General features: G+C 67.0%; 61 protein-coding genes and 1 tRNA gene (2 of these 62 cut by a window edge). 13 read left to right on the top strand and 49 right to left on the bottom strand.

Translation table 11 applies throughout. The features are described from left to right. The 7 genes from AC4D12_RS03445 to AC4D12_RS03415 all read left to right on the top strand — a co-directional run. Positions 1-412, top strand: partial view of a pilus assembly protein TadG-related protein gene (locus tag AC4D12_RS03445; protein ID WP_490948393.1) — the 3' portion only. It extends 629 nt beyond the left edge of the window; the window shows 412 of its 1,041 coding nt (coding positions 630-1,041); the start codon falls outside the window, past its left edge; the stop codon is at positions 410-412. Positions 413-434: 22 nt separating this feature from the next. Beyond that, positions 435-1,247, top strand: a complete 813-nt coding sequence (gene cpaB / locus AC4D12_RS03440) for a Flp pilus assembly protein CpaB (protein ID WP_490948391.1) — start codon at positions 435-437, stop codon at positions 1,245-1,247. After that, on the top strand, positions 1,244-2,440 hold the full coding sequence (locus AC4D12_RS03435) for a CpaE/TadZ family protein (RefSeq protein ID WP_490948388.1): 1,197 nt from the start codon (positions 1,244-1,246) through the stop codon (positions 2,438-2,440). Before cpaB ends, AC4D12_RS03435 begins: the two co-directional genes overlap by 4 nt. After that, on the top strand, positions 2,437-3,876 hold the full coding sequence (locus AC4D12_RS03430) for a TadA family conjugal transfer-associated ATPase (protein ID WP_490948386.1): 1,440 nt from the start codon (positions 2,437-2,439) through the stop codon (positions 3,874-3,876). The genes AC4D12_RS03435 and AC4D12_RS03430 overlap by 4 nt, the downstream gene beginning before the upstream one ends. A 7-nt stretch (positions 3,877-3,883) precedes the next feature. Continuing rightward, complete coding sequence (locus tag AC4D12_RS03425) at positions 3,884-4,816, top strand: type II secretion system F family protein (protein WP_490948384.1); 933 nt, start codon at positions 3,884-3,886, stop codon at positions 4,814-4,816. Between the two features lie 13 nt (positions 4,817-4,829). Continuing rightward, positions 4,830-5,708 (top strand): type II secretion system F family protein, encoded by an 879-nt coding sequence (locus AC4D12_RS03420; protein WP_490948382.1) that lies wholly within the window; start codon positions 4,830-4,832, stop codon positions 5,706-5,708. Between the two features lie 114 nt (positions 5,709-5,822). Next, complete coding sequence (locus tag AC4D12_RS03415) at positions 5,823-6,182, top strand: hypothetical protein (protein ID WP_490948380.1); 360 nt, start codon at positions 5,823-5,825, stop codon at positions 6,180-6,182. 37 nt (positions 6,183-6,219) lie between these two features. Here the strand turns inward: AC4D12_RS03415 and AC4D12_RS03410 are convergent, their stop codons facing one another. After that, positions 6,220-7,035, bottom strand: coding sequence for a response regulator transcription factor (locus tag AC4D12_RS03410; RefSeq protein WP_490948378.1), 816 nt, complete (start codon positions 7,033-7,035; stop codon positions 6,220-6,222). 220 nt (positions 7,036-7,255) lie between these two features. Between AC4D12_RS03410 and AC4D12_RS03405 the strand changes: the two genes are divergently transcribed. Next, positions 7,256-8,917, top strand: coding sequence for an ATP-binding protein (locus AC4D12_RS03405; RefSeq protein WP_490948375.1), 1,662 nt, complete (start codon positions 7,256-7,258; stop codon positions 8,915-8,917). Next, a complete protein-coding gene (locus AC4D12_RS03400; protein ID WP_490948373.1) occupies positions 8,918-9,541 on the top strand; it encodes a prepilin peptidase in 624 nt (207 codons plus the stop codon). Here AC4D12_RS03400 and AC4D12_RS03395 read toward each other — a convergent pair. The 39 genes from AC4D12_RS03395 to AC4D12_RS03205 all read right to left on the bottom strand — a co-directional run bounded on the left by AC4D12_RS03395 (position 9,538) and on the right by AC4D12_RS03205 (position 43,723). Then, positions 9,538-10,494 (bottom strand): tRNA pseudouridine synthase A, encoded by a 957-nt coding sequence (locus AC4D12_RS03395; protein WP_490948371.1) that lies wholly within the window; start codon positions 10,492-10,494, stop codon positions 9,538-9,540. The two genes, AC4D12_RS03400 and AC4D12_RS03395, sit on opposite strands and share 4 nt — an antisense overlap. A gap of 21 nt (positions 10,495-10,515) precedes the next feature. Continuing rightward, complete coding sequence (rplQ, locus tag AC4D12_RS03390; protein WP_490948369.1) at positions 10,516-11,133, bottom strand: 50S ribosomal protein L17; 618 nt, start codon at positions 11,131-11,133, stop codon at positions 10,516-10,518. A gap of 58 nt (positions 11,134-11,191) precedes the next feature. After that, complete coding sequence (locus tag AC4D12_RS03385; RefSeq protein ID WP_490948367.1) at positions 11,192-12,202, bottom strand: DNA-directed RNA polymerase subunit alpha; 1,011 nt, start codon at positions 12,200-12,202, stop codon at positions 11,192-11,194. Between the two features lie 148 nt (positions 12,203-12,350). Then, the gene (rpsK, locus tag AC4D12_RS03380; RefSeq protein ID WP_019481517.1) at positions 12,351-12,752 is read right to left on the bottom strand and encodes a 30S ribosomal protein S11; all 402 of its coding nucleotides are present in this window, start codon (positions 12,750-12,752) and stop codon (positions 12,351-12,353) included. Positions 12,753-12,903: 151 nt separating this feature from the next. After that, on the bottom strand, positions 12,904-13,281 hold the full coding sequence (gene rpsM / locus AC4D12_RS03375; protein ID WP_104166355.1) for a 30S ribosomal protein S13: 378 nt from the start codon (positions 13,279-13,281) through the stop codon (positions 12,904-12,906). Between the two features lie 161 nt (positions 13,282-13,442). Further along, complete coding sequence (gene rpmJ / locus AC4D12_RS03370) at positions 13,443-13,556, bottom strand: 50S ribosomal protein L36 (RefSeq protein ID WP_043440658.1); 114 nt, start codon at positions 13,554-13,556, stop codon at positions 13,443-13,445. A 21-nt stretch (positions 13,557-13,577) separates the two neighbouring features. Beyond that, positions 13,578-13,799, bottom strand: a complete 222-nt coding sequence (gene infA / locus AC4D12_RS03365; protein WP_019481515.1) for a translation initiation factor IF-1 — start codon at positions 13,797-13,799, stop codon at positions 13,578-13,580. Between the two features lie 174 nt (positions 13,800-13,973). Then, complete coding sequence (map, locus tag AC4D12_RS03360) at positions 13,974-14,801, bottom strand: type I methionyl aminopeptidase (protein ID WP_490948365.1); 828 nt, start codon at positions 14,799-14,801, stop codon at positions 13,974-13,976. Positions 14,802-14,807: 6 nt separating this feature from the next. Beyond that, positions 14,808-15,371 (bottom strand): adenylate kinase, encoded by a 564-nt coding sequence (locus AC4D12_RS03355; RefSeq protein ID WP_490948771.1) that lies wholly within the window; start codon positions 15,369-15,371, stop codon positions 14,808-14,810. A 5-nt stretch (positions 15,372-15,376) separates the two neighbouring features. Then, complete coding sequence (secY, locus tag AC4D12_RS03350) at positions 15,377-16,687, bottom strand: preprotein translocase subunit SecY (protein ID WP_490948363.1); 1,311 nt, start codon at positions 16,685-16,687, stop codon at positions 15,377-15,379. Positions 16,688-16,911: 224 nt separating this feature from the next. Beyond that, on the bottom strand, positions 16,912-17,409 hold the full coding sequence (gene rplO / locus AC4D12_RS03345; RefSeq protein ID WP_490948361.1) for a 50S ribosomal protein L15: 498 nt from the start codon (positions 17,407-17,409) through the stop codon (positions 16,912-16,914). Beyond that, positions 17,409-17,627, bottom strand: coding sequence for a 50S ribosomal protein L30 (rpmD, locus tag AC4D12_RS03340; RefSeq protein WP_104050948.1), 219 nt, complete (start codon positions 17,625-17,627; stop codon positions 17,409-17,411). The genes rplO and rpmD overlap by 1 nt, the downstream gene beginning before the upstream one ends. Further along, positions 17,627-18,349, bottom strand: a complete 723-nt coding sequence (gene rpsE / locus AC4D12_RS03335) for a 30S ribosomal protein S5 (protein WP_490948359.1) — start codon at positions 18,347-18,349, stop codon at positions 17,627-17,629. The genes rpmD and rpsE overlap by 1 nt, the downstream gene beginning before the upstream one ends. Before the next feature lie 29 nt (positions 18,350-18,378). Beyond that, the gene (rplR, locus tag AC4D12_RS03330) at positions 18,379-18,762 is read right to left on the bottom strand and encodes a 50S ribosomal protein L18 (RefSeq protein WP_490948357.1); all 384 of its coding nucleotides are present in this window, start codon (positions 18,760-18,762) and stop codon (positions 18,379-18,381) included. A gap of 2 nt (positions 18,763-18,764) precedes the next feature. Then, positions 18,765-19,301, bottom strand: coding sequence for a 50S ribosomal protein L6 (gene rplF, locus AC4D12_RS03325; RefSeq protein WP_490948355.1), 537 nt, complete (start codon positions 19,299-19,301; stop codon positions 18,765-18,767). Between the two features lie 18 nt (positions 19,302-19,319). Then, positions 19,320-19,718, bottom strand: coding sequence for a 30S ribosomal protein S8 (rpsH, locus tag AC4D12_RS03320; RefSeq protein WP_043440638.1), 399 nt, complete (start codon positions 19,716-19,718; stop codon positions 19,320-19,322). An 87-nt stretch (positions 19,719-19,805) separates the two neighbouring features. Beyond that, a complete protein-coding gene (rplE, locus tag AC4D12_RS03315) occupies positions 19,806-20,381 on the bottom strand; it encodes a 50S ribosomal protein L5 (RefSeq protein ID WP_490948353.1) in 576 nt (191 codons plus the stop codon). Further along, positions 20,378-20,755, bottom strand: a complete 378-nt coding sequence (rplX, locus tag AC4D12_RS03310) for a 50S ribosomal protein L24 (RefSeq protein ID WP_490948351.1) — start codon at positions 20,753-20,755, stop codon at positions 20,378-20,380. The genes rplE and rplX overlap by 4 nt, the downstream gene beginning before the upstream one ends. A 3-nt stretch (positions 20,756-20,758) precedes the next feature. Continuing rightward, entirely contained in the window at positions 20,759-21,127 is a 369-nt protein-coding gene (gene rplN, locus AC4D12_RS03305) for a 50S ribosomal protein L14 (protein WP_049829173.1), read from the bottom strand. A gap of 355 nt (positions 21,128-21,482) precedes the next feature. Then, positions 21,483-21,800 (bottom strand): 30S ribosomal protein S17, encoded by a 318-nt coding sequence (rpsQ, locus tag AC4D12_RS03300; protein ID WP_490948349.1) that lies wholly within the window; start codon positions 21,798-21,800, stop codon positions 21,483-21,485. Next, positions 21,797-22,138 (bottom strand): 50S ribosomal protein L29, encoded by a 342-nt coding sequence (rpmC, locus tag AC4D12_RS03295; protein ID WP_490948347.1) that lies wholly within the window; start codon positions 22,136-22,138, stop codon positions 21,797-21,799. The genes rpsQ and rpmC overlap by 4 nt, the downstream gene beginning before the upstream one ends. Positions 22,139-22,140: 2 nt before the next feature. After that, positions 22,141-22,557: a 50S ribosomal protein L16 gene (rplP, locus tag AC4D12_RS03290; RefSeq protein ID WP_087030089.1), complete on the bottom strand. Its 417-nt coding sequence runs from the start codon at positions 22,555-22,557 to the stop codon at positions 22,141-22,143. Next, a complete protein-coding gene (gene rpsC / locus AC4D12_RS03285) occupies positions 22,558-23,391 on the bottom strand; it encodes a 30S ribosomal protein S3 (protein WP_490948345.1) in 834 nt (277 codons plus the stop codon). Then, on the bottom strand, positions 23,392-23,757 hold the full coding sequence (gene rplV / locus AC4D12_RS03280) for a 50S ribosomal protein L22 (RefSeq protein WP_104121366.1): 366 nt from the start codon (positions 23,755-23,757) through the stop codon (positions 23,392-23,394). A gap of 30 nt (positions 23,758-23,787) precedes the next feature. Further along, positions 23,788-24,069, bottom strand: coding sequence for a 30S ribosomal protein S19 (gene rpsS / locus AC4D12_RS03275; RefSeq protein WP_104050958.1), 282 nt, complete (start codon positions 24,067-24,069; stop codon positions 23,788-23,790). Between the two features lie 12 nt (positions 24,070-24,081). Beyond that, complete coding sequence (rplB, locus tag AC4D12_RS03270) at positions 24,082-24,921, bottom strand: 50S ribosomal protein L2 (RefSeq protein ID WP_490948342.1); 840 nt, start codon at positions 24,919-24,921, stop codon at positions 24,082-24,084. A 31-nt stretch (positions 24,922-24,952) separates the two neighbouring features. Beyond that, a complete protein-coding gene (rplW, locus tag AC4D12_RS03265; RefSeq protein WP_049829181.1) occupies positions 24,953-25,258 on the bottom strand; it encodes a 50S ribosomal protein L23 in 306 nt (101 codons plus the stop codon). Beyond that, on the bottom strand, positions 25,255-25,878 hold the full coding sequence (rplD, locus tag AC4D12_RS03260) for a 50S ribosomal protein L4 (RefSeq protein ID WP_490948341.1): 624 nt from the start codon (positions 25,876-25,878) through the stop codon (positions 25,255-25,257). The genes rplW and rplD overlap by 4 nt, the downstream gene beginning before the upstream one ends. Positions 25,879-25,882: 4 nt before the next feature. After that, positions 25,883-26,539 carry a 50S ribosomal protein L3 gene (rplC, locus tag AC4D12_RS03255; RefSeq protein ID WP_490948340.1) on the bottom strand — a complete coding sequence of 219 codons (657 nt, stop codon included), beginning with the start codon at positions 26,537-26,539 and terminating at the stop codon, positions 25,883-25,885. 16 nt (positions 26,540-26,555) lie between these two features. After that, a complete protein-coding gene (rpsJ, locus tag AC4D12_RS03250; protein WP_026531952.1) occupies positions 26,556-26,864 on the bottom strand; it encodes a 30S ribosomal protein S10 in 309 nt (102 codons plus the stop codon). 457 nt (positions 26,865-27,321) lie between these two features. After that, the gene (gene tuf / locus AC4D12_RS03245) at positions 27,322-28,512 is read right to left on the bottom strand and encodes an elongation factor Tu (protein ID WP_490948339.1); all 1,191 of its coding nucleotides are present in this window, start codon (positions 28,510-28,512) and stop codon (positions 27,322-27,324) included. Between the two features lie 208 nt (positions 28,513-28,720). Next, positions 28,721-30,835, bottom strand: coding sequence for an elongation factor G (gene fusA, locus AC4D12_RS03240; RefSeq protein ID WP_490948337.1), 2,115 nt, complete (start codon positions 30,833-30,835; stop codon positions 28,721-28,723). 86 nt (positions 30,836-30,921) lie between these two features. Next, positions 30,922-31,392, bottom strand: a complete 471-nt coding sequence (gene rpsG / locus AC4D12_RS03235) for a 30S ribosomal protein S7 (RefSeq protein ID WP_043440595.1) — start codon at positions 31,390-31,392, stop codon at positions 30,922-30,924. A 1-nt stretch (position 31,393) separates the two neighbouring features. Then, complete coding sequence (rpsL, locus tag AC4D12_RS03230; protein ID WP_490948335.1) at positions 31,394-31,768, bottom strand: 30S ribosomal protein S12; 375 nt, start codon at positions 31,766-31,768, stop codon at positions 31,394-31,396. A 479-nt stretch (positions 31,769-32,247) separates the two neighbouring features. Continuing rightward, positions 32,248-36,141, bottom strand: a complete 3,894-nt coding sequence (locus tag AC4D12_RS03225) for a DNA-directed RNA polymerase subunit beta' (RefSeq protein WP_490948334.1) — start codon at positions 36,139-36,141, stop codon at positions 32,248-32,250. A 187-nt stretch (positions 36,142-36,328) separates the two neighbouring features. Then, positions 36,329-39,838 (bottom strand): DNA-directed RNA polymerase subunit beta, encoded by a 3,510-nt coding sequence (gene rpoB / locus AC4D12_RS03220; RefSeq protein WP_490948333.1) that lies wholly within the window; start codon positions 39,836-39,838, stop codon positions 36,329-36,331. A 292-nt stretch (positions 39,839-40,130) separates the two neighbouring features. Next, positions 40,131-41,765, bottom strand: a complete 1,635-nt coding sequence (crtI, locus tag AC4D12_RS03215) for a phytoene desaturase family protein (protein ID WP_490948332.1) — start codon at positions 41,763-41,765, stop codon at positions 40,131-40,133. After that, a complete protein-coding gene (locus AC4D12_RS03210; RefSeq protein ID WP_490948331.1) occupies positions 41,762-42,661 on the bottom strand; it encodes a phytoene/squalene synthase family protein in 900 nt (299 codons plus the stop codon). The genes crtI and AC4D12_RS03210 overlap by 4 nt, the downstream gene beginning before the upstream one ends. Then, positions 42,662-43,723: a polyprenyl synthetase family protein gene (locus AC4D12_RS03205; RefSeq protein ID WP_490948330.1), complete on the bottom strand. Its 1,062-nt coding sequence runs from the start codon at positions 43,721-43,723 to the stop codon at positions 42,662-42,664. It abuts the gene before it with no gap. Positions 43,724-43,868: 145 nt separating this feature from the next. Here AC4D12_RS03205 and idi point away from each other — a divergent pair, with 145 nt between their 5' ends. Together idi and AC4D12_RS03195 are read left to right on the top strand one after the other, a co-directional pair. Next, complete coding sequence (gene idi / locus AC4D12_RS03200) at positions 43,869-44,456, top strand: isopentenyl-diphosphate Delta-isomerase (RefSeq protein ID WP_490948329.1); 588 nt, start codon at positions 43,869-43,871, stop codon at positions 44,454-44,456. 81 nt (positions 44,457-44,537) lie between these two features. Continuing rightward, positions 44,538-45,737, top strand: coding sequence for an acetyl-CoA C-acetyltransferase (locus tag AC4D12_RS03195; RefSeq protein ID WP_490948328.1), 1,200 nt, complete (start codon positions 44,538-44,540; stop codon positions 45,735-45,737). Between the two features lie 178 nt (positions 45,738-45,915). Here the strand turns inward: AC4D12_RS03195 and rplL are convergent, their stop codons facing one another. The 7 genes from rplL to AC4D12_RS03160 form a co-directional block, all read right to left on the bottom strand. Continuing rightward, positions 45,916-46,293 (bottom strand): 50S ribosomal protein L7/L12, encoded by a 378-nt coding sequence (gene rplL / locus AC4D12_RS03190; protein ID WP_490948327.1) that lies wholly within the window; start codon positions 46,291-46,293, stop codon positions 45,916-45,918. 59 nt (positions 46,294-46,352) lie between these two features. Next, positions 46,353-47,003 (bottom strand): 50S ribosomal protein L10, encoded by a 651-nt coding sequence (gene rplJ / locus AC4D12_RS03185; RefSeq protein WP_490948326.1) that lies wholly within the window; start codon positions 47,001-47,003, stop codon positions 46,353-46,355. Between the two features lie 431 nt (positions 47,004-47,434). Then, positions 47,435-48,139 carry a 50S ribosomal protein L1 gene (rplA, locus tag AC4D12_RS03180; protein ID WP_490948325.1) on the bottom strand — a complete coding sequence of 235 codons (705 nt, stop codon included), beginning with the start codon at positions 48,137-48,139 and terminating at the stop codon, positions 47,435-47,437. A gap of 147 nt (positions 48,140-48,286) precedes the next feature. Next, entirely contained in the window at positions 48,287-48,718 is a 432-nt protein-coding gene (rplK, locus tag AC4D12_RS03175) for a 50S ribosomal protein L11 (RefSeq protein ID WP_490948323.1), read from the bottom strand. 122 nt (positions 48,719-48,840) lie between these two features. Next, a complete protein-coding gene (nusG, locus tag AC4D12_RS03170) occupies positions 48,841-49,785 on the bottom strand; it encodes a transcription termination/antitermination protein NusG (protein ID WP_490948322.1) in 945 nt (314 codons plus the stop codon). Positions 49,786-49,886: 101 nt separating this feature from the next. Then, positions 49,887-50,144: a preprotein translocase subunit SecE gene (gene secE, locus AC4D12_RS03165; protein WP_490948321.1), complete on the bottom strand. Its 258-nt coding sequence runs from the start codon at positions 50,142-50,144 to the stop codon at positions 49,887-49,889. Positions 50,145-50,297: 153 nt separating this feature from the next. Beyond that, positions 50,298-50,370, bottom strand: a tRNA-Trp gene (locus tag AC4D12_RS03160). Positions 50,371-50,653: 283 nt separating this feature from the next. Here AC4D12_RS03160 and AC4D12_RS03155 point away from each other — a divergent pair. Beyond that, the gene (locus AC4D12_RS03155) at positions 50,654-51,880 is read left to right on the top strand and encodes a pyridoxal phosphate-dependent aminotransferase (protein WP_490948320.1); all 1,227 of its coding nucleotides are present in this window, start codon (positions 50,654-50,656) and stop codon (positions 51,878-51,880) included. Between the two features lie 76 nt (positions 51,881-51,956). Here AC4D12_RS03155 and AC4D12_RS03150 read toward each other — a convergent pair whose 3' ends face one another. Continuing rightward, positions 51,957-52,667, bottom strand: a complete 711-nt coding sequence (locus AC4D12_RS03150; RefSeq protein ID WP_490948770.1) for a response regulator — start codon at positions 52,665-52,667, stop codon at positions 51,957-51,959. 181 nt (positions 52,668-52,848) lie between these two features. Continuing rightward, on the bottom strand, positions 52,849-54,267 hold the full coding sequence (locus AC4D12_RS03145) for an ATP-binding protein (RefSeq protein ID WP_490948319.1): 1,419 nt from the start codon (positions 54,265-54,267) through the stop codon (positions 52,849-52,851). 124 nt (positions 54,268-54,391) lie between these two features. On the opposite strand from AC4D12_RS03145, the gene AC4D12_RS03140 reads away from it, so the two are divergent. After that, positions 54,392-55,272 carry the 5' portion of a PspC domain-containing protein gene (locus AC4D12_RS03140; protein WP_490948318.1) on the top strand. It continues 847 nt past the right edge of the window, so only the first 881 of its 1,728 coding nucleotides appear in the window; the start codon lies at positions 54,392-54,394; its stop codon lies beyond the right edge, outside the window.

The following is a 55,272-nucleotide window of genomic DNA, read 5'->3' as shown; positions in this document are numbered from 1 at the left end:
GTGCGGCGCCTTTGTCGACATCGCGGTGCAGCTCGGTGGTAGCGACACCGGAAACGACGGTCCGAGTAACTGCGACGCGATTCTGAACGGTTGGGCAGCCGACCTGCAGGCGGGTCGACCGGTCACCCTCCTGCTCCCGGTGTTCAATCAGGTCACGGGAACCGGAAGCGGAGCGCAGTACCACCTGTTGTACTTCGCTGCCTACGACCTCAAGGGCTGGGCCTTCTCCGGTAACAACAGTCTGCCAATGACCTTCCGGCCCTCCGTCACCGACGGCTCGGTCACGAAGGAATGCAGCGGCAGTTGCCGCGGCGTCATCGGCAAGTTCATCAAATACGTCTCCCTCGCCGACGGCTACACCCTCGGCCCCGTGAGCGCCGGCGGAGTCACCGTCGTCCGCCCTGTCCTCTGACCCCACCAAGGGAAGTACCACCATGAAGTCCCGCCTCCTCGCCGGCACGGCCGCCGCCGTCCTGGCGCTCGTCGGAGCACTCCTCCTTTACGGCTACGCGCAGGGCGCGGAGGCTCGGGCCGTGCAGGGCCTCGACCCCGTGAATGTCCTTGTCGTCTCGCAGCCCGTTCCGGCGGGAACTCCCTCCGAGGAGCTGATGCCCTTCCTCACCACCGAATCTCTGCCGGCCACCGCCGTGGGAGCCACGGCCCTCAAGGATCTCGATTCATCCGCGGGAAAGGTGACCGCCGTTGCCCTCATGCCCGGTGAGCAACTCCTCACCGAACGGCTCGTCGCCCCCGAAGACCTCGAGGTGGGCAGTGCCGCCGTGCCGGAAGGCCTTCAGGAAGTCACCTTCACCATCGAGCCCGACCGCGCCGTCGGAGGGAAGCTCGCGCCGGGTGACCTCGTCGGCATCTTCATCACCAAGGATTCCGAGGACGACGGAGCAACCTCAGAGTCCGACGGAGAGCCCGCTCCCGAGACCGAGGGAGGAACTGGGTCGACGTCGGAGAAAGCCACCAAACTGTCCCTTCAGAAGATCCTCGTCACCTCGGTCCAGCGCGCGCCGACCGCTGTGCCCGTCGACCCGGCAGCCGACCCGGAGGCGCAGGCGAGGGCAGAGGCCGAGGCGCTGCCCAGCGGATCGCTCATGCTGACCGTCGCCGTCGACGCGGATCAGGCAACGCGGATCGTTCACGCGAGCCAGAACGCCATCCTGTGGCTCAGTAAGCAGAGCGATGCCACCATCGAAGGCCAAGCTCCCATCATCGAGAATCCGGAGCTCCACCAATGAGCCGCTTCGTCCTGATCACGCCGAGCTCCGACTTCGAGCACAAGGTGCGCCTCGCCGTCACCGGCGGTCTCCGGGGTGCGGTGCGGAGCCTGCCCGCCGGCAACCTGCTCGGTAACAGCGACGCCGTCCTGGAGCTACTGGCGCTCGAACGGCCCGAGGTGCTCATCTTCGGCCCGGGCATAACCATCGAGGATGCACTCAACCTCGCACTCGTCGTCGATGTGACGTTCCCCGAGATCAGCGTGGTCCTCGTCCACGACGACCACCCGGACCTCGCCCTGCAGGCGATGCGCGCCGGTGTCCGCGACATCCTCAGCCCGCTGGCCGACGTCGCGAGTATCCGGGCGCAGCTCGAACGCGCGTGCCAGGCATTCGCCGCGCGGCTGCGCTCGGAGGCTCGCGCGCCCCAGGAGCAACAGCGCGGGCTCGTCATCGGCGTCTTCTCCCCCAAAGGCGGAGTGGGCAAGACCACGATTGCCACCAATCTCGCGGTCGGACTGGGCAGGGTCGCCCCGATGGGCGTTGTGATCGTCGACCTCGACCTCCAGTTCGGCGACGTCGCGTCAGGGCTCTACCTCAACCCCGAGTATTCGGTGCTGAATGCCGTCACCGGCGCGGCCACTCAGGACTCCATGGTCCTCAAGGCGTTCCTCTCCGTGCACCCGTCCGGAATCTACGCGCTGTGCGGACCGCGGAACCCCGCAGACGCGGACCGCATCTCCTCCGAGCAGATCACCCGTCTGATCCAGCAGCTCGCCCTCGAGTTCCGCTACGTGGTCATCGACACCGGCCCCGGCCTGTCCGAGCCCAGCCTCGCCGCGCTCGAGCAGTGCACGGACGCCGTCTGGGTGACGGGAATGGACGTGCCCAGCGTCCGCGGGCTCCGCAGCGGGCTCGACGTCCTCGCGCAGCTCAATCTCCTGCCCGACACGCGGCACGTGGTGCTCAACTTCGCGGACACCAAGACCGGCCTCTCGGTCCAGGACGTCGAAGCGACCATCAACGCGCCGGTGGACGTCTCGATCCCCCGCTCCCGTGCCATCACGCTGGCCACCAACCGCGGCGTGCCGCTCCTGCAGGAGAAGGTCCGGGACCCCGCGACGAAGAGCCTCCTCGATCTCGTGCAGCGGTTCGACGACGAGTGGCGGGCGAAGGCGCAGCGGAAGGCGCATCGCCGGGTCGTGGTTCGGTGAAGCTCTCAGCCCGCATCCAGGCGGCCGGCATCGCGCCGCCGTCGGACGCTCCCGAGCCCGACGCAACGGTCCCGGAATCGGACGAGGTCCGTCCAGCCAAACTCGTACCCGCCGCCGTCCGTGACTCCTCCGACAAGCAGCCCGCAGCGAAGATCGACGTCTTCGCCGGCATCAAGCAGCGCGCAGCGGCGGCCCTGTTCGAACGCATGGGCGTCCGCGCGAGTGACACCTCCATCACCGAGGAGGATCTCAAGACAATCGCTCGCGATGAACTGAGCCAGATCATCGACGCCGAACAGGTGCCGCTGACGGCGGACGAACGACGGCGGCTCATCCAGGACGTGGCCGACGACGTCCTGGGGTTCGGCCCGCTGCAGCGACTCCTCGATGATCCGACGATCACCGAGATCATGGTGAACCGCTCCGACCAGATCTACGTAGAGCAGAAGGGCAAGATTACACTCAGCGACTCGCGCTTCAGCTCCGAGCAGCACCTGCGCCGGGTCATCGAGCGCATCGTCTCGAAGGTGGGTCGTCGCATCGACGAGTCGTCCCCGTTCGTGGACGCGCGCCTCGAGGACGGCTCCCGCGTCAACGCCGTCATCCCTCCCCTCGCCGTCAACGGATCGTCACTGACCATCCGTAAGTTCAGCAAGGTGCCGCTGACCGTCCAGAACCTGATCGACTTCGGCACCCTGACACCCGAGATGGCCGAGCTCCTCGAGGCCTGCGTCAAGGCGAAGCTGAACATCATCGTCTCGGGTGGCACAGGCACGGGCAAGACGACGCTGCTCAATGTCCTCTCCTCCTTCCTGCCCGAGGACGACCGCATCGTCACCATCGAGGACGCCGTCGAGCTGCAGATCCAGCAGCAGCACGTGGTGCGTCTCGAGAGCCGGCCCCCGAACACCGAGGGGAAGGGCGCGGTGACCATCCGTGACCTGGTGCGTAACTCGCTGCGTATGCGTCCCGATCGCATCGTGATCGGAGAAGTCCGTGGCGGCGAATCGCTCGACATGCTGCAGGCCATGAACACGGGCCACGACGGCTCGCTCTCCACCGTGCACTCGAACTCCCCACGCGACGCCGTCGCCCGCCTCGAGACGCTCGTCCTCATGGCCGGGATGGACCTGCCCCTACGGGCGATCAGGGAACAACTGGCGTCCGCAGTCCACCTCGTGGTCCAGATCTCCCGGTTGCGCGACGGAAGCCGCCGCATCACGCATGTCACGGAGGTGCAGGGCATGGAGGGCGACGTCGTCACGTTGCAGGACGCCTTCGTCTTCGACTACTCCGCGGGCGTCGACAACAAAGGCAGGTTCCTCGGGAAGCCGGTCCCCACGGGCATCCGGCCCCGCTTCATGGAGCGCTTCGAGGACATGGGCATCACCGTGTCCCCCGCGGTCTTCGGCGCCGCACCCGCGCGCGGGCGGTGACCGGGTGATGCTCCAGTTCGTCCTGGGCGTGGCGCTCGTTCTCGGCGCGATCGGAGCGACGGCGATTGCCCTGGCACCGCCTCAGTCGCCAGTACCCCTCGATCGGCGCAGGCCGCCGCTCGACACCCCGAATTCGCAGTTGACGCGCTTCGCCGGCGCCATCGGTCGCGCGATGGATGCGTATCTCACACGCCATCCGATGCGCTTCCTGGCACAGAACGTGCTCGAGATGGCGGGCATCAGGGTGAGCCAGGCCGAGGTATACCTGCTGATCGTGCTCGGCGGCATCACGGGAATGCTCCTCGGATGGTTCCTGGTCTCACCCGTCCTTGGGGTGCTCCTGCTCCTCGCGTCACCCGCCATCGCCCACGTCGTCGTGTCCTTCCTCACCGGGCGCCGTCGGCGCCGCTTCGACGGGCAACTGGGTGACACGCTCCAGCTGCTCACCGGCGGGTTGCGCGCCGGACACAGCATCCTCCGCGCCATCGACGCCGCCGCCACGGAGGCGGACAGCCCCACGTCCGAGGAGATGCGCCGGATCGTCGCGGAGACGAGTCTCGGGAAGGACCTGCTCGCCTCGCTCCTGGACACCTCGCAGCGCATGCAGAACGAGGACTTCGCGTGGATCGCCCAGGCCATCCAGATCAACAGGGAGGTGGGCGGCGATCTGGCCGACGTCCTCGATCAAGTGGGCCACACCATCCGCGAACGCACGGAGATCAAGGGGCACATCAAGGCGCTCGCTGCCGAGGGCAAGTTCTCCGCGTACATCCTCGGAGCGCTACCCTTCGGCATCGCCATCATGCTCACCGTCGTCAGCCCGGGATATATCGATCCGCTCTTCACCAAGCCGCTCGGATGGGCCATGCTCGGTGCGGCCGCGGTCATGATGACCATCGGCGCTTTGTGGCTGCGCAAGATCATCGACCTGAAGTTCTGACGGGAGCCCTGCCGTGAACCCCACCCTGCTCGCATCACTGCTGCTGATCAGCGCTCCCCTGGCGTACTTCACCTGGGCACTCCTGACCTCGGACACGAAGCTGCGGCGCACTGTTCAGCAGAACCTCGTCCAGGGATCCGGTCCGTCCGCAGCGGTGGCCGACAAGCCCAGCCCGCTCCTCATGCTGGGCCGTCGGCTCACCCCCGCTTCCTACATCACGAAGCTCGACCGTCTGCTGTCACTCGCAGGGCGGCCCGCGTCGATGCCTCTGGCGAAGGTCCTGACCGCCAAGCCACTGCTCGGTCTGGCAGGTGCGCTCGCGGGATTGCTGCTCCTGCAGGGAAACTCGAGCAAGACGTTCGTTCTCCTCGCTCTGTTCGTCACGGTGCTCGGGTACATGGTGCCGGACCTGCTCCTCTACAGCAGGGGCCAGGAACGCCAGAAGGCCATGGCCCTCGAGCTCGCGAACACCCTGGACCAGATGCTCATCTCCGTGGAAGCCGGCCTCGGCTTCGAGAGTGCCATGCAGCGGGCCGGTGAGACCGGCAAGGGGCCGCTGGCGGAGGAACTGGTGCGGACCCTCCAGGACATGCAGGTGGGGCGGAGTCGACGGGAGGCGTACCTCGCGATGGCGGACCGCAGCTCCATCCCGGAGCTTCGAAGCTTCGTGAAGGCCATCGTGCAGGCGGACGCCTACGGGATCGCGCTGTCAGGCGTGCTGCGTACGCAGGCGAAGGTCATGAGGGTCAAGCGCAGGCAGCGCGCGGAGGAGAAGGCCATGAAACTTCCGGTCGCAGTCCTGTTCCCGCTGCTGCTCTTCATCTTCCCCGTGCTGTTCATCGTCATTCTCGGCCCGGCAGCACTGAACGTGATGGACACGTTCGCAGGCTGATGAGCACGTCAGGAAGAGGACAGTCAGTCATGTCACAACACGCACCCAGCACCTGCGACGCTCTCCCCGGCTCACCACCAGCCGATCACCAGAACCTCACCGTAGGCTGAGGCGATGCTCCAGGACACCTTGCCGCTCGTCGACCTCGCCACCCTCGCCCACCTCGAGAAGCAGCTCAACGACCCCCGCCCTGCCCGAGCCTTCGCACGCGACTACATCACGGCCTTCCAGGACCGCTACCTCCGGCTCACCCACGCCGTGGGGAACCGCGATCTGGAGGCCGCCCTCGAGGCCTCCCTGAGCCTGCGCAATTCATCCCGCATGGTGGGCGCCGAACGCCTGTCCGCGATGACCGCCGGCTTCGAGTCCGCCGTCGTGTCCGCCGACCTCGAATCCGCCCGCCGTGCGCTCCTCGACATCGAGCGCTGCGGCCTCGACACCATCGGCGAGCTGGAGTCGCGCTACCTCGCCTGACCCGGGTCGGTCACCGGGGTGTCGGCCCTGACAGGCGTCAGGGCGCGGCGGACGGCCGCAGCGGCGTCAGGCGGTATCCGACGCCCCGCACGGTCTGCAGCCAGCGCGGGTTCTTCGGATCCTCGTCGAGCTTGCGGCGCAGGTTCCCGACGTGCACCTCGATGGCACGCTCGTCGGAATCGCTGATGTAGGTGTTCTCGCCGTAGTAGTCCCCCCGAACCACGCGTACGAGGTCCGCCTTCGTGCGGACCGCGCCGTTGCTCTTGAGCATCTCCTTCAGCAGGTCGAATTCGCTGCGGGTCAGGGGGAGGTCGCGCCCGTCCACCATCACGGTGCGCGCCGCGGCATTGAGGACGAGTCCGTTGTGCTCGATCGCCGGGGCGACGGGCGCGCTCGCGGCCTGGGCCGGTGCGGTGGCTGCCGCAACGGGGACGACGGCCGCGGGCGCCGCGGGCGATGCGGCCCCGACCGGCTCGGGGACGGCCCGCGGTCTACGCAGCATCGCGGAAATGCGGGCACGCAGTTCGCGCGGCCGGAAGGGTTTGGTGAGGTAGTCGTCGGCACCTGATTGCAGCGCAGTGAGAGTGTCCAGTTCGTCGCCGCGAGACGTCAGCATCACCACGTAGCAGTTACTGAAGGCCCGCACCCTGCGCAGCACCTCGTACCCGTCGATGTCCGGCAGCCCGACGTCGATGGTCACCACCGTCGCATCGTTGGCACGGATGAGTTCCACGCCCGACTTGCCGTCCGGCGCCACGTGCACCTCGAATCCCGATTGCCGCAGCACGGCCGCCACGAGGTTCCGCACGTCCGAATCGTCCTCGATGACGACCGCCACTCCTGGATCGCTCATTCCCCATGCACCCCGTTCCCTTGTGTGCCGGCATGCTCTTCCGCCGTCATAATTCCCATTGTGCCCATACTTCCGCAGGAACCGGCGCCGTTTCGGGCGCTGAACCGGACCTTCACGCCATAATGGGGTCAGTACGTAGGTCTCAGCGTCGGGAAGTATCGAATGCAGCTTGTCATCGTGTGCTGGGTAGTGCATGCCTAGGGGGGCTCGGACGCTCTGGATGCGCTCCGCGGTAGCGCGTGCAACCCTGGACCGATCCGTGGTGCTCTGCCAGCTTCCCCTGGCGCTCATCGTGGTCGTCCTCGGGGTCACCTCCCCCGTCCTCCGGCCCGGCCTCCTGACGAACAGGACGTTCGAGCTCGGCCTGTCCATCGTCCTCGTGCTGCTGGCACTCAGCGTGATCGTCCCCTGGCGGGAGCTACCACGGGGTCTGCTCCTGATCGTGCCTGTCCTCGACTTCCCGGCCATCGCCATGGTCCGCGCGGGCGCCATGGAGACGCAGCCTGCGCTCGGCGTCCTCGTCATCTTCCCCGTGCTCTGGCTCATGCGGTCCTCTCTGCACGCAGGTGTCGCGCTGTCGATCACGGCGCTCGGGTCCCTGCTCGTCACCCTGTGGCCACTGCTGGGGCAACTCGGGTCGACGTCGCTCCAGACGTTCGTCGGTCAGCTGCTGCTTCCTGTCGTCATGCTCTGCATCGGCGGTGCGGTGCGCATGATGAACCTCACCGCCCAGGCGCGGGAGCGCGAACTCGAGCGGAAGGATCGCGAACTCCATGGGCTCCTCCAGTCGGCGATCGACCGTGAGCGGCTGCTGACGGCGATCCTGAACACGGTCGACGTCGGCCTCACGGCTGCCGACGCCAGCGGCGAGATCACCCTGACCAATCGCCAGCAGGAGCTGTTCAACCGGCTGGCCACGAGACACGACGGCGACGGCGAACGCGAGCTGGTCTTCGGCGCCGACAGGGTGACGCCGCTGCCCGCGGACAGGAGGCCGGTGTACCGCGCCCTCACGGGCGAGATCTTCGCGGACCAACTCATCTGGGTGGGTGAGGGCGACGCCCAGCGCGGCCTGTCCACCGCCGCGCGTCCGATCACCGATGCCGACGGCACGATCACCGGCGCCCTCATCGCCTGCAGCGACGTCACGGAACTGGTCGACGCCGTCAGCGCGAAGGACGCCTTCATCTCGAACATCTCCCACGAGTTCCACGCGCCGCTCACCTCCGTTCTCGGGTACCTGGAACTCGTGCTCGAGGACGAGCATCCCCTCCCGCCGCACCTGCACGGGTACGTCGACGTCGCCGGGCGGAACGCGGAGCGGGTGCTGCACCTCGTCGCCGATCTGCTGTCCACGGCGGGTGACCGCGTCCGCGTGCACCCGCGACCGGTCGATCTCGCGGCGCTGATCGAGATGAGCATCCGGTCCAACCGCCTGCGGGCCCAGGACAACCGGGTGAAGCTCCGCTCCACGGTCGAGGATCCCCTCTGGACCCTGCTGGACCCCCTGAGGATCTCGCAGGTCCTGGACAACCTGCTCTCCAACGCCATCAAGTACTCGCCCGGTGGCGGGATCGTGACCATCACGGCCGAGGAGACCGACTCCACGATCGACCTCCACGTCGAGGACAAGGGGATGGGCATGACCGAGCAGGAGGCGCAGCAGGTCTTCTCGCGGTTCTACCGCACTCCTGCGGCGCGCAGCGCGGACATCGCGGGAGCGGGGCTCGGGCTCGCCATCACCAAATCCATCGTGGAGAGCCACGGCGGGCACATCGCCTGTTCGAGCGTCCCCGGCAAGGGCACGCGGTTCACCGTGACCCTCCCGGTCAACGGCGAAGTGAGCCGTGTGGCCCACGATTCCTTCGAGGAATCCGTCTAGGTGCTGCCGGTCATCGTCGCCGCGGTGGTCGCGGCCGTTCTCGGCTTCCTGCTGTTCGGCCTCGCCGGCAGGGACCAGCGGACGGTCCTGCCGGCGGCCTGGCGAGTGCCTGTCACCCTCGTGTCCGGTCTGCTGGCGGGCGCTGGAGCGGCTGCGACCGACCTTCTCGCGGACGTGCCGCTGGTCGTGGCCCTCGCAGCATTCGGCACCCTGCTCTCCGCGATCGACGCGCGGTCCAAGCTCCTCCCGAACGCCGTGCTGGTGCGGTTCCTGGCACTGACAGTCACGCTCCTCCTGGTCGGCGCGGCGGTCACGGGTCAGTGGGTCGGCCTCGCCGGCGCTGCGGCGGGAGCCGGAGCCCTCTTCGCCGTGTACCTCCTGCTCGCGCTGATCTCGCCCGCGGGCATGGGCATGGGTGACGTGAAGCTCGCCGCGGTCCTCGGACTGTACGGCGGCTGGGCAGGGGCCGCCGCCTGGATGGGCACGCTGCTGGGCGGTTTCCTCCTCGGCGGCCTCGCGGGCGTCGCGGTCCTCGTGTTCCGTCGGGGATCGCGCGGCTCCACGTTCCCGTTCGGTCCCGGCATGCTGGTCGCAGCGTTCGCGAGCTTCGTCCTGCTCGGCTAGTCGCTCGCAGGCCGAGGCCCGTCGAGGTGTGCGGCGGTGCGCCGGGCCCGGGTGAGCCCTGCCCGCGCCGCCACGCCGTCGTCGTCCGGGTAGGCGATCTCCTCGAGCACCAGCGGGTGCGGTGCGGCGAGGATCGAGCGCGCGTCCTTGACGCGCGCGGCGAGCCTCTCCCCCAGCCATGCCGGAGGCATCTCGCCCTCACCGACACACAGGGTGGAGCCGATCAGCGCCCGAACCATGTTGTGGCAGAACGCGTCGGCCTGGATCGTCGCGGTGATTACCCCGTCGTCGCCGCGCCGGAACGCGTAGCCCTGCAGTTCACGGATGGTCGTGGCGCCCTCACGCGGCTTGCAGAAGGCCGCGAAGTCCTGCATCCCGACGAGATGCGCCGCGCCCTCGTTCAGCAGAGCGACGTCGAGCGCGGCCGGATGCCACAGCGTCACATGGCGCCGCAACGGGTCCTGGCCCGTCACGGCATCCGCGATCGCGTAGCTGTAGCGGCGCCACAGCGCCGAGAACCGGGCGTCGAACCCCGGCGGCGCGAGGGCGGCGGCGCGGACGACGACGGCGGGCACGGAGTTCCGCACCGAGCGGCCCCTGCCCGTGATGCCGTCGGTCAGCTCCCGGTTGATGGTCCCCGTGAGACGCCGGAGGAAGGCGATCTCCGGGCCCACGTCACGCCCGCGCGCCATGCCCTGCCACTCGAGGGGCGTCAGATCGGCGTGGGCCACCTGGCCCCGTGCGTGCACCCCGGCGTCGGTGCGGCCGCCCACCGTGAGCCGGACCGGCCGCTGGAGGAGGGTGCCCAGGGCATTCTCGAGCACCCCCTGCACGGAGGGCAGGCCCGGCTGCAGCGCCCACCCGGAGAACGGCGAACCGTCGTAGGCGATGTCGAGCCGGACACGCAGAAGCCCGCCGTCCCTTGCGGGAACGGCGGGCTCAGGCGTGTTCATACGGTGTGAAGTGGCGAGAAGCTACTTCTTCTCGTCCTCGACCGTGCCTTCGACGACGACGACCTCGTCAGCGGCACCGGACTCGCCGTCGATGGTGGTGTCCTCGGCGGACACCTCCTCCGTGGGCTCGACGGTAGTGGCATCCGTGGCGTCCGACGCGGCGTCGACCGAGTCGGCGGAGTCGGTGGACTCCGGAGCCTCGACGGGCGCTGCAGCAGGCACGGCGGAGGGGGTCGACGCGGCACGCTCGGCCTCGGCCACGACGGACTGCTTCGCGGACATGGGCTCCAGCACCAGCTCGATGACGGCCATGGGGGCGTTGTCGCCCTTGCGGTTACCGATCTTCGTGATGCGCGTGTAGCCACCCTCGCGGTTGGCGACGGCAGGAGCGATGTCCGTGAACAGCTCGTGGACGATGCTCTTGCTGCTGATGACACCGAGAACACGACGACGCGACGCGAGGTCGCCCTTCTTCGCGAACGTGATGAGACGCTCCGCGTAGGGACGCAGGCGCTTGGCCTTCGTCACGGTCGTGGTGATGCGCTTGTGCTCGAACAGTGAGGCGGCCAGGTTGGCGAGCATCAGGCGCTCGTGCGCCGGACCGCCTCCGAGGCGTGGGCCCTTGGTGGGTGTGGGCATGATTGATTCTCCTCAGTGGGTGCCCGTCCCGCTTCCCAGCGGGCGGACGGATGGTGTTTTAGAGCTCTTCGTCGCCGTAGCCGGCGTCGTCGTCCTCGATGGCGGCTGCACGTGCGGCGAGGTCGAAGCCCGGAGGGGAATCCTTCAGGGACAGACCGAGCTCCACGAGCTTCGCCTTGACCTCGTCGATGGACTTCGCACCGAAGTTGCGGATGTCCATGAGGTCGGCCTCGGAACGTGCCACGAGTTCACCCACGGAGTGGATGCCCTCGCGCTTGAGGCAGTTGTACGAGCGGACCGTCAGCTCGAGGTCCTCGATCGGCAGCGCCATGTCCGCGGCGAGTGCCGCGTCCGTCGGCGACGGGCCGATCTCGATGCCCTCGGCGGCGGTGTTCAGCTCGCGGGCGAGTCCGAACAGCTCCACCAGGGTGGTGCCTGCGGAAGCGACGGCGTCGCGGGGAAGGATCGCGTCCTTCGTCTCGACGTCGACGATCAGCTTGTCGAAGTCGGTGCGCTGCTCCACACGGGTCGCCTCCACGCGGAAGGTGACCTTCAGGACGGGCGAGTAGATGGAGTCGACCGGGATACGGCCGATCTCCGAGTCGCCGGACTTGTTCTGCGATGCGGACACGTACCCGCGGCCACGCTCGATGGTCAGCTCGAGCTCGAACTTGCCCTTCGAGTTGAGGGTCGCGATGTGCAGGTCCGGGTTGTGGAACTCGACACCGGCGGGCGGCGCGATGTCCGCAGCGGTGACGACGCCGGGACCCTGCTTGCGCAGGTAGGCGACCACGGGCTCGTCGTGCTCCGAGGAGACGGCGAGGTTCTTGATGTTGAGGATGATCTCGGTGACGTCCTCCTTCACCCCGGGAACGGTGGTGAATTCGTGCAGCACGCCGTCGATGCGGATGCTGGTCACTGCGGCACCGGGGATGGAGGACAGCAGGGTGCGGCGGAGCGAGTTGCCGAGGGTGTAGCCGAAACCGGGCTCCAGGGGCTCGATGATGAACCGCGAGCGGTTGTCGGCGACTACTTCTTCAGTCAGGGTGGGGCGCTGTGCAATGAGCACGTACATTTCCTTTCAGGGAGCATCCGCTATATGACGCTTCCACATGGGTGGGACTGCTGGTCGGCCTGCTCGAAACTGCTGAACGGCACCGAACCGCCCTGCCTGAACGGATGTTCCTGCAGGGCGGCACGGTGACCGGGAGAGCTGACTAGACCCGGCGACGCTTCGGCGGGCGGCAGCCGTTGTGGGCGCTCGGAGTGACGTCCTGGATGGACCCGACCTCGAGGCCGGTCGCCTGCAGCGAGCGGATCGCCGTCTCGCGGCCCGAACCGGGGCCCTTCACGAAGACGTCGACCTTCTTCACGCCGTGCTCCTGTGCGCGCTTCGCAGCGGCCTCGGCGGCCATCTGCGCCGCGAACGGAGTCGACTTGCGCGAGCCCTTGAAGCCGACCTCGCCGGCCGAGGCCCACGAGATGACTGCACCGCTCGGGTCCGTGATGGAGACGATGGTGTTGTTGAAGGTGCTCTTGATGTGCGCCTGACCGAGCGCGATGTTCTTCTTGTCCTTGCGACGCGGCTTGCGCACCGCTCCACGAGTCTTGGGGGGCATTACTTCTCCTACGAAGGTATTGGGTAAAGCAGTGATCGGCTGATCGGACGTTTTCCGGTGATTTGGACCATCACCGAGCGGATGGGCCCCTGGTGGCGGGGTTCCCTGGCCGGGCGAGCGCTAGCGAGCCCGGTTAGGGGGCCATCAGGGATTAGCGTCCGACCTTCTTCTTGCCTGCGACCGTACGCTTCGGGCCCTTGCGGGTACGTGCGTTCGTCTTCGTGCGCTGTCCGCGCACAGGAAGGCCGCGGCGGTGCCGAATGCCTTCGTAGCTGCCGATCTCCACCTTGCGGCGGATGTCGGCGGCAACTTCGCGTCGGAGGTCACCCTCGACCTTGAAGTTACCCTCGATGTAATCGCGGAGCTGGACCAGCTCGATGTCCGAGAGATCCTTGACGCGCGTGTTCGGGGAGATCCCCGTGTCGACGATCGTCTTCTCCGCGCGGGTCTTGCCCACGCCGTAGATGTAGGTGAGCGCGATGACAACCCGCTTTTCGCGGGGAATGTCTACGCCTGCGAGACGTGCCATGGTGGCGGTGCTCCTTCAGTGGTGCCGGAGGTGTGGAGCAGAACGATCCCGGACGGTTCGTCCGGTCCCCGGCCTCCGAGCCGGGGGTGTACGCGCCGCGTGGCGCGCCGTTCTGCCGTTGATGTACTTCTACGCGTGGGTGTCGACCTCGGAGGAGGTCGTCAGCCCTGGCGCTGCTTGTGGCGCGGGTTCTCGCAGATGACCAGCACGTTGCCCTTACGGCGAACCACCTGGCACTTCTCGCAGATCCGCTTCACGCTCGGATTGACCTTCATGGCGTTCCTTCGAGTCGGTTCTTATTTGTAGCGGTAGACGATACGGCCCCGGGTGAGGTCGTACGGGCTGAGTTCCACGACAACCCGATCCTCGGGGAGGATCCGGATGTAGTGCTGGCGCATCTTTCCCGAGATGTGGGCGAGAACAATGTGACCGTTGGCGAGCTCAACGCGGAACATCGCGTTGGGCAGCGCCTCGTTCACAGTGCCTTCAATCTCAATGACACCGTCTTTCTTGGCCATATCCTCCGCTAACGTCGATTCCCGCTCATGTGAATGGCGGGTGGTGTGGGGTTTCGGTTGCCGGACCGCGCGAAGCCGGAGCTCGAACACGGAAGGTTCTCGGGGCCCTCGAGGGCACGAAAAGCAGAGACAACCAACAGACAACAGTACGCTACGTGCGCCGTGATCGTTAAATCAGTTCCCCAGCGGCGCGGGCGTCACTCCGAGGGGCTCCAGACGGGACGCTCCCCCGTCAGAGGCCGAGAGCACCCAGATGCCGTCCTCGTGCACGGCCACACTGTGCTCCCACTGGGAGGCGCGGGCGCCGTCGGTGGTGACGACGGTCCAGTCGTCGTCCAGCACACGGGTCTCGAGACCACCCTGGACGAGCATCGGCTCGATCGCGAGGCAGAGACCGGGCCTCACCTTCGGGCCCCGGTTCGAACTCCGGAAGTTGAGGACGTCGGGCGCCTGGTGCATGGCGGTCCCGATGCCGTGACCCACGTAGTCCTCGAGGATCCCGAGCGGCGGGCCGGGTCGGGAGGACACGAAGTCGTCGATGGCCGCGCCGACGTCCCCGACGAAACGAGCCGAGGCGAGAGCAGCGATACCGTGCCAAAGGGCGTCCTCGGTCACCTCCGACAGGCGGACGTCCTCAGGTCGTGGTGTTCCCAGGATGACGGTGCGTGCCGAGTCGGAGTGCCAACCGCGCACCACGGCGCCGCCGTCGATCGAGATGATGTCGCCGTCCTGCAGCACGTATCCGCCGGGGATCCCGTGCACCACCTCGTCATTGACGGATGTGCAGATGCTGGCCGGGAAGCCGTGGTAACCGAGGAAGTTCGACGTCGCACCGGCCTCCCGCAGGACACCCTCGAACACCTCGTTCAGGTGTTCGGTCGTGACGCCGACGGCCGCAGCGGCGACCGCTCGGTCCAGAGCGTCGGAGAGCACGAGACCTGCCTCGCGCATGACGCGCATCTGGGCGGTCGACTTGTACTCGACCTTCGACTGGCGGAACACGGTGCGCTAGCTCGCCACCTTCAGGGCCGTCATGACCCGCTCGGTGACCTCGTCGATGCTACCGATGCCGTCCACCTTCGTGACGATCCCGCGCTCGTCGTACCGCGAGACGACCGCCTCGGTCTGGTCGTGGTAGAGGCCCAGGCGATGCCTGATCACGGACTCCTGGTCGTCGGACCGCCCGTCGAGAGCGGCGCGGCCGAGCAGGCGCTTGACGAGTTCCTCGTCGTCGGCCGTCAGCTGCAGGACGACGTCGAGGGCCAGCTCGTTGGACTCGAGGATGTCATCCAGTTCCACCACCTGCGACGCCGTGCGAGGGTAGCCGTCGAGGAGGAAGCCCTCCTGCACGTCGTCCGCCGCGAGCCGGTCACGCACCATGCTGTTGGTGACGCTGTCCGGCACGAAGTCGCCGGCGTCCATGAACTTCTTGGCCTCCACACCGAGCGGCGTCTCGCGCCGCACGTTGTCCCGGAAGATGTCGCCGGTCGAGATCGCCACGACACCGAGGCGCTCGGAGATCCGTGCGGCCTGGGTGCCCTTGCCGGAACCGGGCGGACCGATGATGAGCATCCTCGTCACCGCAGCAACCCTTCGTAGTGACGCTGCTGGAGCTGAGCGTCGATCTGCTTCACCGTCTCCAGTCCCACGCCGACCATGATGAGGATCGAGGTGCCTCCGAACGGGAAGTTCTGGTTGGCACCGATGGCCACGAGGGCGATCAGCGGGATCAATGCCACGAGACCGAGGTAGATGGCGCCGGGGAGGGTGATCCGTGAGAGCACGTACTGCAGGTACTCCGCCGTGGGACGCCCTGCGCGGATGCCGGGGATGAAGCCGCCGTACTTCTTCATGTTCTCCGACACCTCGTCCGGGTTGAACGTGATGGCGACGTAGAAGTAGGTGAAGAACACGATCAGCAGGAAGTACATCGCCATGTAGAGCGGGTGATCACCGGTGGTGAGGTACGTGGTGATCCAGTTGACCCAGGCGGGGGGCGCGGAGCCGTCCTGCGGCGTGTTGAACTGCGAGATGAGGCTCGGCAGGTAGAGCATCGACGACGCGAAGATCACGGGGATGACGCCGGCCATGTTGACCTTGATCGGGATGTAGGTGCTGCTGCCCCCGAGGGTGCGGCGGCCGACCATACGCTTCGCGTACTGCACGGGGATACGGCGCTGCGACTGCTCCACGAAGATGACGAGGGCGACGACGACGACACCCATCGCGATCACGAAGGCGAAGACGGTGCCGCCCTGGGTGCGGAGGATCTCGCCGAGCGAGGTGGGGAAGCCGGCGGCGATGGCCGTGAAGATGAGCAGCGACATGCCGTTGCCCACGCCCTTCTCGGTGATGAGCTCGCCCATCCACATGATCAGGCCGGTACCCGCGGTGAGAGTGATGATGAGCAGGATGATCGTGATCAGCGAATCGTCCGGGATGATCGGCACCGGGCAGTCGCCCAGGAGCGCGCCCGAGCGGGCGAGGGACACCAGGGTGGTGGCGTTCAGCAGGCCGAGGGCGATCGTCAGGTAGCGCGTGTACTGGGTGAGCTTGGACTGACCCTGCGCGCCTTCCTGGTGCAGCTCCTGGAAGCGGGGGATGACCACCCGGAGGAGCTGCGTGATGATGCTCGCGGTGATGTAGGGCATGATGCCCAGCGCGAAGATGGAGACCTGGAGGAGGGCCCCGCCGCTGAAGAGGTTGACGAACTGGTACAGACCGCCCTCGGTGTTACCGAGCGCGAGGCATGACTGCACGTTGCTGTAGTCGACCCCCGGGGCGGGGATGAAGGCACCCAGACGGAAGATGGTGATGATTCCCAGCGTGAACAACAGCTTGCGCCGCAAGTCTGGCGTCCGGAATGCCCGGCCAATAGCGCTAAGCAAGCGTCCTCCTGAAGGTCTGGTGGTCCTGACGCGGACCGTGCACGACAACCGAGTCTAGCGGTTGGTCACCAGCGCGAGAGACCGCGCCGGTGGGAAGTGGCCGGAGCCGAAAAAAGACTCCTGGTGGGCTGGTCCAGCCCTGCCCACCAGAAGTCTAGTTCCTGAGTGCCGCGTAACACAGCCAGCCCTCCCCCGGCTCGCCGGGGAAGGGCCGCGATGATCGGCTACAGCTCGGTGACGGTCCCGCCGGCTGCGGCGATCTTCTCCGCAGCGGATGCGGAGAAGGCGTCGGCCGAGACGTTCACGGCCACCGTGATCTCGCCGGTCCCCAGCACCTTGACGGGCTGGTTCTTGCGGACGGCACCATTGGCCACCAGGCTCTCGACGGTGACGTCGCCGCCGGCCGGGTAGAGCTCGGACAGCTTGTCCAGGTTCACGACCTGGAACTCGACGCGGAACGGGTTCTTGAACCCGCGCAGCTTCGGAAGGCGCATGTGCAGTGGCAGCTGGCCACCGGCAAATCCGGCCTTCACCTGGTAGCGGGCTGCGGTTCCCTTGGTACCACGGCCTGCTGTCTTACCCTTCGAACCCTCACCACGGCCGACACGGGTCTTCGCCGTCTTGGCACCCGGTGCGGGGCGGAGGTGGTGGACCTTGAGCGTGTGAACGCGTTCGGCCTTCGCCTCGGTCGCGGCCGGAGCCGCGCTGTTGTTCTCTGCCATTAGTTGGCCTCCTCAACCTTCAAGAGGTGCGGAACCGTGTTGATCATGCCGACGGTGACGGCATCCGCTTCACGGACCACGGTGTGGCCGATCCGCTTCAGACCGAGCGACCGCAGCGTGTCACGCTGGTTCTGCTTGCCGCCGATGGCGGACTTGATCTGGGTGATCTCCAGCTTCGCTGTGCTGACACGCACGCGCTTCGGGGTAATCGCGGTCATCACGCACCTGCCTTCTGAGCTGCGATCGCGCGCAGCATCTGGTGGGATGCGACCTCGTCCAGCGGCAGGCCACGGCGAGCCGCGACTGCCTGCGGCTCCTCGAGGCGCTTGAGCGCATCGACGGTCGCGTGAACGATGTTGATGGCGTTCGAGGACCCGAGGGACTTCGAGAGGACGTCGTGGATGCCGACGCACTCGAGGACCGCACGCACCGGACCGCCGGCGATCACGCCGGTACCCGGGGACGCGGGACGCAGGAGGACGACGCCGGCTGCTGCCTCGCCCTGCACCAGGTGCGGGACGGTGCCACCGATCCGCGGAACGCGGAACATCGTCTTCTTGGCTTCCTCGACGGCCTTCTGGATGGCGGAGGGAACTTCCTTCGCCTTCCCGTAGCCGACGCCGACCATACCGTTGCCGTCACCGACGACGACGAGGGCGGTGAAGCTGAAGCGACGACCACCCTTCACCACCTTGGCGACACGGTTGATGTTGACCACGCGCTCGATGAACTTGTCCTTGTCATCGTTGCGTCCGCCGTCGCGGCCGCCGCGTCCTCCACGCTCGCCACCGCGGGCGTTGCCGCCACGCTGGTCGCCGCCGCGCTGGTCGCCGCCACGGGAGGTGCCGCGCGCGTTGCCGCGATTGGCGTCAGTCGACGCGGTCTCCGTTGCGCCCGTCGCCGGAGCTTCGGCCGCGGGCTGCTCTGTAGCCGTATTCACTGTGGCTTCCTTTGCCTTGATTTCCTCGGTCACAGTGCCAGCCCACCCGTCCGTGCGCCGTCTGCGATTGCTGCAACGCGACCGTGGTACTTGTTGCCGCCGCGATCGAACACGACCGCCTCGACACCCACGGCCTTCGCACGCTCGGCGACGAGCTCGCCGACGCGCTTGGCCTTGGCGGTCTTGTCACCGTCGAAGGTGCGGAGGTCGGCTTCGAGCGTGGACGCCGATGCGACGGTCACACCCTTGGTGTCGTCGACGACCTGCACGAAGACGTGGCGGGCCGACCGGTTGACGACCAGGCGAGGCCGGACCGCGGTACCCGATACGCGCTTGCGGACGCGGAGGTGGCGGCGACTGCGCGAGGCGGACTTGCTCTTCGAGCTGCGCTTCTTGTTGATGCTCAGACCCATGATTACTTACCAGCCTTTCCGACCTTGCGGCGGATGATCTCGCCTGCGTAGCGGATGCCCTTGCCCTTGTACGGGTCTGGCTTGCGCAGCTTGCGGATGGTTGCAGCGACCTCGCCGACCTGCTGCTTGTTGATGCCGGCCACCGAGAGCTTCGTGGGGCTGTCGACCGTCAGCGTGATGCCCTCGGGCGCCTTGACGGCGACCGGGTGGCTGTAGCCCAGAGCGAACTCGAGGTCACTTCCCTTGGCCTGGACACGGTAACCCGTGCCCACGATCTCGAGGTTCTTCTTGTAGCCCTCGGTCACTCCGACGATCATGTTGGAGATCAGCGTCCGGGTGAGGCCGTGGAGCGAACGCGACTCGCGCTCGTCGTTCGGCCGGCTGACGGTGAGAGTGCCGCCGTCGAGGGAGACCTCGATGGGGCTGGGAACCGTGTGGTTCAGCTCGCCCTTCGAACCCTTGACGAAGACCTGGTTGCCGTTCACCGTGATGTCGACACCCGCGGGGACGGTGATGGGGAGACGTCCAATACGTGACATGGTGTGGTCCCTTTCCCGTTACCAGACGTAGGCGAGGACTTCCCCACCTACGCCCTTCTTGGATGCCTGGCGGTCGGTGAGCAGACCGGAGGACGTGGACAGGATGGCGATGCCGAGTCCGCCGAGCACGTGGGGCAGGTTGGTGGACTTTGCGTACACCCGGAGCCCCGGCTTGGAGATACGGCGGATGCCGGCGATGGAGCGCTGGCGGTCCGGGCCGAACTTGAGGTCGATGGTCAGCTTCTTGCCGACCTCCGCTTCCTCTTCCTTCCAGCCGGCGATGTAGCCCTCGGCCTTCAGGATGTCCGCGACGCGGGCCTTCAGCTTGCTGTACGGCATGGACACGGAATCGTGGTAAGCCGAGTTTGCGTTGCGCAGACGCGTGAGCATGTCTGCGACAGGATCTGTCATTGTCATGTGGGCTCTTGCCCTTCCTCGAAACGGTTTCCGTCATCCGGCTGCCACGCGTGGTGGTGGCCGGAGCGGACCTGCGACGTAGTTAGATTAATCTTCGGATTTGAAGGGGAAGCCGAGTGCCTTGAGGAGCGCGCGGCCCTCGGCGTCGGTCTTGGCGGTGGTGACGACGGTGATGTCCATGCCACGCACGCGGTCGATACGGTCCTGGTCGATCTCGTGGAACATGGACTGCTCCGTGAGGCCGAAGGTGTAGTTGCCGTTGCCGTCGAACTGCTTGCCGTTGAGTCCGCGGAAATCGCGGATACGGGGCAGGGCGAGCGAGACCAGACGGTCCGTGAACTCCCACATGCGGTCACCACGGAGGGTGACGTGGGCGCCGATGGGCATGCCCTCGCGGAGCTTGAACTGCGCGATGGACTTGCGGGCCTTCGTCACCTGGGGCTTCTGGCCCGTGATGGCGGTGAGGTCCTTGACGGCTCCGTCGATCAGCTTGGAGTCCTTCGCGGCGTCACCGACACCCATGTTGACGACGACCTTGACCAGGCGGGGAACCTGGTTGACGTTCGCGTAGGCGAACTGCTCCTGCAGGGTGGACTTGATCTCGGACGCGTAGCGCGCCTTGAGACGGGGAAGAACCTTGGTCTCCGTGGTTTCGACAGTCATGACAGATCCTTCCCTGATGACTTGGCCACGCGGATCCGGACCACGCGCTCGCGGCCGTCACGCTCGACGGTCTCGGTGCGGTACCCGACGCGGGTCGGCTTCTTGGTCTCGGGGTCGACGACGGCCACGTTGCTGATGTGCACGGGCGCCTCGATGACCTCGATGCCACCGGTCGTGGTGCCGCGCTGCGACTGCCCGACCTTGGTGTGCTTGGTGATCCGGTTGATGCCTTCCACGAGGACGCGGTTGGTCTCGGGGAACACCTTGAGGACCTTGCCCTGCTTGCCGCGGTCTCCGCCGCGCTCCTGCTTGGCTCCGGTGATGACCTGCACGAGGTCACCCTTCTTGATCTTGAGCTTCGTGTTCTGTGCCATGGACTACAGCACCTCCGGCGCCAGCGAGATGATCTTCATGAAACGCTTGTCGCGCAGTTCGCGACCGACAGGGCCGAAGATACGGGTACCGCGGGGGTCGCCGTCGTTCTTCAGGATGACTGCTGCGTTCTCGTCGAACTTGATGTAGGAACCATCCGCGCGGCGGCGTTCCTTCTTGGTGCGGACGATGACCGCCTTGACGACGTCGCCCTTCTTGACGTTGCCACCGGGGATGGCGTCCTTGACGGTGGCGACGATGACGTCTCCGATGCCTGCGTAGCGGCGTCCGGATCCTCCGAGAACACGGATGGTCAAGATTTCCTTGGCCCCCGTGTTGTCGGCGACCTTGAGCCGCGACTCCTGCTGAATCACTTGTTACTCCTGTCGTCGCGCCGGTTCTCTCATCGAGCCTTGCGGAACGGATATGGGTGGGCCCCGTAATACTGGTACTCACCACGCACGCGCCTGGGCGCACTCCCTGCGGGTCGATGCGCGCACGGACGCACAGGGATCAGTGGTGAACAAGATTATCGGGCTTTTGCCTATGTGCCCGGTGTGAGGGGAAGCATCCGAAGAGGCCGACGGCGAACGGCGACCTCTCGAGGGCATGCGCCAACCCACCAGACAGACAAGATTCTCATGGTATCGCGAGAATGCCCCGGACACGAAATCGCGTCCGGGGCATCCTGCGTGGGGACGGCTGTGCCGCCCCCGGGTGGAACGGGTGCTACTTGGCCTTCTCGACGACCTCGACCAGGCGCCACCGCTTGGTCGCGGACAGCGGCCGGGTCTCACTGATCAGAACCATGTCGCCGATGCCGGCGGTGTTCTGCTCGTCGTGAGCCTTGACCTTCGAGCTGCGACGAAGCACCTTGCCGTACAGGCCGTGCTTCACGCGGTCCTCGACCTCGACGACGATGGTCTTCTCCATCTTGTCGGAGACGACATAGCCGCGGCGTACCTTGCGGTAGCCACGCGAGGTGGCGTCGTGCACGGCCTTCTCGCTGCCTGCGGTCGTCCCGGTCTCGCTCTGCTGCTCACTCATTTGGCGTCCTCCTCAGTGGCCTCGGCGGTGACGGGCGCGTCGTCCTTGGAGGCCTTCTTCGCTTTCTTCGGCTTCTCCGCCTTCTCGGGCTTCGCTTCCTCGACGGGAGCTACCACCTCAGGACGGATACCCAGTTCGCGCTCACGCAGCACCGTGTAGATGCGGGCGATGTCGCGCTTGATCGACCGAAGGCGACCATGGCTCTCCAGCTGACCGGTGGCCGACTGGAAACGGAGGTTGAACAGCTCCTCCTTGGCCTTGCGCAGTTCTTCCACCAGACGGTCCTTGTCGAAGCCGTCCAGCTGGTCTGATGCCAGTTCCTTTGAACCCAGAGCCATAACTATTCACCACCCTCACGACGCACGATGCGTGCCTTCAACGGCAGCTTGTGGATCGCGAGGCGCAGGGCTTCGCGGGCTACCTCTTCGGTTACACCGGACAGTTCGAACAGAACACGTCCGGGCTTGACGTTGGCCACCCACCACTCGGGCGAACCCTTGCCGGAACCCATGCGGGTCTCGGCGGGCTTCTTGGTCAACGGGCGGTCCGGATAGATGTTGATCCAGACCTTGCCGCCACGCTTGATGTGGCGGGTCATGGCGATACGAGCGGACTCGATCTGCCGGTTCGTGACGTATGCCGGGCTCAGAGCCTGGATACCCCACTCGCCGAAGCTGACCTCGGTACCGCCCGTGGCAGCCCCGGAACGACCCGGGTGGTGCTGCTTACGGAACTTGACTCGACGTGGGATAAGCATTTAAGCCTGTCCTCCTTCAGTCGCAGCGGGAGCTGCGGCGGTCTCGCCGGATGCTGACGCACCCTGGCCCTCGGAACGCTCGGGAGCGCGACGACGACGGTCGCCTCCACGGTCGGCGCCGGCAGGGCCGCGGCCCGGACGGTCTCCACCACGGCCGCGGGAGGGAGCTGCGGCAGCCTGGGCTGCGAGCTCCTTCGCCGTGACGTCGCCCTTGTAGATCCAGACCTTCACGCCGATGCGGCCGAAGGTGGTCTTCGCTTCGAAGAAGCCGTAGTCGATGTTGGCTCGGAGCGTGTGCAGGGGAACGCGTCCCTCGCGGTAGAACTCCGAACGGCTCATCTCGGCGCCACCCAGGCGACCGGAGCACTGGACACGGATGCCCTTCGCGCCGGCACGCTGTGCGGACTGCATGGCCTTCTTCATCGCGCGGCGGAACGCCACGCGTGAGGAGAGCTGCTCGGCGATGCCCTGGGCCACGAGCTGAGCCTCGATCTCGGGGTTCTTGACCTCGAGGATGTTCAGCTGTACCTGCTTGCCCGTGAGCTTCTCGAGCTCGCCGCGGATGCGGTCCGCTTCTGCTCCACGGCGTCCGATGACGATGCCGGGACGTGCCGTGTGGATGTCCACGCGGACTCGGTCACGGGTGCGCTCGATCTCGACCTTGGCGATGCCGGCGCGGTCCATGCCGGTCGACATCAGCTGACGGATCTTGATGTCCTCGCGGACGAAGTCGCGGTAGCGCTGGCCCGGCTTGTTGCTGTCGGCGAACCAGTGCGACCGGTGATCGGTGGTGATGCCGAGTCGGAACCCATGCGGGTTTACTTTCTGTCCCACTTAGCGGACCTCCACTTTCTCAGGGGTAGCGACGACAACCGTGATGTGGCTGGTCCGCTTGTTGATGCGGAACGCGCGGCCCTGGGCACGCGGACGGAACCGCTTCATCGTGGGGCCCTCGTCGACAAACGCTTCGCTGATGATGAGGTTGTCCTCGTCGAAGGCGACGCCGTCGCGGTCCGCGAGGACCCGTGCGTTCGCCATCGCCGACTGGACGACCTTGAATACCGGCTCCGAAGCAACCTGGGGGGCAAACTTCAGAATGGCCAGAGCCTCACTCGCCTGCTTGCCGCGAACAAGGTTGACGACGCGCCGGGCCTTCATGGGCGTTACGCGGATATGACGCGCAATAGCCTTGGCTTCCATTGCTTTCCTTCTCTCGTGGAAGAGCAGCGCCTAGCGGCGCTTGCCCTTGCGGTCGTCCTTCACGTGGCCGCGGAAGGTCCGCGTCGGAGCGAATTCGCCGAGCTTGTGCCCGACCATCGACTCGGTGACGAACACCGGGATGTGCTTGCGCCCGTCATGCACCGCGATCGTGTGCCCGAGCATGTCGGGGATGATCATGGAGCGGCGGGACCACGTCTTGATGACGTTCTTCGTGCCCGTTTCGTTCTCGCGAGCGACCTTCACGAAAAGGTGCTGATCGACGAAGGGGCCTTTCTTCAGGCTGCGTGGCATGTCTCCAGGCTCCTATCGCTTGTTCTTGCCGGAACGACGGCGACGCACGATAAGTGAGTCGCTCTCTTTGTTGGGGCGACGCGTACGGCCTTCGGCCTTACCGTTCGGGTTGACCGGGTGACGTCCACCGGAGGTCTTGCCCTCGCCACCACCGTGCGGGTGATCGACCGGGTTCATGGCGACACCGCGGACGGTCGGGCGGATGCCCCTCCAGCGGTTACGGCCGGCCTTGCCCCAGTTGATGTTCGACTGCTCGGCGTTGCCGACCTCGCCGATCGTCGCGCGGCAGCGGACGTCGACGTTGCGGATCTCGCCGGAGGGCAGTCGCAGCTGGGCGAAGCGGCCTTCCTTGGCGACGAGCTGGACCGAGGCACCGGCGGAGCGTGCCATCTTCGCGCCGCCACCGGGGCGGAGCTCGACGGCGTGGATGACGGTACCCACGGGGACGTTACGCAGCGGCAGGTTGTTGCCGGGCTTGATGTCCGCGCCGGCCCCTGCCTCGACGAAGTCGCCCTGCTTCAGCTTGTTCGGGGCGACGATGTAGCGCTTCGTCCCGTCCACGTAGTGCAGGAGGGCGATGCGCGCGGTGCGGTTGGGATCGTACTCGATCTCGGCAACGCGGGCGTCGACGCCGTCCTTGTCGTGGCGACGGAAGTCGATCAGACGGTACTGGCGCTTGTGTCCACCACCCTTGTGGCGGGTCGTGATCTTACCGGTGTTGTTGCGTCCACCCTTCTTGGGAAGGGGACGGACCAACGACTTTTCCGGAGTCGACCGTGTGATTTCAGCGAAGTCGGCAACGCTCGAGCCACGACGGCCCGGGGTTGTCGGCTTGTATTTACGGATTCCCATAACTCAATTCCTCGTTAAAGTGGTCTCCGCTCTAGGAGAGCGGACCGCCGAAGATGTCGATCGAGCCCTCTTTGAGGGACACGATGGCACGCTTGGTGCCCTTGCGCTGGCCCCAGCCGAACTTGGTCCGCTTGCGCTTCCCGACCCGGTTGATGGTGTTGATGGAGTCGACCTTCACGGAGAAGATCTTCTCGACGGCCAGTTTGATTTCTTCCTTGTTCGAGCGGGGGTCGACCAGGAAGGTGTACTTGCCCTCGTCGATCAATCCGTAGCTCTTCTCCGAGACGACGGGTGCAATGACGACGTCGCGCGGATCCTTTGCGATGCTGCCGCTCATTCTGCATCCTCCTCGGAGATGACATCAGCCGAACCGACGAACTGGTCGTAGGCGGCCTTGGTGAAGATGACGTCATCGGAGACCAGCACGTCGTACGTGTTGAGCTGGTCCACATAGAGGACGTGCACCTCGGGGACGTTGCGCACTGACAGTGCGGCGACGTCGTTGGCCCGCTCGATCACGACGAGCAGGCGGGGCCGCTCGGAGATCGCGCGAAGTGTCTCGATGGCGCCCTTGGTGGTCGGCTTGCCGCCGGCGACCAGTGACTCGAGGACGTGGATACGACCGTTGCGGGCCCGGTCCGAGAGGGCTCCGCGCAGGGCGGCGGCCTTCATCTTCTTGGGGGTGCGCTGGCTGTAGTCGCGGGGTGTGGGTCCGTGGACCACGCCACCACCGGTCATGTGGGGGGCGCGGATCGAACCCTGGCGGGCGCGGCCGGTGCCCTTCTGCTTGAACGGCTTGCGGCCTGCGCCACTGACCTCGGCGCGGGTCTTCGTCTTGTGCGTACCCTGACGGGCGGCAGCGAGCTGAGCGACGACGACCTGGTGCAGCAGCGGCACGTTGGTCTGGGCGTCGAAGATCTCCGCGGGGAGATCGACGTTGACGGTGTTGGCAGCCATCTGGCTATGCTCCCTTCACGGCGGTGCGTACGAGGACGACCTGTCCGCGGGCGCCGGGAACGGCACCCTTGATGAGCAGCAGCGACTTCTCGGTGTCGACGGCGTGAACCGTGAGGTTCAGCGTGGTCTGACGAACGGCACCCATGCGGCCTGCCATTTTCATTCCACGGAAGACGCGGCTGGGGGTGGATGCTCCACCGATGGAACCGGGCTTGCGGTGGTTCTTGTGTGCACCGTGTGATGCACCGACGCCGTGGAAACCATGGCGCTTCATGACACCGGCGAAGCCCTTGCCCTTGGTGGTGCCGATGACGTCGACCGTTTGGCCGGCCTCGAACATCTCGACGGAGAGTTCCTGACCGAGCGAGTAGGTGTCGACGTCGGACGTGCGCAGCTCGACGACGTGACGGCGAGGCGTCACCCCTGCCTTGTCGAAGTGACCGGCGAGGGGCTTCGTGACCTTCCGCGGGTCGATCTGGCCGAAGCCGATCTGGACGGCCGAGTAGCCGTCCTTGTCCGCGGTGAGGAGCTGCGTGATGACGTTGGAATCGGCCCTGACGACCGTGACGGGGATGAGGATGTTGTTCTCGTCCCAGACCTGGGTCATGCCGAGCTTGATGCCCAGCAGGCCCTTGACCTGACGTGTAAGTGAAGTAGACATGTGTATCCGCTCTCCCTTACAGCTTGATTTCGATGTTCACGTCCGCGGGCAGATCGAGACGCATCAGCGAATCGACGGCCTTGGGCGTGGGGTCAATGATGTCGATCAGACGCTTGTGAGTCCGCATTTCGAAGTGCTCACGGCTGTCCTTGTACTTGTGCGGAGACCGGATGACCACGAAGACGTTCTTCTCCGTCGGCAGCGGCACGGGGCCGACCACCGTCGCGCCAGCGCGCGTCACCGTCTCAACGATCTTCCGCGCTGATACGTCGATGACCTCGTGGTCATACGACTTCAGCCGGATGCGGATCTTCTGTCCCGCCATGGCGTCTCGACTCTCTCTCTGACTGCCTGAGCAGTTCCGATACGTTCGTACATTTCCTGCGTCCGTTGTACGACGCGCCCCGAACAGGCTGAATCCGGACGGATCCGGGTTCCTCACCCTGCCAGGGGCTCCGACCCCCGCGCTCGGGCGTGTCGCTCTGTGCGGCAATAAAACACAGTGTGGACATACGCGCTCCGCAGATTCCGGCGGAGCCGGACGGGGTGGAGTTTATTTTGGGCCGCACGTCCCGGTGGACCCCGACCCCGCATCAGGCATTATCCTGACCGGGAAGAAGCCGCTGACCGCGCGCGCGAGCGCTTGAACAACTTATCCAGTGTGGCAGATACCCGCCCCGATTGCGAACCGGGGCCGTGGTGCAACGCAGAAGGCCCCCGTCGTGTCGACGGGGGCCCTCTGTTCTCCTACCGGCGTCAGCCGGCGGGAAGGTGGTGCTGGACTACTTCAGGATCTTCGTGACACGTCCCGAGCCGACCGTACGGCCGCCTTCACGGATCGCGAAGCCGAGGCCCTCTTCCATGGCGATCGGCTGGATCAGCGCGACGGTCATCTCGGTGTTGTCACCGGGCATGACCATCTCGGTGCCCTCGGGGAGGGTGATGACACCGGTGACGTCCGTGGTACGGAAGTAGAACTGCGGGCGGTAGTTCGAGTAGAACGGGTTGTGACGCCCGCCCTCGTCCTTCGCCAGGATGTAGACGTTGGCCTCGAAATCGGTGTGCGGGGTGATGGAACCCGGCTTGACGATGACCTGGCCGCGCTCGACGTCCTCGCGCTTGATGCCGCGGAGCAGGAGCCCACAGTTCTCGCCGGCCCAGGCCTCGTCGAGCTGCTTGTGGAACATCTCGATACCGGTGACCGTGGTCTTCTGGACCGGACGGATACCGACGATCTCGATCTCCGAGTTGATCTTCAGCGTTCCACGCTCGGCGCGGCCGGTGACGACCGTTCCACGACCGGTGATCGTGAAGACGTCCTCGACGGGCATCAGGAAGGGCTTGTCCTTGTCACGCACCGGGTCGGGCACGTTGTTGTCGACAGCTTCCATCAGTTCCTCGACGGACTTGACCCACTCGGCGTCTCCTTCGAGGGCCTTCAGGCCGGAGACGCGCACCACGGGGGCGTCGTCGCCGTCGAAGCCCTGGGCGCTGAGGAGCTCGCGCACCTCCATCTCGACGAGGTCGAGCAGTTCTTCGTCGTCGACCATGTCCGACTTGTTCAGGGCGACGAGCAGGTACGGGACACCGACCTGGCGGGCGAGCAGAACGTGCTCACGCGTCTGGGCCATCGGACCGTCGGTCGCGGCGACCACGAGGATCGCGCCGTCCATCTGGGCGGCACCGGTGATCATGTTCTTGATGTAGTCGGCGTGACCGGGGGCGTCGACGTGCGCGTAGTGACGCTTCTCGGTCTGGTACTCGACGTGCGAGATGTTGATCGTGATGCCGCGCTGCTTCTCCTCGGGAGCCGAGTCGATCGACGCGAAGTCACGCTGCTCGTTGATGGTGGGGTACTTGTCGTACAGCACCTTCGAGATGGCAGCCGTCAACGTGGTCTTACCATGGTCGACGTGACCGATGGTGCCGATGTTAACGTGCGGCTTAGTCCGCTCGAACTTTGCCTTCGCCACGGGTTCCTCCTAGAACGTTTGAGAAGAATTGCTTCCCAGCCACGCTTGTCGCGGCTGAAACTCATGCAAGTCTACTGGGGGCTTTTGGTTTTGATGAAATTGCTCTACGCCGCCGGGAACAGCTGATCCGGCGGTCGGGGCGGGGGGTGGTCGGCACTCCTGCCGGCCACTCCCCCGCCCCTGGGATTCCCGTTCCCGGGAGGGCGATCTACTCGCCGCGCGTCTTCTGGATGATCTCGTCGGCGACTGCCTTCGGGACCTCCGAGTAGCTGTCGAACTTCATCGAGTACACGGCACGACCCTGGGTCTTCGACCGGAGGTCACCGATGTAGCCGAACATGCCCGAGAGGGGCACGTGGGCCGTGATGACCTTGACACCGCTGGCGTCCTCCATTGACTGCATCTGGCCACGACGCGAGTTGAGGTCACCGATGACTTCACCCATGTACTCCTCGGGCGTGCGGACCTCCACCTCCATCAGGGGCTCGAGCAGCACGGGCTTCGCCATACGGGCGGCTTCCTTGAACGCCATACGGCCGGCGATCTTGAAGGCCATCTCCGAGGAGTCGACGTCGTGGTAGGCGCCGTCGAGCAGAGTCGCCTTGATGCCCACCACGGGGTAGCCCGCGAGGACGCCGTCGTTGAGAGCATCCTGGATGCCGGCGTCGACGCTCGGGATGTACTCGCGCGGCACGCGGCCACCGGTCACCTTGTTGTCGAAGGCGTACAGCACGCCGTCCTCGACCTCCATCGGCTCGATGGCGATCTGGATCTTGGCGAACTGGCCCGACCCACCCGTCTGCTTCTTGTGGGTGTAGTCGTGCTTGGCGACCTTGCTCTTGATCGTCTCGCGGTAGGCGACCTGGGGCTTGCCCACGTTCGCCTCGACGCGGAACTCGCGGCGCATGCGGTCCACCAGGATGTCCAGGTGGAGCTCGCCCATGCCGGCGATGATCGTCTGCCCGGTGTCCTCGTTGAGCGACACCTGGAAGGTGGGATCCTCGGCCGAGAGCTTCTGGATGGCCGTGGAGAGCTTCTCCTGGTCACCCTTCGTCTTCGGCTCGATCGCGACGGAGATGACCGGAGCGGGGAAGCTCATGGACTCCAGGACGATCTGGTTCGTCGAGTCGGAGAGGGTGTCACCGGTGGTGGTGTCCTTCAGGCCGATGGCCGCGTAGATGTGGCCGGCCGAGGCCTCCTCGACAGGGATCTCCTTGTTGGCGTGCATCTGGAACAGCTTCCCGACGCGCTCCTTCTTGTTCTTCGTCGAGTTGACGAGCTGCGTGCCGGCCGTGACGTGCCCGGAGTACACGCGGATGAACGTCAGCTGTCCGAAGAACGGGTGCGTGGCGACCTTGAACGCGAGGGCCGAGAAGGGCTCCTCGGTGCTCGGCTTGCGCGTCATCTCGATCTCCTCGTTGCGAGGATCGTGACCGATCATCGGCGGGACGTCGAGGGGCGACGGCAGGTAGTCGATGACGGCGTCGAGCATCGGCTGCACACCGCGGTTCTTGAACGCGGAACCGCAGAGGATCGGGTAGAGCTCGGAGTTGATCGTCATCTTGCGGATGCCGGCCTTCAGCTCCTCGATGGAGATCTCCTCGCCCTCGAGGTACTTGCCCATGAGCTCGTCGGAGGACTCCGCGACCGTCTCCACCAGGGTGGCACGGTACTGCTCAGCCTTCTCCTGGAGATCCGCGGGGATCTCCTGGATCTCGTACTTGGAGCCCATGGTCACGTCGCCCTTGGCATCGCCGGGCCACACCAGCGCGCGCATGTAAAGCAGATCCACGACGCCGACGAAGTCGTTCTCGGCACCGATGGGGAGCTGCAGCACCAGGGGCTTGGCGCCCAGGCGGCTGATGATCGTGTCGACGGTGAAGTAGAAGTCCGCGCCGAGCTTGTCCATCTTGTTGACGAAGCAGATGCGAGGGACCTCGTACTTGTCGGCCTGACGCCAGACGGTCTCCGACTGAGGCTCGACGCCCTCCTTGCCGTCGAACACGGCGACGGCACCGTCGAGGACGCGCAGCGAGCGCTCCACCTCGACCGTGAAGTCGACGTGCCCGGGGGTGTCGATGATGTTGATCTGGTTGTTCTCCCAGAAGCAGGTCACGGCGGCAGACGTGATCGTGATGCCGCGTTCCTTCTCCTGCTCCATCCAGTCGGTCGTGGAGGCGCCGTCGTGCGTCTCGCCGATCTTGTGGTTCACACCCGTGTAGAACAGGATGCGCTCGGTAGTAGTGGTCTTGCCGGCGTCGATGTGGGCCATGATGCCGATGTTGCGGACCTTGTTGAGGTCTGTAAGCACGTCCTGTGCCACGGTGTCTCCCTTATGACGAGAATGGAGTTCTGCTGGACCGGCGGCCGGGCTGCTCCTCGTGGGAGGCGGCCCGGCCGATCGGCCTGCTACCAGCGGTAGTGTGCGAAGGCCTTGTTCGACTCGGCCATCTTGTGCGTGTCCTCGCGACGCTTCACGGCTGCGCCGAGACCGTTCGAGGCATCGAGGATCTCGTTCTGCAGACGCTCGGTCATGGTCTTCTCGCGGCGGGCCTTCGAGTAGCCGACCAGCCAGCGCAGTGCCAGTGCCGTGGAACGGCCCGGCTTGACCTCGACGGGGACCTGGTAGGTGGCGCCACCGACACGACGTGAACGGACCTCGAGGGTCGGCTTCACGTTGTCCATGGCCTTCTTCAGTGCCGCCACGGGGTCACCGCCGGACTTGGCGCGTGCACCTTCGAGGGCACCGTAGACGATGCGCTCGGCGGTGGACTTCTTGCCGTCGACCAGCACCTTGTTGATCAGCTGCGTGACCAGGGGTGAACCGTAGACGGGATCAACAACGAGCGGCCGCTTCGGGGCCGGGCCCTTACGAGGCATATTACTTCTTCTCCATCTTCGCGCCGTAGCGGCTACGAGCCTGCTTGCGGTTCTTGACGCCCTGGGTGTCCAGTGCGCCGCGGACGATCTTGTAGCGAACGCCCGGAAGGTCCTTCACACGGCCGCCGCGCACGAGCACGATGGAGTGTTCCTGGAGGTTGTGACCGACGCCGGGAATGTACGCCGTGACCTCGATGCCGCCGTTGAGACGGACGCGGGCCACCTTGCGCAGTGCCGAGTTCGGCTTCTTCGGGGTGGTGGTGTAGACGCGGGTGCAGACGCCGCGCTTCATGGGGCTGCCCTTCAGCGCGGGAGCCTTGGTCTTCGCGACCTTGGGTGTCCGGCCCTTACGGACCAGCTGGTTGATCGTAGGCACTTTCGTGTTCTCCGTAATGTCTGAAGATAAGTTCTCTGTCGCCCTACTCCGCGGTTGCGGCGCCTTCTCAGGGCCGCACCATCCAGAGGCCGGGATGATCAGTCGTTTGCGCACTGCCGGGGAGCTGCCGAAACGACTGCAGGCGTGCAAAAGCGTGGCATTCGTTGTACAACCTACGTACAACACGGAGATACGTTTCGCAACGCCAATCCACTGCCACACAAACAATTACGCCCCAGTCTACCAGAGCGTGGACGGTGGCCCGCCAGGCGCCCTCCCCCGAGCCCGACCTGCACAGGCCTGGAAGGCCTCGCGTCTGTCGCCGGCCATGCCGTCGAACCTCGAGGGCACGGACCCGGAGACGACACAGGCCCCGGACCAGATGGTCCGGGGCCCGTCTCCCCGGTCCCGACGGCGGCGGTGCGTCGGCGGGGCCGGGAGGTGTCGCCGGGAGCACTGCTCCCGGCGACGACGACGTCCTAGCGGAAGTCGCCGTTACCCATGTCGTAGTCGTCCAGCGGGATCGCGTGGAACTCGGGGCTGAGGCCACCCTCGACACCGGCGTAGTCGAAGTCGCTGAACGCGCTCGGACCGGTGAAGAGGTTCGCCTTCGCTTCCTCGGTGGGCTCGACCGTGACCTTCGTGTAGCGGTCCAGGCCGGTACCGGCCGGGATGAGCTTACCGATGATGACGTTCTCCTTGAGGCCGAGCAGCGGATCGCTCTTGCCTTCCATGGCGGCCTGCGTGAGGACACGCGTGGTCTCCTGGAAGGAAGCGGCCGACAACCACGACTCGGTGGCGAGCGACGCCTTGGTGATACCCATGAGCTCGGGACGGCCGGAGGCCGGCTTCTTGCCCTCGGACACCACGCGGCGGTTCTCGTCCTCGAAGCGGCGACGCTCGGCCAGCTCACCGGGGAGCAGGTCCGATTCGCCGGACTCGATCACGGTGACGCGACGGAGCATCTGCCGGACGATGACTTCCACGTGCTTGTCGTGGATGCCGACGCCCTGGCTGCGGTACACGCGCTGGACCTCGTCCACCAGGAACTCCTGGGCCTTACGGGGGCCGAGGATCCGGAGGATCTGCTTCGGGTCCACCGCACCGAAGACGAGCTGCTGCCCGACCTCGACGTGGTCGCCGTCGGACACCAGGAGGCGTGCACGGCGCAGGACCGGGTACGCGATCTCCTCGGACCCGTCGTCGGGCGTGACCACCAGGCGAAGCTGCTTCTCGGCATCCTCGATGGTGACGCGGCCGGAGACCTCGGAGATCGGGGCGACACCCTTGGGGGTACGCGCCTCGAACAGCTCCTGGATACGGGGCAGACCCTGGGTGATGTCCTCCGCCGATGCCACACCACCGGTGTGGAACGTACGCATGGTCAGCTGCGTGCCGGGCTCACCGATGGACTGTGCGGCGATGATGCCGACGGCCTCTCCGATGTCCACTGTCTTGCCGGTCGCGAGCGAGCGGCCGTAGCAGAGGGCACACGTGCCGACGCTGGACTCGCAGGTCAGGACCGAGCGGACCTTGATGTCGGTGACACCGGCCTCGAAGAGCTCGCCGATGACGACGTCCCCGAGGTCCGATCCCGCGGCTGCCAGGACGGCGCCCTTGGAGTCGACGACGTCGGTCGCCAGCGTACGGGCGTACGCCGAGTTCTCGACCTCCTCGTGCAGCACCAGCTCGCCGTCGGCGTTCGGCACGGCGATGACGACCTTCAGGCCACGCTCCGTACCGCAGTCGTCCTCGCGGACGATGACGTCCTGCGAGACGTCGACCAGGCGACGCGTCAGGTACCCCGAGTTGGCGGTACGCAGAGCGGTGTCGGCCAGACCCTTACGGGCACCGTGCGTGGCGATGAAATACTCCAGGACCGACAGGCCCTCGCGGTACGAGGACTTGATCGGGCGCGGGATGATCTCGCCCTTCGGGTTGGCCACGAGGCCACGGATACCGGCGATCTGGCGGACCTGCAGCCAGTTACCACGGGCGCCGGAGGACACCATGCGGTTGATGGTGTTGTCCTTCGGCATGGCGGCGCGCATGGACGCGGCGACCTCGTTGGTCGCCTTGTTCCAGATGTCGATGAGCTCCTGACGGCGCTCCTCGTCGGCGATCAGGCCCTTGTCGAACTGCGACTGGACCTTGGCGGCCTGCGTCTCGTAGCCCTCCATGATCCCGGCCTTGTTGATGGGCGCGGAGATGTCCGAGATGGCGACGGTGACGCCCGAGCGGGTTGCCCAGTAGAAGCCGGCGTCCTTCAGGTTGTCCAGCGTGGCAGCCGTGACGACCTTCGGGTACCGCTCCGCGAGATCGTTGACGATCGTCGAGAGCTGGCCCTTGTCGGCGACCTTCTCCACCCAGGGGTAGTCCAGTGGAAGCGTCTCGTTGAACAGGACCTGCCCGAGGGAGGTCTCGATGAGCGCGGGCGTACCCGGCTCCCAGCCCTCGGGAGCGGCAATGTCGGCGCTCGGCACGAAGTTGTCCACGCGGATCCGGACCACCGAGTTGAGGTGGAGCGAGCCCATGTCGAAGGCCATGATGGCCTCGGCCATGCTGGTGAACACGCGACCCTCGCCGGCACTTCCCTCACGCTTGGTGGTGAGGTGGTGCAGACCGATGATCATGTCCTGCGAGGGCAGGGTGACCGGACGGCCGTCGGACGGCTTCAAGATGTTGTTCGAGGAGAGCATCAGGATGCGCGCCTCGGCCTGGGCCTCGGGGCTCAGCGGCAGGTGGACTGCCATCTGGTCGCCGTCGAAGTCAGCGTTGAAGGCACCACAGACCAGCGGGTGGAGCTGGAGTGCCTTGCCCTCGACGAGCTGCGGCTCGAACGCCTGGATGCCGAGACGGTGCAGGGTGGGTGCACGGTTCAGCAGCACGGGGTGCTCGGTGATGATCTCCTCGAGCACGTCCCACACCTGGGGGCGGTAGCGCTCGACCATGCGCTTGGCGCTCTTGATGTTCTGCGCGTGGTTGAGGTCCACCAGGCGCTTCATCACAAACGGCTTGAAGAGCTCCAGGGCCATCTGCTTGGGCAGACCGCACTGGTGCAGCTTCAGCTGCGGGCCGACGACGATGACCGAACGGCCCGAGTAGTCGACGCGCTTGCCGAGGAGGTTCTGGCGGAAACGACCCTGCTTGCCCTTCAGCATGTCCGAGAGGGACTTCAGGGGACGGTTGCCCGGTCCGGTGACAGGACGGCCACGACGACCGTTGTCGAACAGGGAGTCGACCGCTTCCTGCAGCATGCGCTTCTCGTTGTTGACGATGATCTCGGGGGCACCGAGATCGAGCAGGCGCTTGAGGCGGTTGTTGCGGTTGATGACACGGCGGTACAGGTCGTTGAGGTCGGACGTCGCGAAACGGCCACCGTCGAGCTGGACCATCGGGCGCAGCTCCGGCGGGATCACCGGCACGGCGTCGAGGACCATGCCCAGCGGGCTGTTCGTCGTCGTCAGGAAGGCGTTGACCACCTTGAGTCGCTTCAGGGCACGCGTCTTGCGCTGGCCCTTGCCGTTTTGGATGACGTCGCGGAGCATCTCTGCCTCGGCGGGCATGTCGAAGTTCTCGAGGCGCTTCTTGATCGCCTCGGCACCCATGGAGCCCTCGAAGTACAATCCGTAGCGGTCACGGAGCTCGCGGTACAGGCCCTCGTCACCTTCGAGGTCGGCGACCTTGAGGGTCTTGAACCGCTCCCACACCTGGACCAGGCGCTCGATGTCGGCATCCGCGCGCTTGCGGACGTTCGCCATCTGGCGGTCGGCGGAGTCGCGGGCCTTCTTCTTGTCGGCGGCCTTGGCGCCCTCTCCCTCGAGACGGGCGAGCTCGTCCTCGAGGTCCTTGGCGATCGCGGCGATGTCGGAGTCGCGCTGGTCCGTCATCTGCTTCTTCTCGAGGTCGTGCTCGGCCTGGAGGTTCGGCAGTTCGGTGTGGCGGTTCTCCTCGTCGACCGAGGTGATCATGTACGCGGCGAAGTAGATGACCTTTTCGAGGTCCTTCGGAGCGAGATCCAGCAGGTAGCCCAGACGTGAGGGCACGCCCTTGAAGTACCAGATGTGCGTGACGGGAGCGGCGAGCTCGATGTGCCCCATGCGCTCACGGCGCACCTTCGCACGCGTCACCTCGACGCCGCAGCGCTCACAGATGATGCCCTTGAAGCGCACGCGCTTGTACTTGCCGCAGTAGCACTCCCAGTCACGGGAAGGGCCGAAGATCTTCTCGCAGAAGAGGCCGTCCTTCTCGGGCTTGAGCGTGCGGTAGTTGATGGTTTCCGGCTTCTTGACCTCGCCGTAGGACCAACCGCGGATTTCGTCCGCGGTGGCAAGGCCGATTCGCATGAGGCCGAAGGAGGATTCGCTGGACATAGGGTCCCTGTTCTCTCTTTGTTCTCTAAATTCTTGAAGTCTCGTGGGGTGCGGCGGGGAGTTGAGTCCCCCACCGGTCCAGGGAGGTGCCCGGAGGAAGGCGGCTTTAATATTTCAAGGCCGCCTGCGGCCGCAGAAATTTCGTTGCCGCCGTTCCGGGTACCGGACTGGACCGGTCGGGTGAAACCTAAACTTCCTCGACAGAACTCGGCTCGGCCCGTGAGAGGTCGATGCCCAGTTCCTCCGCGGCCCGGAAGACTTCTTCATCCGAGTCACGCATTTCAATCGTGGTGCCGTCGGTGGAGAGGACTTCCACGTTCAGGCAGAGCGACTGCATTTCCTTGATGAGGACCTTGAAGGACTCGGGGACACCCGGCTCGGGGATGTTCTCGCCCTTGACGATGGCCTCGTACACCTTGACGCGTCCGTGGATGTCGTCCGACTTGATCGTCAGGAGTTCCTGCAGCGTGTACGCCGCACCGTAGGCCTCGAGGGCCCACACCTCCATCTCACCGAAGCGCTGGCCACCGAACTGCGCCTTACCACCCAGCGGCTGCTGCGTGATCATCGAGTACGGGCCGGTGGAACGGGCGTGGATCTTGTCGTCCACCAGGTGGTGGAGCTTCAGGATGTACATGTAGCCGACGGAGATCGGGTCGGGGAACGGCTCGCCGGAGCGGCCGTCGAACAGACGCGCCTTGCCGGATTCGCCGATCAGGCGGTCGCCGTCGCGGGTCACGTTCGTGGAGCCGAGGAGGCCGACGATCTCGTCCTCGGTGGCGCCGTCGAACACAGGGGTGGCGACGGTGGTGGTGTCGATCTCACGGGGCAGGTTCGGGAGGTTCTTCAACCACTCCGGGTTGCCGTCGATCTTCCAGCCCTGCTTGGCGGCCCAGCCGAGGTGGATCTCGAGCACCTGGCCCACGTTCATGCGTCCGGGGACGCCGAGCGGGTTGAGCACGATGTCCACGGGCGTGCCGTCCTCGAGGAACGGCATGTCCTCGATCGGCAGGATCTTGGAGATGACGCCCTTGTTGCCGTGGCGACCGGCGAGCTTGTCGCCGTCCGTGATCTTGCGCTTCTGCGCCACGTACACGCGGACGAGCTGGTTGACGCCCGGGGGCAGCTCGTCGTCGTTGTCGCGATCGAAGATGCGCACGCCGATGACAGTTCCCGACTCACCGTGGGGGACCTTCAGCGAGGTGTCGCGGACTTCACGGCTCTTCTCGCCGAAGATGGCGCGCAGCAGGCGCTCCTCCGGGGTCAGCTCGGTCTCGCCCTTCGGGGTGACACGACCGACGAGGATGTCGCCGGCCTCGACCTCGGCACCGATGTGGATGATGCCGCGCTCGTCGAGGGCCCCGAGGACCTCCTCGGAGACGTTCGGGATGTCACGCGTGATCTCCTCGGCACCGAGCTTGGTGTCGCGAGCATCGACTTCGTGCTCCTCGATGTGGATCGACGTCAGGACGTCGTCCGAGACGATGCGCTGCGACAGGATGATCGCGTCCTCGAAGTTGTGACCCTCCCAGGACATGAACGCGACGAGCATGTTCTTGCCCAGCGCGAGCTCGCCCTGATCGGTCGAGGGACCGTCGGCGATGATCGTGTTGAACTCGAGGCGGTCGCCCTCGGAGACCAGGACGCGCTGGTTGTACGCGTTGCCCTGGTTCGATCGGGCGAACTTCATGATCGGGTAGTTCGTCTCGGTGCCGTCGTCGTTGAGGACGCTGACCAGATCGGCCGAGACCTCCTTGACCACACCGGCCTTCGTCGCGGTGACGGCGTCACCGGCGTCGACGGCCGCGTTCTTCTCCATGCCGGTGCCCACGAGGGGACGCTCGGAACGGAGCAGGGGAACGGCCTGGCGCTGCATGTTCGCACCCATGAGGGCGCGGTTCGCGTCGTCGTGCTCCAGGAACGGGATCATCGCGGTGGCGACGGAGACCATCTGGCGCGGGGAGACGTCCATGTACTCGACCTCGTCGGGCGTGACGAGGACGGGCTCGCCGGAGCCACCGCGGGTACGCACGAGGACCATGTCCTCGACGAACGTGTTGTCAGCGGCCAGCGGGGCGTTGGCCTGCGCGATGAGGCGTTCCACCTCGTCGTCCGCCGTCAGGTAGTCGATCTGCTCGGTGACGATGCCGTCCACGACCTTGCGGTACGGGGTCTCGATGAACCCGAACGCGTTGATGCGGCCGTAGGACGCGAGCGAACCGATGAGGCCGATGTTCGGGCCTTCAGGGGTCTCGATGGGGCACATGCGGCCGTAGTGCGACGGGTGCACGTCGCGGACCTCCATGCCGGCGCGGTCACGGGACAGACCACCCGGGCCCAGTGCGGACAGGCGACGCTTGTGCGTCAGTCCGGCGAGCGGGTTGTTCTGGTCCATGAACTGCGACAGCTGGGACGTCCCGAAGAACTCCTTGATCGCGGCGACGACGGGACGGATGTTGATCAGGGTCTGCGGCGTGATCGCCTCGACGTCCTGCGTGGTCATCCGCTCGCGGACGACGCGCTCCATGCGGGAGAGGCCCGTACGGACCTGGTTCTCGATGAGCTCGCCCACGGCGCGGATGCGACGGTTGCCGAAGTGGTCGATGTCGTCGACCTCGACGCGGAGTTCCACGTCGCCGCCGTCACGCTTGCCGCCGAGGGTCTTCTCACCGGCATGGAGCGCGACCAGGAACTTGATCATCGCGACGATGTCGTCGATGTTCAGCACCGAGGCGTCGGAGTCCGTGAGGTCCTTGTCGATGCCGAGCTTGCGGTTGATCTTGTACCGTCCGACCTTCGCGAGGTCGTAGCGCTTGGCGTTGAAGTACAGGTTGTCCAGGAGCGTCTGGGCAGCCTCGACCGTGGGGGGCTCGCCCGGTCGGAGCTTGCGGTAGATGTCCAGGAGGGCGTCCTCGCGGGTCTCCGTGGCGTCCTTCTCCATGGTGGCGCGGATGGAGTCGTACTGCCCGAACTCCTCGAGGATCTGCCCCTCGGTCCAGCCGAGGGCCTTCAGGAGCACCGTGACGGACTGCTTGCGCTTGCGGTCGAGGCGGACGCCGACCTGATCGCGCTTGTCGATCTCGAGCTCGAACCAGGCACCGCGCGACGGGATGATCTTCGCGCTGAAGATGTCCTTGTCGCTGGTCTTGTCGGCGGTGCGCTCGAAGTAGGCACCCGGCGAGCGGACGAGCTGCGACACGACGACGCGCTCGGTGCCGTTGATGACGAACGTGCCCTTGTCGGTCATGAGGGGGAAGTCACCCATGAACACGGTCTGCTGCTTGATCTCACCCGTGTTGTTGTTCATGAACTCGGCCTTGACGTACAGCGGCGCCGAGTAGGTCGCGTCGCGATCCTTGCACTCGGCCATCGTGTACTTGGGGTCCGCGAACTCGGGCTCCGAGAAGCTCAGGGACATGGTGCCCTGAAAGTCCTCGATCGGGGAGATCTCCTCGAAGATGTCGGCGAGCCCGGACGTGGTGGCCACACCCTGCAGGCCCTTCTCCAACGCCTCTTCCACGCGCACCTTCCAGCGCTCGTTGCCTACGAGCCAGTCGAAACTGTCCGTCTGCAGGGCGAGGAGGTTGGGGACGTCAAGCGGTTCGTGAATCTTTGCGAATGAGAGCCGTGGTGCGGCGCCGTCGGCGTCGACCTGGCTGGTAGCGGTTGCATTATTTGAGGTGCTCGAGGCGACCAAGAGGAGTCCTTCCACAGACCGTCAGGCTTGTCAGCGCTTCGCCTCAGCACCGCCACCGCAGGATGCTGCGGGGATCTCAGTACTCACCTGTAGTCCGTCCGCGTGAACCCGAACCGTGTGGCCAGGTAGACGACGAGAGCAGAGCAAAGCCCACCGCTATATGAAGGCTGAGGTTTAGAGGGAAGACGCAAAGACCTACACTACGGCACGCCGCAGCGAAAGTCCACTAGCCTCTTTCCCCCTGGTGCGTCAAGCCCGGCGCGCCCACTGTGGGCAGCGTCGGCGCACCCTCCTACCCCAGGGCCGGCTCCCTCAGGGGACCGGTGCTGGTGTCCCCGCGGAGACGCTTGACGATCAGCTCGGCGCTGATGAGGCACATCGGGATGCCGATGCCGGGGACGGTCGAACTGCCGGCGTAGAACAGGTTCTCGACCTTCGCGCTGCGGTTCGAGCCCCGGAAGAACGCGCTCTGCTTGAGGATGTGTGCCGGCCCGAGGGACGTGCCGCGCCAGGCGTTGAGATCCTCCGCGAAGTCCTGCGGACCGTAGCTGCGACGGACCACGATGCGTTCGGCGAGATCCGAGATGCCGGCCCAGTCGGCGATCTGCTGCACGACGGTGTCGGCCAGCTCCTCGACGCGTGCGTCTCCCCCGCCCTCGAACCCTCCCTTGCCGATGGTGACGTCGGCGGGGATGGGCACCAGCACGAAGACGTTCTCATGGCCTTCGGGCGCCACGGAGTCGTCGGTGGCGCTCGGTCGGCAGACGTAGAGGGACGCGGGCGACGGCACGGAGGTCTCCTTGCCGAAGATGCGCCCGAAATTGTCCCGCCAGTCGGTCGTGAAGAGCAGCGTGTGGTGCTCGAGCTGCGGCAGGCCCCCACGGACGCCGAGGTAGAGGAGCAGGGCGCTCGGCCCGGGCACGCGCGTGTCCCAGTACTTCTCCGGGTAGGTCTGCAGCTCGCCCGGCAGCAGCGTGGTCTCGGTGTGGTGCAGATCGGCGGCGGAGACGACGATGTCGGCGTCGATCGTCGTCGTCGCACCCTTCGAGGCGTAGGTGACCGAGCGGACCGTCGCGACCTTCCGGTCGAGGGGTGAGCGCCCGGGTGTCCGCGCGTCGGTGTCGATGGAGACGACGTCGGCCTGCGTCCGGATGTCGACGCCTGCCTCCTCGGCGACGCGGCGCATCGCCTCGATCAGCGTGGTGAAGCCGCCCATCGGGTACAGCACGCCGTCGTCGAGATCGAGGTGGCTCATCAGGTGGTACATGCTCGGTGCGTCGAACGGCGAGCTGCCGAGGAACACGGCCGGGTAGCCGAGGATCTGCTGGATCCGGGGGTCCTTGAAGCGCTTCTCGACGAAGGACTGCAGGGGTTGCAGGAGGAGCGACCCGATGCGCGGGAGCCTCCGCAGCACGTCAGGCCTGAAGAACGGCAGGAAGGACTGGAAGGTGGAGTAGAGGAAGCGCTTCTTCGCGATCTCGTAGGCGTCCTCGGCCGAGTCGAGGTAGCGCGAGAGCTGCTGGCCGGCACCGGCCTCCATGGACTCGAACAGCTTGGTGACGGCCTCGCGGTCGGCGGGGACGTCGACGGTGTCGAGGCCCTTCTCGAAGATCACCCGGTACCCGGGGTCCAGCTTCACGAGGTCAAGCTGCTCGGCGGCGCTGGTGCCCATGAGCTTGAAGAAGTGATCGATCACCTCGGGCATGAGGTACCAGGACGGGCCGGTGTCGAAGCGGAAGCCGTCCTGCTCCCACGACCCGGCGCGGCCGCCCACCTGGTCACGCTTCTCGAGCAGCGTGACGCGGTGGCCCTCCTTGGCCAGCAGGGCCGACGTCGCAAGCCCTCCGATACCGCCGCCGATGACGACGACGTCCTGTCCGCCGACGCGCGGACGTGTTCCCCTGTTCGGTGAAGCTGTCGTGGTCATGCCGTCCTCTCGTGCGCGGTGAGTCCCGGTAACGCGCGACCGGCGAAAGCTTGCGCCATGATGCGGACCTTGACCGGGTTGGGTACCCGGACGCGCGCCCTCAGGAGGTCGTCGGCGGGCGTGCGCCGCAACCGGAGGGCGAGCTCCGTGAAGAGTCCCTGGGCCAGGGCGACGGCGCGTCGCGGCGTCGCGGGGAGCCCCGGAAGGGCCGCGGCCGAGATCCTCAGGTCCTCGTCGATGTCGTCCAGCAGCCGTGCCTTGTCCGCCTCGGTGAAGCTTCCCGGGCGGACGCCGGGGAAGTAGCTGCGCCCGAGGGTCGAGAAGTCCTCCGCGAGGTCCCGCAGGAAGTTGATCTTCTGGAAGGCGGCACCGAGATGGCGGGCACCGTCGACGAGCACGGCGTCCTCCCCCGGGGTGACCGGACGGCCGACGAGGAACGCCCGCAGGCACATCAGGCCGACGACCTCCGCGGATCCGTAGACATAGAGGTCGAACGACTCCTGGGTGTGCTCGTGCTGGGTGATGTCGGCCCGCATGGACGCGAAGAAAGGACGTGTCAGGTCGACGCCGATCCCGGTGGTGCGTGCCGTGACGGCGAACGCGTGGACCACGAGGTTCGCGCTGTAGCCCGTGGCCATGGCGTGCTCCGTCTCGCGTTCGAGGCCGTCGAGCAGCGCTCGGACGCCGTCGGGCGACACACCGGCACCCGCGGCGGCGCCGTCGACGATCTCGTCGGCGACGCGCACGAGGGCGTACACGGCCTCGATGTGGCCGCGCGTGGTGCGGTCGAGGATCCGCGAGGCGAGACCGAAGGACGTCGAGTAGCAGCGGATGACCTCCGCGGAGGTCTTGAGCGCGGCGGCGTTGTACCGCGCGAGGGAGTCGTCGATGCCCACTCAGTGCACCCGGTCCACGAGCGCCGTCACCACGGGATCGAGGGCGTGCCGCATGGCAGCGGGGATCACGTCGGCGTCCAGGTGCGTCCGCGCGCGGTCCGCGTACTCCGCTGCGAGGTCCGCCGAGTACTGCTTCGCCCCGCTGTCCACGAGGACGCGGCGCACCACGTCGGCGTCGGCCGCGGACATGCCGGGGCTGCCGACGAGCGAGGAGATGCGGGACCATTCGGGCCGCGCCGCGACATAGGCGAGCAGTGCCGTTCGCTTGCCCTCGCGGAGGTCACCCCAGTTCGTCTTGCCGGTCCGGGTCTCGTTGCCGAAGACGCCGAGGAGGTCGTCGGCGATCTGGTAGGCGATCCCCGCGTCACGGCCGAAGTCGCCGAGGCGCACGATGACCTCCTCCTCCGCGCCGGCGAGGACAGCGCCGGCCTGCAGGGGACCTTCGAACGAGTACACCGAGGTCTTCAGCCGCGCCATGCGGACGATCTCGTCGAGCGGCGGCATCTCGGAGGTCAGCGACGTCTCGATGTCGAGGAACTCCCCCGCGGCCGAGGCGAACACCGCTTCGTCGAAGATGTCACCGAGGCTGCGGCGCATCGCCGGCTCCGCATGGACGCGGTCCAGCAGACGGTGGGCGTTGGAGAGGGCGAGGTCACCGGCCACCACGCCCGCGGAGATGCCGATGTGCTGCGCGCCTGCGGGAGCGATGCCCGCCGCCTCCGCGAGATTGCGGTACCGGCCGGACACGTTGGGGATGCCGCGGCGCACGAAGTCCCGATCGATGACGTCGTCGTGCACGATCAGTGCGGTGTGCAGCAGCTCGAACGCGGCGCCGAGAACGGCGGCGTTCTCGAGGTCACGCCCGCCGAGCGTCTGGTAGGCGGACATCACCAGGCGCGGACGGAACCGTTTGCCGCCGGCGGTGCACCGCTCGAGGGTCTCCCAGAGCGCGTGGTACCCGGGGCCGATCTTCGCGGCGCGGACCTTCGACTCCTCGAACAGACGCTCGAGGGCACCCTCGACCTGCTGGAGCCCGGCGGGCTCGACCAGCAGAGTGTCCATGTCCATAGGTAAAGTAAACAACGGATGAGGCGCGCCTGACGAAACGCGGACGGACGACGGCGGCCCACGGGCCCGAGCCGACGGGCCGCGGGGTGCACGGACGAGCAGCGGGAAGAGAGCCATGATGGCGAGCGAAGCAGGGACGATGCAGCAGGACGTCACGGGCGGCACGGCCGCGGACGGCGCCACCGAACTGGTGGTCCTGCTCGCCGAGGACGGCACTCCGCTCGGGACGCACGAGAAGGCGACCGTCCACACCCTCGACACCCCGCTGCACCTCGCGTTCTCCACCCACGTCTACGACGACGCCGGCCGCATCCTGGTCACGCGCCGTGCGCTGGGCAAGAAGGCCTGGCCCGGCGTCTGGACCAACTCGTTCTGCGGACACCCCGCCCCTGGTGAGGCCTTCGAGGACGCCGTGCGTCGTCGCGCGGCGCAGGAGCTCGGTTTCACCGTCCGCGACATCAGGCCGGCCCTGCCGGACTTCCGGTACCGGGCGGTCGACGCCTCGGGGATCGTCGAGAACGAGATCTGCCCGGTGTACACGGCGATGGCCGACAGTGCGGTCGATCCGCTGCCCGACGAGGTCATGGACGTGCAGTGGGTCGACGCCGCGGAGCTCGTCCGGGCCGTCACCGCCACCCCCTGGGCCTTCAGCCCGTGGCTCACCCTCCAGCTCCCCCTGCTCTACCCGCAGGGCGCCGACGGGCCCGGGCCACGCACGTCCGCCTGACGCTCCACCCCCGCACGATACGCCCCGGGGCAGCGCCCCAGGACACCACGGCATCATTCAAGGACGAAAGAGAGCATCGCCATGGCGACACCCACGCCCGCACCCGACGACGTCGTGATCGTGGGAGGTGCCCGGACACCCCAGGGGCGCCTCAACGGTCAGCTCGCGTCCTTCACCGCCGTCGAGCTCGGCGCACTCGCCATCCGGGGCGCGCTCGAGCGCTCGGGTGTCGACCCCGCGTCCGTGGGCGCCGTCCTGATGGGTCACGTGGTCCAGGCGGGGTGCGGTCAGAACCCGGCGCGGCAGTCCGCCGTGAAGGCGGGCGTCCCCTGGAACGTCCCCGCGACCACCCTGAACAAGGTCTGCCTCTCCGGGCTCACCGCTGTCATCGACGCCGCGCGCCTGATCCGGGCCGGCGAGGCCGACGTGGTGGTCGCCGGTGGGCAGGAATCGATGACGCGAGGGCCTCACCTGCTGCCCGGCTCGCGCCAGGGCTGGACCTACGGATCCATCCAGGCGCTCGACTCCGTGGCCCACGACGGCCTGACCGACGCCTTCGACGCCGAGTCGATGGGCGCCTCCACCGAGCGCGGCAACGTGCGGCTGGAGATCGACCGCGCTGCGCAGGACGGCGTGGCCGCGGCGTCCCACCAGCGTGCCGCAGCGGCGACGGAGAGCGGCGTCCTGGCCGAGGAGATCGTGGCCGTCACGGTGAAGCAGCGCAAGGGCGACGACCTCGTCCTCACCACGGACGAAGGCATCCGACCGGCCACCACGGTGGAATCACTCGGTGCCCTGCGGCCGGCGTTCAACCCCGATGGCGCCATCACGGCGGGCAACTCGTCGCCGCTGTCCGACGGCGCCGCAGCGCTCGTGCTCACCTCGCGGTCCTACGCGGAAGAGGCGGGGCTGACCGTCCTCGCCGTCGTCGGGAAGCCCGGTCAGGTCGCCGGACCGGACAACACCCTGCACTCACAACCGTCGGCGGCGATCGCGCAGGCGCTGGAGCGCGCGGGCTGGACGGCGGCGGAGCTCGACTTCATCGAGATCAACGAGGCCTTCGGATCGGTGGCCGTGCAGTCGCTGAAGGATCTCGGGTACCCGCTCGAGCAGTGCAACATCCACGGAGGCGCGATCGCCCTCGGCCACCCGATCGGCGCATCAGGTGCGCGCCTGGCCCTGCATGCGGCCATGGAGCTCACGCGTCGCGGTGGAGGGCGGTCGGCGGTAAGCCTGTGCGGCGGCGGCGGCCAGGGCGAGGCCCTGCTGCTCTGGCGCTAGCCCCTCCCCGACGCCCCCGACCGCGGCGACCCCCTGGCCTGACCTCCGGGCACAAGCCACCCGCGTCCGCGCCGGAGCCGGAGGGGACCCGCTGAGAACATGAAAGGCCCCGCTTCGCAGGAAGCGGGGCCTTTCGGGTGATGCGTGTCCCGTCGAACGGGACGATGCGTCGGTACTACTACTTGAGCGTGACGGTGGCGCCGGCAGCCTCGAGGGACTCCTTGGCCTTCTCGGCAGCTTCCTTCGTTGCGCCCTCGAGGACGGCCTTGGGCGCGCTGTCGACGACGTCCTTGGCTTCCTTGAGGCCGAGCGAGGTGAGCGCGCGAACTTCCTTGATCACTGCGATCTTCTTGTCGCCTGCAGCCTCGAGGATGACGTCGAATGCCGTCTGCTCCTCTTCGACTGCGTCGGCGCCGCCACCGGCGGGGCCTGCGACGGCGACCGCAGCAGCGGTCACGTCGAAGGTCTCCTCGAACAACTTGACGAAGTTCGAGAGTTCGATGATGGACAGTTCCTTGAAAGCTTCGATGAGCTCTTCGTTGGTGAGCTTCGCCATGAGTGGCGTCCTTCCGTTAGTGGTGCTGGGCACCGTGAGCATGAGGGGGTCGAGAAGAACTACGCCTGTTCGGGCGCAGCGGCTTCCTCGGCAGCGGGGGCTTCAGGAGCAGCGTCTGCGGGTGCAGCAGCTTCCTCTGCGGCGGGGGCTTCGGGAGCGGCGTCTGCAGGAGCAGCAGCTTCCTCGGCGGCGGGGGTTCCGGCGTCGTCCGCCGATGCGGCTCCGCCTTCTTCCTCGAGCTTGACCCGCAGGGCGTCGGCAGTCCGCGCGAGAGCGGACATCGGTGCCTTGAGGACGGCTGCGACGCGCGAGAGCTGGAGCTCACGTGATTCGAGTGCTGCCAGGGCGACGACCTCGGAGGCCTCGAGAGCCTTGCCCTCGAAGATGCCGGTCTTGATGATGAGCTTCGGGTTGGCTTTCGCGAAATCCGTGAGGCTCTTCGCTGCTGCAACGGCGTCGCCCTTGATGAAGGCGATCGCGGTGGGTCCGGACAGCTGGCCTTCGAACGCGTCGATGCCTGCTTCCTTCGCCGCGATGCCGGTCAGGGTGTTCTTGACGACCGAGAACTTGGTGTCGGCACCGAGGGCGCGACGCAGTTCCTTCAGCTTTGCAACGGTGAGTCCACGGTATTCGGTCAGGACAGCAGCGGTGGATTCGTTGAAATCGGTGGTGATCTCATCCACTGCGGAAACCTTTGTAGGCGTTGCCATAACCCTCCTTCCGGGAATAGGCGCCGGGCGTGCCAGCCCCAATAAAAAACGCCCCGTGCAGATGCACGGGGCTGGGCTCGACACGGGCGCAAGGCCGGTGGGGAGAAGCTTCGTTCACCTGCGTAGGCCGTCCCTCACGGGAACTTTCGGATCCTCGTCCTTCTTCATCACGACGCACGGGTGCGCTGCTCGGAAGCGGAAAGGGATCGACCGACGGTCTTTGGTCCTCCAAGCGTACGGGACGCCGGGAGTGCTCACCAAATCAGGCCGTCGCGGTGACCTTCTGCCAGCCCGCGGTGCGTCCGGACGGACGGAACCCCAGCGCCGTATTGACGTCGAGCATGAAGGCGTTCTCCTCCGCGTTCCACCTCCCGGGCACAGAAAAGCCCCGCGGCGCATGCCGCAGGGCTTTTCCGTGAGCGTGGGTCGACCTAGACGGCGAACACCTTGGTGACGGCCGGGTCGACCGGGATGCCGGGACCGAAAGTCGTCGAGACGGTCGCCTTCTGGATGTAGCGTCCCTTCGAGGCCGACGGCTTGAGGCGGAGGATCTCCTCGAGCGCCGCAGCGTAGTTCTCGCCCAGCTGCTGCTCCTGGAAGGAGACCTTGCCGATGATGAAGTGGAGGTTCGAGTGCTTGTCCACGCGGAAGTCGATCTTTCCGCCCTTGATGTCGGTGACCGCCTTCGCGACGTCGGCCGTGACCGTGCCGGTCTTCGGGTTCGGCATCAGGTTGCGGGGGCCGAGGATCTTTCCGAGGCGTCCCACCTTGCCCATGAGGTCCGGGGTCGCAACGGCGGCGTCGAAGTCGGTCCAGCCGCCCGAGACCTTCTCGATCATGTCGTCGGAACCGACGAAGTCGGCGCCGGCAGCGATCGCGGCCTCTGCCTTCTCACCGGTGGCGAAGACCAGGACGCGGGCGGTCTTGCCCGTGCCGTGGGGAAGGTTCACCGTTCCGCGAACCATCTGGTCCGCCTTACGGGGGTCCACTCCGAGGCGGAGTGACACCTCGACCGTGGCGTCGAACGAGGAGGGGTTGGTCTCCTTCGCGAGGACGACCGCCTCAAGGGGGGCGTAGTGCTTGTCCGCCTCGATCTTCGCGGCGGCTCCTCGATATGCTTTGCTGCGCTGTGCCATCTGCTTGTTCTCCTTATGCAGTCGTGGTCGTCGGACCGCGCTGGGCCCTGCCACTCACGCCGTCGTACGCCGGAGCGTCGTCGTCGTGCCGTCTGGTGGTGGTGTGCCCTGGCCGGAGGGACCGGCCGGGGCGGATGTCGAGGTGCGTCAGCCCTCGACCGTGATGCCCATGGAGCGGGCGGTGCCGGCGATGATCTTGGCAGCTGCCTGGACGTCGTTGGCGTTGAGGTCGTCCATCTTCATGGTGGCGATCTCCTCGACCTGCGCGTTGGTCAGCTTGGCGACCTTCACCGTGTGGGGCGTGCCCGATCCCTTGGCGACTCCGGCTGCCTTCTTGATGAGCTCGGCTGCCGGCGGGGTCTTGGTGATGAAGGTGAACGAGCGGTCCTCGTACACCGTGATCTCCACGGGGATGACGTTGCCGCGCTGGGACTCCGTGGCGGCGTTGTACGCCTTGCAGAATTCCATGATGTTGACACCGTGCTGACCGAGCGCGGGACCAATGGGAGGAGCCGGGTTGGCGGCGCCTGCATTGATCTGCAGCTTGATGAGGCCGGTGACCTTTTTCTTGGGGGCCATGAAAGGGTCCTTCTCTTGCATTGCGATCCCGCGGGACAGGAGCGTCCGCGCGGGGTGGTGGCCGTCATGGCGTGACGGCCTGACGTCGCTCCCCGGCTAAGCGAGCCGGGAGGCGACGAAGCTTACTGGATCTTCGTGACCTGCGTGTACGAGAGCGTGACCGGGGTCTCGCGCTCGAAGATCGAGACCAGCACGACGAGCTGCTGCGACTCGTGCTTGATCTCGGAGATGGTGGCCTGGAGGGTCTCGAAGGGGCCCTCGTTGACGGTCACGGGCTCGCCGACCGTGAAGTTGACCGTCGCCGGGGTGAAAGCGGGCTGGACCGGCTTGCCCGACTCGGCGTCCATGTGGACGATCGTGTGCTCGAGCATCGAGAAGACCTCGGACAGGCTGAGCGGAACGGGGTTGTGAGCGTTGCCCACGAAGCCCGTGACGCCCGGCGTGTGGCGCACGGCGCCCCAGGACTCGTCCGTCAGTTCCATCCGCACGAGCACGTAGCCCGGGATGCGCACGCGGTTGACGATCTTCCGCTGCGTGTTCTTGATCTCGACGACCTCTTCCATCGGGACCTGGATCTCGTAGATGAAATCCTCCATGTCCAGCGTCTGGATACGGGTCTCGAGGTTGGCCTTCACGCGGTTCTCGTAGCCGGCGTAGGAGTGGATGACGTACCAGTCACCGTCCTGGCGACGGAGCTTGGCCTTAAACTCAGCTACGGGATCGACGACGGGAGCCTCCTCGGCGTCCGCGTCCTCCGAACCGTCGGCATCGGGGTCGGTCTCCTCGGAGTCGGCCCCGTCCTCGGTGTCGACCCCGTCCTCGGTGTCGACCCCGTCAGCTCCGGCCTCGTCGATGCCGAGCTCGTCGGATCCGGCGGTCGGGTCGGCCTCGACGTCGTCCGCGAGCAGGCCGTCCTCGGCAGCGACGTCGGTCGCTGTGGGGTAGGCGTCGGAATCGTCAGCAGGCACGTCGGAGGCGGGGGCCTCGACCTCCCCCTCCGTTCCGTACTCCTCGTTCTCCAGACCATCTTCGGGAGTGATCTGCCGTTCGAGTTCTTGCTCGGACACCTAGCCGCCTGCTTTCTGACATTCTTCGGGAGTTGTTCTGCTTGCGTACGCTCGGGCGCCGCCTCGGATCCTACGGAGGACCGTCGACCGGGGTCGCGGCGTCAGTTGCCGCCGAACACCCAGATCGCCCCGCGCCCGAACAGGAGGTCCAGGCCGGTCACGAGGAGCATCATGATGACCACGAAGACGAGCACGGTGATGGTGAACCTGACCAGTTCCCGGCGGGTCGGGGTGACCACCTTGCCGAGTTCCGCGAAGACCTGACGGATGAACAGCATGATGCGTCCGAAGAACCCTCGCGTGGGAGCCTTCTTCTCGGAAGGGCTTCCCTGGGAGCTGCTCGCAGCCGTATCGGTCACCGTCAACCTCATCAATCTGTGTGGTCTCCCAGCCGGACCACCAGTGGCGCCCTCAGCTGATCATGTTTACCGCCGCGCGGGGCCTGTGCCTGCACCGGGGCTTCGTGATCTGTTTCTGCCGTACCCTCGCCGAACATCTGCGAGGGCCACGCGCAGGGCAGACAGGACTCGAACCTGCAACCTGCGGTTTTGGAGACCGCTGCGCTACCAATTGCGCCACTACCCTTCGGGTCGTCACCATGATCGGGCCGCTCCCCGAGGGCACGAACCATCATGGTGTTTCAACACCGAGGGACAAGTCTACGCATGGAGCGGCGGAACGTCGAACCCGGGGATGGGGCGCACCGCCTCCGCGCCTCCCCGTCCGCGGCATCGCGGCGCCCTGCTCCTTCGCGTCCGCTTCATGACGGCGACCGGCACGCTGCCTTCGGCCGCCGTGAGCGCCCCGCCTAAGCTGGGAGCAGCCAACGACTCCTCCAACGCCACGGAAACGGGACCCGATGAACGCGATGACCCACGACTCCACCCGCGCAGCGCTTCCCCGGATCTCCCGGCGGATCGGGTCCATCGCGGAGTCCGCCACGCTCGCCGTCGACGGCAAGGCCAAGGCGCTGAAGGCGGCTGGACGCCCCGTGATCGGCTTCGGCGCGGGAGAACCGGACTTCCCCACACCGGACTACATCGTCGAGGCGGCCGTCGCCGCGGCCCGGCAGCCGAGATTCCACCGCTACTCCCCCGCGGGAGGCCTGCCCGAGCTCAAGCAGGCCATCGCCGAGAAGACCCTGCGGGACTCGGGCTACGCGGTGGACCCCGCGCAGGTGCTGGTGACCAACGGCGGCAAGCAGGCCGTCTACGAGGCGTTCGCGGCGCTGCTGGATCCCGGCGACGAGGTGCTGGTCCCCACGCCGTACTGGACCACCTACCCGGAGGCGATCAGGCTCGCGGGAGGCGTGCCCGTGGAGGTGTTCGCCGGCCCCGAGCAGGGATACCTCGTGACCGTCGACCAGTTCGAGGCAGCCCTGACCGAACGCACCAAGGTGCTGCTGTTCGTCTCGCCGTCCAACCCCACGGGCGCGGTGTACGGCGCCGACGCCGTCCGCGAGATCGGTGAGTGGGCCTCGGCGCGGGGCCTGTGGGTGGTGACGGACGAGATCTACGAGCACCTGACGTACGACGGCGTACCGTTCACCTCGATCGCGACGGCTGCGCCCGCGCTCGCGGACAAGGTGGTCATCCTCAACGGCGTGGCGAAGACCTATGCCATGACGGGCTGGCGCGTGGGATGGATGGTCGGCCCGACCGACCTGGTGAAGGCCGCGACGAACCTGCAGTCCCACGCGACCTCGAACGTCTCCAACGTGCCGCAGATGGCCGCCCTCGCCGCGGTGTCCGGGCCTCTGACCGCCGTCGAGGAGATGAAGGTGGCGTTCGACCGCCGTCGTCGCGCGATGGTCTCGGCGCTGGACGCGATCGACGGCGTGGACTGCCCCACCCCGCACGGTGCTTTCTACGCCTACGCCGACGTCCGCGCGCTCCTCGGCCGGAGCTTCGACGGCGTGAGGCCCGCGACCTCCGCGGAGCTGGCCGCGCTGATCCTCGAGAAGGTGGAGGTCGCGGTGGTCCCCGGCGAGGCGTTCGGGCCGAGCGGCTACCTGCGCCTCTCCTACGCACTCGGCGACGACGACCTCGCGACCGGCGTGGGCCGCCTGCAGGAGTTCCTGGGCTCCGCGACCTAGGACGCGGAGCTGCCCTCCCGGCCGCCCGGGCCACCGACGGTCCGCACACACCATCCGCACACGCCGTCCGCGGAGGTCACAGGAGCCTGCGCTCCGTGGCCCAGCGCGTGAGTTCGTGGCGGGACGAGAGCTGCAGCTTCCGGAGCACCGCGGAGACGTGCGTCTCGATCGTCTTGACCGAGATGAACAGCTCCTTCGCGGTCTCCTTGTAGCTGTAGCCCCGGGCGATCAGCCGCATGACCTCCAGTTCGCGCGCGGAGAGTCGGTCGAGCTCGTCGTCCACGGCCACGGAGGCCGTACCGAAGGCGTCGAGCACGAAGCCGGCGAGCCGGGGCGAGAACACGGCGTCCCCCGACGCGATCCGCTGGACGGCGTCGGTGATCTCGGGACCGGAGATCGTCTTGGTCACGTAACCGCGAGCGCCGGCACGGATGACCGCCACGACGTCCTCGGCCGAGTCCGAGACGCTCAACGCGAGGAACCGGGACGCCGCTCCGCGCCGGGTGCAACGGTGGATCACCTCGGCCCCGCCCCCGCCGCTCCCGCCGGGCAGGTGCACGTCGAGGAGCACGACGTCGGGCGCGGTAGCTGCGATGACCGCCTCCGCCTCCTCGACCGTCGCGGCCTCGCCGAGCACGGTGATGGCGGACCCCAGCGCGGCGCGCAGGCCCGAGCGGAAGATGCCGTGGTCGTCGACGATCACCACGGAGACCGTCGCCGGCCCTGATGACCTTGCTGCCAGGTCGCCGTCCGGCCTGCTCTCGTCCGTTCTGCTGTCCCCTGTCATGGTCCCGCCCACCTCCTCGTCCGGGTACTCCCGGACATCGTCCTCACGGTCGTTCCCGGGCGATCCTCGCATTCATCCATCCAGTCATCCACCCAATGATCCGCGCAGTTATCCGCGCGGTGATGGGTGTGTCGCCGTCCGGCCTGCTCGCGGGATCCGGTATCCCGACAGGAACAGCCCGTCATGCTCGGCCCGCGTCGACGGGCGCCGCACCGGGCTGGGAGGAGGGTGCCGCGGCCGGCGTCGTAGGAGGCATTGTCCGTGGCAGGCGCAGGCGCACCTCCGTGCCGTCGTCGTCGCTCCTGATCTCCGACGAGCCGCCGTGGCGGCGCATCCTGCTGTGGATGGACTCGCGGATGCCCGCACGGTCCGCGGGCACCGCTCCCGGATCGAACCCGGCGCCGCGATCCCGTACGAACACCTCGACGGCGTCGGGCGAGGCCTCGAGATACACCGAGACGGGCCCGCCCGCATGCCGTGCGGCATTGAGCATCGCCTCGCGGGCCGCCTGCGCCAGGGCATCCCCCGCCGGCCCCGGTTCCGCATCGCCCACGGCGACGACGGACACCGGGTGCCCGTACATGTCCTCGACCTCGCCCGCGGTGACCCTCAGGCGTTCGGCGAGGCTGCCGGGATCCCGCGCCGGGTCCGCGAACAGCCACTGGCGCAGTTCACGCTCCTGGGCGCGCGCCAGGCGCAGGACGTCGGTCTCGGAACCGGCCCTGTTCTGGATGAGCGCGAGGGTCTGCAGGACGGAGTCGTGCAGGTGCGCGGCGATCTCCGCCCGCTCCGTCTCACGGACGCGCGCCTCGCGCTCGTTCTCAAGATCCCGCCAGAAGGCGAGCCCCCACGGCGCCAGCACCAGCCCCACGCCCGCCAGGACGGCGAGGACGGCGACGACGGTCGCCACCGTCAGGGTCCACGAGCCGCTGCTGGACAGCGCCACGAGCACACCCGTGACGACCAGGACGATCCCGGCGAGAAGGCGCAGCGGACCGCCGGCCCGCTCGGCTCCCGCCCGGTCCATGACGCGGGCACGCCGGACGTCGTCCAGCTGGGACCACGCGAGGGCGGCGCCGGTGGCGACCACGGCGATGGGGACGAAGAACCCCCAGTCGACGCGCACGCCGAGCAGCTGCAGGATCACGACGGCCGCGGTGAGCAGGAGGGCCGTACCGAACAGGATCTCCCGCCGACCTGCGCCGAGCGTCCACTCCCGCCAGTGCTCGCTCGCCGACTGACCTGCGGCCCGGCCGGCCGGTGGGGTCGGAGCCCCGGACACGGCGCCGGGCTGCGATGGTGACGTGCCGCGGGCTCCTGCGGGTACGGCAGCGCCCGCCTGCGCGCCCGCGCCCGCGCCGACGACGTCGTGCATGAAGGCGGCGGGACCTGTGCGGCGCTCCGCCTGCGCCGCGCGATCCGCCGCGGTGGGGACGAAGATCCAGAGCCAGGCGTAGAGCACGAGGCCCGCGCCGGAGGCGAGGGTCAGGACGGCCATGGCCACCCGGACCCAGGACCGCTTCACTTCGAGGTGCGTGGCGAGGCCGGCGCACACGCCGGCGATCACGCCGTCGGAGCTACGGAGCAGGGCTGGTCTCACGTCCTCATGAAAGCACGCCTCCCTGCCATCATGGAGGTTCTCGGTCAGGAATCAGGGCGCTCTCAGGGTCGAGTCAGGGTAGGCCCCCATGGTCCGGGGACTCCCCCGGCGCGACGATGGAGTCATGACCTCAGCACCCACCCCAGGCGGGCCGTCCTGGCAGCACGAACCGGCCGCACCGACGGCGGAGCCTCCCGGCTCCTCCCCGTTCTTCCGCTGGATCCGCGGACTCGACATCACCAGGACCTCCGACCGCTGGATCGGCGGTGTCTCCGGGGCGATCGCGCACCGCACCGGCCTCGACCTGGCACTCGTCCGGGGGCTCATCGTGATCCTCTGCGTGTTCGGCGGTATCGGCGTGCTGCTGTACGGCCTCGCGTGGGCGTTGCTCCCCGAACCCGACGGCCGGATCCACGTGGAGCAGGCCGGTCGCGGTTCCTGGACCTCCGGGCTGACGGGTGCAGCAGCCTTCGTGGTGATCGGACTCGTCCAGCCCAACATCCCGCTCCTCGGCGACGGCGGGGCGGGCGGACTGCTCTGGGCGCTCTTCTGGATCGGCGCCGTGGTCCTGTTCGTCTACTGGATCGTCAACCGTTCAGGCCGTACGGGCGGCGCCGACGGGTCCGGTGCAGACGGAACCGGTTTCGGCGGCCCCGGTTCCGGGGGGCCCGGTTCGGGTGGACCCGGGTTCAGCGGGCCCGGCACCGGCGCCGGACCTACCCGGCCGTACGGACCGGTACCCGGCGGTCCCGTTCCCACCGGACCCGTCGGCGGGCCGGACCCGGCAGATCCCACCTCGCCAAGTCCGACGTCGGGCACGTCCACACCGGCGACGCCCGTCCATCCCGCCTCCCCGGGTGCGGGCCCAGGTGCCGAGGGGGCGAACGATGCCGCGGCACCGCCCGATGCCTCTGACGACACCGTCTCCCTGCCCTACCGTCCCGATTCCCTGACCCGCCCCCTCCCGACGCCGTTCCCGTCACCCGGTGGGCCCGCCGGCACCGC

The sequence above is a fragment of the Arthrobacter sp. TJ-266 genome, assembly GCF_058269115.1.
The sequence above is the reverse complement of the archived record's forward strand: the minus strand, read 5'-3'. Positions and strand labels throughout refer to the sequence as shown.

Excerpts from the sequence above, each read along its gene's own strand:
- cpaB (WP_490948391.1), top strand. The coding sequence starts at position 435 with ATGAAGTCCCGCCTCCTCGCCGGCACGGCCGCCGCCGTCCTGGCGCTC.
- AC4D12_RS03435 (WP_490948388.1), top strand. The coding sequence starts at position 1,244 with ATGAGCCGCTTCGTCCTGATCACGCCGAGCTCCGACTTCGAGCACAAG.
- AC4D12_RS03425 (WP_490948384.1), top strand. The coding sequence starts at position 3,884 with ATGCTCCAGTTCGTCCTGGGCGTGGCGCTCGTTCTCGGCGCGATCGGA.
- AC4D12_RS03415 (WP_490948380.1), top strand. The coding sequence starts at position 5,823 with ATGCTCCAGGACACCTTGCCGCTCGTCGACCTCGCCACCCTCGCCCAC.
- AC4D12_RS03410 (WP_490948378.1), bottom strand. The coding sequence starts at position 7,035 with ATGAGCGATCCAGGAGTGGCGGTCGTCATCGAGGACGATTCGGACGTG.
- AC4D12_RS03405 (WP_490948375.1), top strand. The coding sequence starts at position 7,256 with ATGCGCTCCGCGGTAGCGCGTGCAACCCTGGACCGATCCGTGGTGCTC.
- AC4D12_RS03395 (WP_490948371.1), bottom strand. The coding sequence starts at position 10,494 with ATGAACACGCCTGAGCCCGCCGTTCCCGCAAGGGACGGCGGGCTTCTG.
- rplQ (WP_490948369.1), bottom strand. The coding sequence starts at position 11,133 with ATGCCCACACCCACCAAGGGCCCACGCCTCGGAGGCGGTCCGGCGCAC.
- rpsK (WP_019481517.1), bottom strand. The coding sequence starts at position 12,752 with ATGCCCCCCAAGACTCGTGGAGCGGTGCGCAAGCCGCGTCGCAAGGAC.
- rpsM (WP_104166355.1), bottom strand. The coding sequence starts at position 13,281 with ATGGCACGTCTCGCAGGCGTAGACATTCCCCGCGAAAAGCGGGTTGTC.
- rpmJ (WP_043440658.1), bottom strand. The coding sequence starts at position 13,556 with ATGAAGGTCAATCCGAGCGTGAAGCGGATCTGCGAGAAGTGCCAGGTG.
- infA (WP_019481515.1), bottom strand. The coding sequence starts at position 13,799 with ATGGCCAAGAAAGACGGTGTCATTGAGATTGAAGGCACTGTGAACGAG.
- AC4D12_RS03355 (WP_490948771.1), bottom strand. The coding sequence starts at position 15,371 with ATGCTCATCATCGGTCCGCCCGGTTCCGGCAAGGGCACCCAGGCCGCA.
- rplO (WP_490948361.1), bottom strand. The coding sequence starts at position 17,409 with ATGGCAGAGAACAACAGCGCGGCTCCGGCCGCGACCGAGGCGAAGGCC.
- rpmD (WP_104050948.1), bottom strand. The coding sequence starts at position 17,627 with ATGACCGCGATTACCCCGAAGCGCGTGCGTGTCAGCACAGCGAAGCTG.
- rplR (WP_490948357.1), bottom strand. The coding sequence starts at position 18,762 with ATGGGTCTGAGCATCAACAAGAAGCGCAGCTCGAAGAGCAAGTCCGCC.
- rplF (WP_490948355.1), bottom strand. The coding sequence starts at position 19,301 with ATGTCACGTATTGGACGTCTCCCCATCACCGTCCCCGCGGGTGTCGAC.
- rpsH (WP_043440638.1), bottom strand. The coding sequence starts at position 19,718 with ATGACAATGACAGATCCTGTCGCAGACATGCTCACGCGTCTGCGCAAC.
- rplE (WP_490948353.1), bottom strand. The coding sequence starts at position 20,381 with ATGACTGTCGAAACCACGGAGACCAAGGTTCTTCCCCGTCTCAAGGCG.
- rplX (WP_490948351.1), bottom strand. The coding sequence starts at position 20,755 with ATGGCACAGAACACGAAGCTCAAGATCAAGAAGGGTGACCTCGTGCAG.
- rpsQ (WP_490948349.1), bottom strand. The coding sequence starts at position 21,800 with ATGAGTGAGCAGCAGAGCGAGACCGGGACGACCGCAGGCAGCGAGAAG.
- rpmC (WP_490948347.1), bottom strand. The coding sequence starts at position 22,138 with ATGGCTCTGGGTTCAAAGGAACTGGCATCAGACCAGCTGGACGGCTTC.
- rplP (WP_087030089.1), bottom strand. The coding sequence starts at position 22,557 with ATGCTTATCCCACGTCGAGTCAAGTTCCGTAAGCAGCACCACCCGGGT.
- rplV (WP_104121366.1), bottom strand. The coding sequence starts at position 23,757 with ATGGAAGCCAAGGCTATTGCGCGTCATATCCGCGTAACGCCCATGAAG.
- rpsS (WP_104050958.1), bottom strand. The coding sequence starts at position 24,069 with ATGCCACGCAGCCTGAAGAAAGGCCCCTTCGTCGATCAGCACCTTTTC.
- rplB (WP_490948342.1), bottom strand. The coding sequence starts at position 24,921 with ATGGGAATCCGTAAATACAAGCCGACAACCCCGGGCCGTCGTGGCTCG.
- rplW (WP_049829181.1), bottom strand. The coding sequence starts at position 25,258 with ATGAGCGGCAGCATCGCAAAGGATCCGCGCGACGTCGTCATTGCACCC.
- rplD (WP_490948341.1), bottom strand. The coding sequence starts at position 25,878 with ATGGCTGCCAACACCGTCAACGTCGATCTCCCCGCGGAGATCTTCGAC.
- rplC (WP_490948340.1), bottom strand. The coding sequence starts at position 26,539 with ATGTCTACTTCACTTACACGTCAGGTCAAGGGCCTGCTGGGCATCAAG.
- rpsJ (WP_026531952.1), bottom strand. The coding sequence starts at position 26,864 with ATGGCGGGACAGAAGATCCGCATCCGGCTGAAGTCGTATGACCACGAG.
- rpsG (WP_043440595.1), bottom strand. The coding sequence starts at position 31,392 with ATGCCTCGTAAGGGCCCGGCCCCGAAGCGGCCGCTCGTTGTTGATCCC.
- AC4D12_RS03225 (WP_490948334.1), bottom strand. The coding sequence starts at position 36,141 with ATGTCCAGCGAATCCTCCTTCGGCCTCATGCGAATCGGCCTTGCCACC.
- crtI (WP_490948332.1), bottom strand. The coding sequence starts at position 41,765 with ATGACCACGACAGCTTCACCGAACAGGGGAACACGTCCGCGCGTCGGC.
- AC4D12_RS03205 (WP_490948330.1), bottom strand. The coding sequence starts at position 43,723 with ATGGACACTCTGCTGGTCGAGCCCGCCGGGCTCCAGCAGGTCGAGGGT.
- idi (WP_490948329.1), top strand. The coding sequence starts at position 43,869 with ATGCAGCAGGACGTCACGGGCGGCACGGCCGCGGACGGCGCCACCGAA.
- AC4D12_RS03195 (WP_490948328.1), top strand. The coding sequence starts at position 44,538 with ATGGCGACACCCACGCCCGCACCCGACGACGTCGTGATCGTGGGAGGT.
- rplL (WP_490948327.1), bottom strand. The coding sequence starts at position 46,293 with ATGGCGAAGCTCACCAACGAAGAGCTCATCGAAGCTTTCAAGGAACTG.
- rplJ (WP_490948326.1), bottom strand. The coding sequence starts at position 47,003 with ATGGCAACGCCTACAAAGGTTTCCGCAGTGGATGAGATCACCACCGAT.
- rplA (WP_490948325.1), bottom strand. The coding sequence starts at position 48,139 with ATGGCACAGCGCAGCAAAGCATATCGAGGAGCCGCCGCGAAGATCGAG.
- rplK (WP_490948323.1), bottom strand. The coding sequence starts at position 48,718 with ATGGCCCCCAAGAAAAAGGTCACCGGCCTCATCAAGCTGCAGATCAAT.
- AC4D12_RS03155 (WP_490948320.1), top strand. The coding sequence starts at position 50,654 with ATGACCCACGACTCCACCCGCGCAGCGCTTCCCCGGATCTCCCGGCGG.
- AC4D12_RS03150 (WP_490948770.1), bottom strand. The coding sequence starts at position 52,667 with ATGACAGGGGACAGCAGAACGGACGAGAGCAGGCCGGACGGCGACCTG.